The organism is Kribbella sp. NPDC003557 (assembly GCF_040610805.1).
Lineage (GTDB): Bacteria > Actinomycetota > Actinomycetes > Propionibacteriales > Kribbellaceae > Kribbella.
Genome location: NZ_JBEXMY010000003.1, coordinates 55,471 through 110,512, shown reverse-complemented (window position 1 = coordinate 110,512; position 55,042 = coordinate 55,471). Strand labels below are relative to the sequence as shown.

Here is a 55,042-nt window from a genome sequence, read left to right as displayed (position 1 = left end):
GCAAGGTCGTCGACGTGCAACGCCGTACGACGACCGGCTTCGCGCGCGGTGACGCGGCCGTCGACGGACTCGATGCCTCGCACGGCCGGCTGCTGGTGCTGCGTTTCCAGAACGAGCACCTGGTCGCGGAGCTCGACGGTACTGCGGTGGCGACGACGCCGGACCTGATCATCGTGCTGGACACCGAGTCCGGCGAGCCGATCACCACCGAGGCGCTGCGCTACGGACACCGGGTCAGCGTGCTGGCGGCCCCGGCCGACGAACGCTGGCACTCGCCGGAAGGCATCGAACTGGTCGGCCCGCGGTACTTCGGCTACGACCTCGACCCGATCCGCGCGCTGGAGATCGTATGAGCTGGCAGCTGGGCATCGAGCACCTGCGGGATCTCGCCCGCGGGGCGGCGATCCTCGGGACCGGCGGTGGCGGCGACCCGCTGATCGGGCGGCTGCTCGTCGAGCAGGCGATCCGTGAGCACGGCCCGATCACCGTCCTCGACCCGGACGAGCTGGCCGATGACGCGTTCGTGATCCCGACCGCGCAGATGGGCGCGCCGACCGTGATCGTGGAGAAGATCCCGCGCGGCAGCGAACCGGTCGGAGCCCTGCGCGCCCTCGAGAAGCACCTGGGGCGGCGCGCGGACGCGACGATGCCGATCGAGTGCGGCGGCATCAACTCGATGATCCCGCTGCTCGTCGCGGCCCGGACCGGACTGCCGGTGGTCGACGCGGACGGGATGGGCCGCGCGTTCCCCGAGCTGCAGATGGAGACGTTCTCGGTGTACGGAGTGCCCGGGTCGCCGATGGCGATCGCCGGGGAGCACGACGAGACCGTGGTGATCGACACCGGCACGGACAACCGGCAGATGGAGTGGCTGGCGCGCGGGATCACCATCCGGCTCGGCGGCGTCGCGCACATCGCGGAGTACTCGATGACGGGCGCCGAGGTGAAGCGGACCGCCGTACCGCGGACGCTGTCGCTCGGGTTGTCGATCGGCCGGGCGGTCCGCGAGGCGCGGGCGGCGCACGCGGATCCGGTGGCAGCTGTGCGGGCGGCTCTGGCGCCGACGCTGTACAGCCACCTGCGGGTGCTGTTCCGCGGGAAGGTCGTCGACGTCGAGCGCCGTACCGTCGAGGGCTTCGCCCGCGGACGGGCCCGCTTCACCTCGTACGACGGGACGTCCCAGCTCGAGCTGCGCTTCCAGAACGAGAACCTGGTCGCGGAGGTCGACGGCGAGGTGGTGTGCACGGTGCCGGACCTCATCTGCGTGCTGGAGGGGGACACCGCGGAGCCGATCACCACGGAGGGCCTGCGGTACGGCCAGCGCGTCACGGTGGTCGGCATCTCCACACCGGAGCTGATGCGCACCCCCGAGGCGCTGGCGGTTTTCGGGCCGTCGTGTTTCGGGCTGGACGTCACGTTCAGCCCTGTCGAGCGCCGTACCGAGGTGCTCGTCCCCTGACCCTCGGCCCGCTGTGCTGACCCCTCCGCGGCGGGCCGGGGTTCCAACCACAGCCGCTGCACTGGTGGCAGGATCAGCCCATGACGACGGTCGTCCGGGAGCAGGACCTGGGGGCGCTGGTCGTCGGGGTCACGTTGCTCGGCTCCGGCGGTGGGGGCGACACGGGCGCGTTCGGCCGGATGCTGCGCCGGCAGCTCGGCGCGGGGGAGCTGGTCCTGCGCGACGCCGCGGACGTGCCCGATGCCTCGGTGAGTCCGATCGGCGTGGTCGGCGCGACCAGCGTGCTGATGGAGAAGCTGCCGGGCGGCGGTGAGTTCGACGCCGCGGTGCGGGCGGTCAGCCGGTGGACAGGGACCCAGGTCACCGGGCTGATGCCGCTCGAAGCGGGCGGGCTGAACGGGCTGACGCCGTTGATCGCGGCTCTGGACCTGGGCCTCCCGGTGGTCGACGCGGACCTGATGGGGCGGGCGCTGCCGCGGCTCGACCAGTTCTCGTGGGCGGTCGCGGGCCGCTCGCTGACGCCGTGTGCGCTCAGCGAGCCGAGCGGTCAGGTGATCGTCGTGGACAACGTCGACGCGGCCGGTCTCGAACGGGCGGTGCGCAGCTTCGTTGCTCACACCGGGGGCTGGGCCGTCCTCGCGCTGGCACCGACGCCGGTGGAGGCTGCGGCGGCGGACGCCGTCCAGGGAAGTCTGACCAGGGCGCTGGCACTCGGCCGCGCTCATGCCGCGCTCGACTCCGACGCCACGCCCGCGGTCGTTGCCGCGGGCCTGGGTGGGCGGTTGCTCGGCACCGGCCGGGTCGAGGAGGTCGCCCGCCATCTCATCGCCGACGGCGGTGCGGCGTTCGGTCGCGGCAGCGTGTGCGTGGTCGACGCCGAAAGTCGCGCGGTCCTCCGGATCGAGACCGAGAACGAGTACCTGCTCGCGCTGGTCGACGGCACACCGGTCGTCACCACACCGGACCTGCTCTGCGTCCTCGATCGCCGAACGCTTCAGCCCATCGCGGTCGACGCGATCCGCACCGGTGACGAGGTCGTGGTGGTGGCGCTGCCGGGGCCTGCCTGGTGGCGGCGCGCCGACCGGATCGCTCACGTAGGCCCGGAAGCCTTTGGGCTGGAGTGCCCGCCGCAGCTCTTGGAAGCGTCATGAGAGACCTGGCGCCGGCGCTGACCGCGCTGCTCAGCACGCCCGGCTGGAAAGACGTGGCCGTTCTCGCCGCCGCACCGGAGCCCGGTCCTCGGTTGACGGGGTCTCAGGTCGTGCTCGAGGTGTCTGCACATCCGGAGCAGCTGGATGGGCAGCTGCTCGTCGTACTGCTGGCAGAGGACCACGGCGACTGGCGGATCGACGCGCTGATCAGCAGGGCCTCGGCGGCCGGTGCTGGTGCGTTGCTGCTCGCGGGGGTCGAGCCGTTGGGGCGCGGAGCACAGCTGCTGGCGGAGCGTTTGCAGCTGCCCGTGCTGGGCTGCTCGGACCCGCTGGCAGCTCACGAGTACCTGCGACGGGTGACGGCAGAGCCGGAGGTGCTCCGGTCGGACTTGGTGCTGCGCGCTGTCTCGGCGATGCGGCGCGCGGGCGGGGACCTCAACGCGGTGTTGCGGACCACGGCCGACGTACTGGATCGGCCTGTCACGCTGGCAGGAGCTGACGGCGGCACGCTGGCCGGGGAGCCGCTGGAGCCGGACGAACGTACGGCGCTGGGCGCGGCTCTGCCCCGAGTACCTGTGGCGTGGGCCGCGCCGTACCGGGTCGATCTTCCGAGCGGGGCCGTGCTGCTCGCAGTCGCTGTGCTCGGAGCCGGGCCGGTGTGCTGGCTGGTGGCGCGGCTGCCCGGCGCGGTGCCGGCTGAGGTTGCCGCCGTACCGGACGTGCTCAGCGTTGTCGCGCCGGCGGTCGGTGAGCGGATGGCGCTGAGAAGGCTGGAGTTGGAGCGGGACGCCCGGCAGCGGACGTCGTTGCTCGGCGAGTTGCTGCACGGCGAGCCGTCCGAGGCGACGCGGCGGCGTGCGGTGGACCTCGGCTGGCAGCTCGACGGCTGGCACACCGGGATCCGGATCGGCGCCGAGGGACAGGTCGACGTCGCCGGTCGGCGAGCCGATGTGGTGGAGGCGTTCGACGCCGAGGGGCTGCGGGCCGTTGTGGTGGAGCAGGGTGACGGCTGGTCCGCGTGGATCACCGCCGTCCGCGAACCGACGGCGACCGAGGTCCAGCAACAGGCGGCCGCGATCCGGCGGGTGCAGCGGCGGCTGGTGCAGACCGTGGATGCGTACGTAGGCGTCGGGCGGGTGCAGCCCGGGCCGAGCGGAATCGCGACGACACTGGCTGAGGCGGGTGACGCGGCAGGTCTGGCCCGTGGACGCGCCGAGACCGGCCGCTTCCTCCACGTGGACCGCCTGGGACTGGCCCAGCTCCTCCTGGCCTGGACCCGCACCGATACCTTCCAGCCCGCAGCCCGGGCCCTCCTGGCTCCCATCAAGGACCAGCCGGGAGACCTGGTCACCACCCTGGCGGTCTACCTCGACACGGAGTCGTCCGTAGCCGAAACAGCCGCAGTCCTAGGCATCCACCGCAATACCGCCGCCGCCCGCATAGCCAAGATCCAGCACCTCCTCGGCGTCGACCTGACCAACCCGGACGAACGCCTGGCCCTACACCTCGCCTCCCGCACAACCCCTACGGAGTAGGTGCGTCCTCGCGGAGGAGGCCTGCTGCCTTGAGGTCGGACCAGAGGGCCGTAGGGACCTCGGTCCGCGCCAGCGTGGCGTTCGTGTGGACCTCCTCGGCGTTGCGGCAGCCGACGGCTATGCCGGCTACTGCGGGGTGGGCCAACGGGAAGGCGAGCGCGGCTGCGGGAAGCGTGGTGCCGTGGGACTCGCAGATGTCTGCGAGCTTGTTCGCCTTGTCCAGCAGGGACTGTGCGGCCGGCTCGTAGTTGAACGTGGCTCCGGCCGCAGGCCGCGGCTGTGACATCAGCCCGGAGTTGAAGACGCCGACGGCAACCACCTGGACGCCGTTCTCCAGGCAGGCCGGCAGGACGTCGTCCAGCCCGTCCGGATCGATCAACGTGTACCGCCCGGCGAGCATGATCACGTCGATGTCGATCTCCCGCACGAACCGGGTCAGCATCGCCGACTGGTTCATCCCGGACCCGATCGCGCCGATCACGCCCTGCTCCCGCAGCTCGATCAGCGTCGGGAACGCGGTCGCGACCGCCTCGTCGTAGTGGTCGTCCGGGTCGTGCACGAACACCACGTCCAGCCGGTCGGTGCCGATCCGCCGCAGCGAGTCCTCGATGCTGCGCAGGACACCGTCCCGCGAGAAGTCCCAGCGCCGGCGCCGCGTCGTACTGACGTCGAAGCCCTCGTCGTCCGTCGCAGTGTCGGAAGCCTCGTAGATGATCCGGCCGACCTTGCTCGACAACACGTACTCGTCCCGCGGCCGGGATCGCAGCGCCTGGCCGAGACGCTCCTCGGCCAGCCCGAGCCCGTAGTGCGGGGCTGTGTCGAAGTACCGCCAGCCCTCGTCCCAGGACGCGTCCACGGCGGCGAGGGCGTCCGCCTCGTGCACCTCGCCGAGCAGGTTGCCCAGCGGCGCGCTGCCGAGCCCGACGCGCCGGCCGTCCGGAAAGAGCTTCATCAGCGCGCCGCCGGGAGGCGCAGGTTCTGCATGCCGCCGTCGACCGCGAGCGCCGTACCGGTCGTCGAGCCCGAGAGCGGGCTGGCGAGGTACACGATCGCCTGTGCGACCTCGGCGGCCGACACCAGCCGGCCCATCGGCTGCCGCGCCTCGAGCGCCGCACGCTCGGCTGCCGGGTCCGCCGCGACGTCGAGCAGCCGCCCGACCCACGGCGTGTCCGCCGTACCGGGGTTCACGCAGTTCACCCTGATCCCTTCACGGACGTGGTCCGCGGCCATCGCCATCGTCAGGGCCAGCACGGCGCCCTTGCTCGCCGAGTACAGCGCGCGGTTCGGCAGGCCGGCGGTCGCGGCGATCGAGCAGGTGTTGACGATCGCGGCCGCGTCCGACTTGCGCAGGTGCGGCAGCGCGGCCCGGGTCACGCGCGCGATCCCGACCACGTTCACGTCCAGCACCCGGTGCCATTCGTCGTCGTCGTTCGCGGTGACGTTGCCCTGCGCGCCGATCCCGGCGTTGTTCACCACGATGTCGATCCCGCCGAGCCGCAGCGCCGCGGCCGCGACCGCGTCCCGGACCGAGCCGTCGTCGGTGACGTCGGCGGCGATCCCGGTCAGCGGCTCGGCGACCTCCGGCTTCAGGTCGAACACGACCACCTGGGCGCCGCGGGCGGCGAGCAGTTCGGCGGCCGCGAGCCCGATCCCCGAGGCGCCCCCGGTGACAACCGCGCGGAGGCCGGCGAAATCAGTCACTTCTTCTCCTTGGTCAGGTCGGTCCAGATCTTGCCACCCGGGAACCGGAAGTCGGTCAGCGTCTCGGCGTCCATCTCGGCGCCGAACCCGGGCCGCACCGGTGCCACGTAGTGCCCGTCCCGGATCACCACCGGGTCCAGGAAGTGCTCGTGCAGGTGGTCCACGAACTCGATCACCCGGTCGTCCATCGATCCGCTCACCGCGACGTAGTCGAACATCGACAGGTGCTGGACCAGCTCACACAGTCCTACCCCGCCCGCGTGCGGGCACACCGGGACGCCGAACTTCGCCGCCAGCAGCAGGTTCGCGATGTTCTCGTTGACACCGGCCACCCGGGCCGAGTCCAGCTGCAGGACCGACAGCGAGCCGGCCTGCAGCATCTGCTTGAACACCACCCGGTTCTGCACGTGCTCACCGGTGGCCACCCGGATCGGCGCGATGGCGCGGGCGATCGCCGCGTGGCCGAGGATGTCGTCCGGGCTGGTCGGCTCCTCGACCCACCAGACGTCGTACGGCGCCAGCGCCGCGACCCAGCTGATCGCGTCCGGGACGTCCCAGCGCTGGTTCGCGTCGACCGCGATCCGGATGTCCGGGCCGACCGCCTCGCGGGCCAGCCGCATCCGGCGGATGTCGTCGTCCAGGTCCGCGCCGACCTTGAGCTTGATCTGGGTGAAGCCCTCGGCGACCGCCTCGTGGCACAGCCGGACCAGCTTCGCGTCGTCGTACCCGAGCCAGCCGGGCGTCGTCGTGTACGCCGGGTACCCGCGCTCGCGCAGCACCGCCTCCCGCTCGGCGCGACCGGACTCGGCCTTGCGCAGGATGTCCAGCGCCTCGTCCGGCGTCAGCGCGTCGGTCAGGTACCGGAAGTCGACCAGGTCGACGATCTGCTCCGGGGTGAGGTCGGACAACAGCTTCCACAGCGGCACGCCGGCGCGCTTGGCGGCCAGGTCCCACACCGCGTTGACGACCGCGCCGATCGCCATGTGCATGACGCCCTTCTCGGGGCCGAGCCAGCGCAGCTGCGAGTCGTGCACGAGCGACTTCCAGAAGCCGCCGAGGTCGGACAGCGTGGCGTCCAGGTCGAGCCCGAGCACGTGGTCGCGGAGCGCCTCGATCGCGGTCGTCTGGATGTCGTTGCCACGGCCGATCGTGAACGCGAACCCGTGCCCCTCGAGCCCGTCCCCGGCGTCGGTCCGCAGGATCACGTACGCCGCGGAGTAGTCCGGGTCGGTGTTCATCGCGTCGGAGCCGTCCAGGTCCAGCGACGTGGGGAATCGGACGTCGTACGTCTCGAACTCGGTGAATCGTGGCATCGAGAACCCGATCTGCTGCGGTGGGCGGACTGTCGGGACGGATCCTATAGGATATGTGGCTCGTGCGATAGGTGCCCCCACCTCCACGGACGGTCCGGCCCCGTAGAGTCGGTGGCGTGACGACGGGCGACGGAGTGCTGCGGCTGGGCGAACGGTCGTTCGGGCCCGGCGAGTTCGCGCTGATGGCGATCATCAACCGGACCCCGGACTCGTTCTTCGACCGCGGCGCGACGTTCGCGACCGACGCGGCGTACGCGGCGATCGACAAGGCGGTCGCCGAGGGTGCCGACCTGGTCGACATCGGCGGCGTGAAGGCCGGGTACGGCGAGCCGGTCAGCGAGGACGAGGAGCTTCGCCGGACCGTGGACTTCGTGGCCGGTATCCGGGCCCGCCACCCGTCGCTCGTGATCAGCGTGGACACCTACCGCAGCGGGGTCGCCCGGCAGGTCGCGGCGGCCGGCGCGGACCTGATCAACGACACCTGGGCCGGCGCCGACCCCGACCTGGTGAACGCCGCGGCCGACGCCGGGGCCGGACTGGTCTGCAGCCACGTCGGCGGCCTCTCGCCGCGAACCGATCCGCACCGGATGGCGTACGACGACGTCGTCGCGGACGTGATCCGTACGACGACCTCGCTCGCGGAGCGCGCGCTGACCGCCGGCGTACGGCGGGACGGCATCCTGATCGACCCGACGCACGACTTCGGCAAGAACACGCTGCAGTCGCTCGAGCTCACCCGCCGCCTCGACGAGCTCGCGGCGACCGGCTGGCCGGTCCTGGTCGCGGTGTCGAACAAGGACTTCATCGGCGAGACCCTCGAGCTGCCGCCCGGGCAGCGCGGCAACGGGACCCTGGCGGCGCTCAGCGTCTCGGCCTGGCTCGGTGCCCGGGTCTTCCGGGTGCACGACGTACCGGCCGCGCGGCAGGCCCTCGACTTCATCGCCGTACTGCGTGGCACCGCACAGCCCGCCGGAACCCGAAGGAGCCTGGCCTGATGCGTCTGCTGGACGAGCTCAGCGACGAGGAGCTGATCGCGGTCTACGAGGTCGCGGACCGCGGCGTACCGCACCTGCGCGCGAACTTCGTCAGCAGCCTGGACGGCGCGGTCGAGATCGACGGGCGGTCGAAGGCGCTGTCGAGCGACACCGACAGCCGGGTCTTCAGCATGATCCGGCGGCTGGCGGATGTGGTTCTCGTCGGTGCGGGGACGATCCGTGACGAGGGCTACAACCCGCTCAAGCTGTCCGCGAAGGCGCGCGAGTGGCGGACGGCGGCGGGGCTGGCCGAGAATCCGACGCTCGCGATCGTGTCGTCGCGGCTCGAGCTGAGCCCGGTGAACCCGGTGTTCAAGTCCGCCGTACGGCCGGTCGTGGTGACGCACGCCGCCGCGCCGGGGGACCGGCGGGAGGCGCTGGAGGAGGTGGCCGAGGTGCTCGTGCTGGGGGAGGCCGAGGTCGACCTGACGGCGGTCGTCGAGGAGTTCGCCGGTCGCGGGCAGAAGCAGATCCTGTCCGAGGGCGGGCCGCATCTCCTCGGTGCGCTGACCGCGGCCGACCTGGTCGACGAGCTGTGCCTCGCGCTGGCCCCGCTGCTGGCCGGGCCGGGCTCGGGCCGCATCACAGCCGGCCCGCCGTCGACACTGACCCGCCGCATGCGGCTGGAGTCGAGGCTCGTCGGGTCCGACGACTACCTGTTCTTCCGCTACGTCCGAGAGGCCTGACCCCGTGCCCGTCGTAGCCGCCGCCGTCTGCCCCCACCCACCCCTCCTGGTCCCCGAAGTAGCCACCGGCGCCGCCCCCGACCTGGACGATCTGCGCGCCGCCTGCCTCACCGCGATCGAGGCCCTGACGCCAGCCACCACAATCCTGGTCATCGGCTCCACAGCGCCCACGGCGCACACCGCACACGCCGCACCTCCCGCGCCCACCGCACCTCCCGCGCCCACCGCACCTCCCGCGCCCACCGCACCTCCCGCGCCCACCGCACCTGCCACATCTCCCGCGCCCACCGCGCGCACCGCGCCCACCGCGCGCACCGCGCCCACCGCGCGCACCGCGCGCGCCGGGTCGTCTGCGATCGGCCGCGCCTTTGGTTCCCCCTGGACCTACGACGCCGCCGCAGGCGGCTCGTTCGGGGCCTACGGCGCTCCGGGGGTTCGGATCGGCTCGGGGCCGGCGGTGCTTCCGCTGGCGTTGGCGGTCGGCGGCTGGTTGCTCGAGCAGTCGAAGGCGGCGGGGCTGCCCCGCACCTACCTGGCGGTGCCGGCCGACACCACGCCCGCCGAGTGCGTGCGCCTAGGCCGAGAGATTGCCAACGGCAACGACCGGGTCGGTCTGCTGGTGATGGGCGACGGGTCGGCGCGCCGCAGCGAGCACTCGCCGGTACACCTCCATCCGCGCGCCGAGCTCTTCGACACCACGGTCGCGAAAGCCCTGCAGCACAAGGAACTCGACGTGCTCGCGGCCCTCGACCCCGACCTCGCGGCCGAGCTGCAGGCGGCCGGTCGCGCCCCGTGGCAGGTGCTCGCCGGCGCCCTCGCCGGTACGCCGTTGTCAGGCGATCTCCTCTACGAGGCCGCGCCGTACGGCGTCGGGTACCTCGTCGCGAGCTTCACGTGACATGACCGAGGAACGTACCGGCTACCGCCGCTCGGCGAAGTCACCGCGAGGTGAGGCGCGCCGGCGCGAACTGCTCGGCAAGGTCGCCGACGAACTCGGGACGAACGGCCTCGTCGACTTCTCCCTCCGCCGGGCCGCCCGCGCGGCCGGCACGACGCACAAGGTCCTGCTGTACCACTTCGACGGACCCGAGGACCTGCTGACCCAGGCGGTCCTGCAGCTCCGCGAACGCCGCATCGACCGCGCGATGACGGCGGCGGGCGAGGGCGACGGCCGCTCGCTGGCGGACCGGGTCCGCTCGATGTGGCCGACGCTGATCGGCACCGAGTCGTGGGTGCTCGACCAGGCGATCGGCCTCGCGATGTACGACGCCGGGCGGTACGCCGACCTCGCGCGGTCGGCCTCGCGCCAGTACCTGCCGGCGTTGCTGTCGCTGTGCCCGCAGGACTGGGACGAGCAACGCAGGAGCGAGGTGGCGGAGCTGATCCTCGCGACGCTGCGCGGCTTCCTGATCGAGTGGCGGACGAGCGGCGACGCTCCCGGGATCGAGGCCGGGTTCGCGGCGCTGGTCCGGGCACTCGACCGCGAGGAGCAGGCGTAGACAGTTTTGCGAACCACGTGGTTCACTTCTGGTATGCGCGAGAAGGTGAGCTTCACGAGTGGCGGGGTCGCGTGCGCGGCCTGGCACTACCCGGGCAGCAACGGCGGGTGCGTGGTGATGACCGGCGGCTTCGGCGTCACGAAGGAGCCGGGGACGGACCGGTTCGCGGAGCGGTTCGCCGCGGCCGGGTTCGGCGTACTGGCGTTCGACCACCGCAACTTCGGTGAGAGTGCGGGCGAGCCGCGACAGGTCGCTCGCCTGTCCGATCAACTGGCTGACTGGCGCGAGGCGATCGGCTACGCCAAGACCCTTCCGGGTGTTGAGCGGGTAGCGATCTGGGCGTTCTCACTGCCCGGCGGCTACATCGTGCAGCTCGCCTCGGAAGACCTCGGGATCGCCGCCGCGATCGCCCAGTCCGCGAACGTCGACGGCCCGACCGTGACCCGCAACGCCTCGCGCTACCAGACGCCCGGCAGTGCGCTGCGCCTGATCGGCCGGAGCCTGCTGGACCTGGCCGGCGGTCTCTTCGGCCGTCCGCCTCGCCTGGTCGACCTCGCCGGCCCGCCTGGCACGGTGGCCCTGCTCAACACCCCCGACGCCCAGCTGAGCAACGCGACCCTCAACCCCGGCAACAGGTATCCCGACTGGCAGCAGGCGATCGCGGCTCGTTCGGTGTTCCCGGCCGCGTTCTACCGCCCACTGAAGTACGCGGCTGATGCCCGCTGCCCGATCCAATACGTGGTGTGCGCAGACGACCAGTCCGCCCTGGCGGCCCCGACACTGAAGGCCGCCGCGAGCACCGCGAAGGCCGAGGTCCTCCAGGTCCCCGGCAACCACTACGCGCCCTTCCTCGACGCCCACGAACAGGTGGTCAAGACGGAACTCGCCTTCCTCGAGAACCACGTGACATCCAGACCGGCCACAGCCGGCTCGACGCCGACCGGCCCGGCCTGACCGTCGGCGGGCCAGGCCTAGGCCGACTCGATCGGCACGGCAGGCCACCGGTCCGCTGTCGCCGCCAGGTCTTCGCGGCCCGCGGCGCGTAGCTGCTCCACCAACTTCTCGCGGGCAGCTAGTACTGCGGCGACAGCCTCCTCGGACGTGGCGTGCGGGCCGGACCAGTTGCACACCGCGTCTCCGGCGTACCAGTCGCCGGAGGAGGAACGGCGTACATGCGCTGTCGCCAATCGCGCGGCAGGCAACGGCGTCTCTGTCAGCTGGACGACCGCGTCGACGGCGACGACTTCCGCGGACAGGTCGAGCAGCGGCCGCAGCTCGATCGCGTCGGTGAGGACGAACTCGTATCCCGCCGGCGCCCGCTCACCCAACCAGGCGAGCGCCTCCTGCGCCGTGTCGTGCAGCAGCCGGGCGTTGTCCGGATCCGCGAGCGTGTGGACGCCGCACATCCGCGTGTGCGTCGGCCGCAACTCGTTCTGCCAGAGCCGCACCTGCAACTCGTCCCGCCCCGACAACCGCCGCCCCAGAATCCGCGCCAGCCCCACCACATCGAAGTTCAGCTCGTCACTCGTCCGCCGCCGCCCCGGCACCGCCACCTCACCGTCCCGAGTCCCCCGAGTAGTCCACGCACCAACGTGCCACCGCGCGAGAGCCGTCATACCCCGAACCCTAAACTCCGTCACTCTCCGCAGTGGACGCGCGCGGGGTTTTGGTCCATCGTTGAGCATCACATCGTGGCCGGGGGGCCACCGAAACATGTCACCGTGGGGGGAACCACCGTGCACCAGAGCAAGACAGACATGCCTGTGGACGAGCCGGAACCGGCGAAGGATTCCTGGCACAAGCATCCGGCGTTCATCGCGGCGATTCCCGCCGTCTTCGCGCTGGCGGGCGCCGTCCTCACCGTGGTCCTCGGCCGCGCCGACGTACTGCCCAGTGCCATCAACCCTGCGCCGCCGCCGACCACGGTTCTGGCGACCGCGACCACGACGGTCGACACCACCAGCACCGCCACTGTCACCGAGACCGTGACCGAGACGCCCTCTGTCGAGCCGACGGAGCCCCCGGGCTCGAGCACCACACCTGTTGTTGCCCCGGGCAACCTTGCGATCAACGTGCAGCTGAGCAGCGGCGGCAAGATCGGGCCGGGGGAGTACCGGGCCGGCGCGGTCGCGAACGCCTACGCCCAGGTCCTGGACGTGAGCGGGCACTACCCGGCCACCGGCTGCTACCCGACCTGGGTGCTCAAGCGCGGGTCCACCGTCATCAAGTCTGCCCGGAGCGGTTCGTGCCGGGAGACGTTCTACTTCAACGCCGACTCGCTGGAGGTCCGTGGTGTCTACCACCTGACGGTGTCCGTCGTGACGGAAGCGGGCGCCAAGGGCACGCAGACGACGGATTTCAAGGTGACGTGATCAGCCGGCCTTGACCGGGGCCGGGACGGCGAAGGTTTTTGCGAGGTCGGTGAGGATGGACCAGGCGCCCTGGAGGCCGACGCCGGTCATCCAGGTGGTGTCGGAGACCTCGTGGACCTTGGGGGCCAGGGGCTTCCACAGTGGGTTGGCCTTGAACTGGGCGGCGGTCTTCTGGCCGAGGCCCTTCTCGTCGTCGTAGACGGTGACGAAGATCGCGTCCGCGTCGGCGTCCTTGATCCGCTCCGGGCTGATCTCCAGTGCGAAGTCGTCGACGTCCTGGGACTTCGGCCGGGCCAGGCCTGCGTCCTGCATGACGATGCCGGAGAAGCTCTTCTTCTGGTACAGCCGGGTCGGGCCGTCGACGAACCGGGTGACCGAGATCGTCGGGTTGCCCGCCTTGGCGTTGATCGCGTCGCCGACGGTCTTCGCGGCCTTCTCGTACGCCGTGATCTCCTGCTCGGCGAGCGCCTCCTGGCCGAGCGCCTTCGCCTCCAGCCGGATGTTGTCCTTCCAGGTCGGCCCGGTGGTCTCGGACATGATCGTCGGCGCGATCTTGGACAGCTGCTCGTACTGCTTCTCGTGCCGGACCTTCGCGGTCACGATCAGGTCCGGGTTCAGCTCGGCGATCTTCTCCAGGTTCGGCTCGGCCAGGGTGCCGACCGCCTGCGCCTCGGCGCCGTACTTCGTCCGGTCGTCGCCGAGGTAGTCCGGCAGGCTGCCCTTGATGCTGCGGTACTCGGTGTAGCCGACGACCGGCGTGTCCAGGATCAGCGTGGCGTCGACGAAGCTGGCGTCGAGGGCGACGACCCGCTTGGGTTTCGCCGGGATCTCGGTGCTGCCCATCGCGTGCTCGACCGTCCGCGGGAACCCGTCGGAGCCACCCGCCGCGTCCGGTGAATCGTCGTCCGGGGACCCGCCGCACGCGGTCAGGGCGAGCGCGGCGGCAGCGAGCAGGGCGGTGATGCGGGGCAGGCGCACGGACGTCTCCAAGCAACTGGACAGGCAACGGGACAGGCAACGGGATAAGGTGACTGACGACCTCAGCGAAGTAAGGCAAACCTAACCATATGTCCTCCGCCGCTCCCACTGCGAGTCTCGCCGTCCGTCGTACCTCGGCACTGCTCGTCCTGGTCGTCGTTCTCGTGCTCGCGTTCGCCGCGAGCCTCGCGCTCGGCTCACGCTGGCTCGGACCGGGCGCGGTGTGGCACGCGCTGGCCGCGAACTCCGGCGCGGACGCGGACGTGATCGTGCGGAGCCTGCGGTTTCCCCGCACGGTGGTCGCGGTCCTGATCGGGCTCTGTCTCGGGATCGCCGGCGCGTTGATGCAAGGGCACACCCGGAACGCGCTGGCCGAGCCGGGCATCTTCGGGGTGAGCTCCGGCGCGGCGTTCGCGGTCGTACTCGGCCTGCAGCTCGGTCTGGTCGAGTCGGTCTCGTCGACGGTCTGGGTCGCGCTGATCGGCGCACTGATCGCCACCTTCGCCGTCCAGCAGCTGGCCTCGCGCGGCTCCGGCGCCACCCCTGTCGGCCTGGCGCTGACGGGCGCCGCGGTCGCCGCGATGCTCGGCGCGCTGACCTCCGCCATCGTGCTGCTCGACGCCGACACGCTCGACAGTTATCGCTTCTGGGCCGTCGGATCGGTCGCCGGCCGCGGGCTGGATGTCGCCGCTCAGGTGCTCCCGTTCGCCGTCGTCGGTCTGCTGCTCGCCGCCGTCAACGCCCGTGACCTCGACCTGCTTGCCCTGGGCGACGACGTGGCCGCGGGGCTCGGCCTGTCGATCCGCCGGGCCCGGCTCGTCGGGCTGGCGGCGATCGGTCTGCTGACCGCGGCCGGTGTCGCCGCGTGCGGTCCGATCGGGTTCCTCGGCCTGCTGTCCGGCCACGTCGCGCGCCGGATCTTCGGGGCCCGCAACAGCTGGCTGATCCCGGCCGCGGGCGTCATCGGCGCGACCACCCTGGTGCTCGCGGACCTCGTCGGCCGGCTCGTCGGCGGTGCGGGCGAGGTCCAGGCCGGCGTCGTCCTCGGCATCGTCGGCGCGCCGATGTTCGTGCTCGTCGTCCGCCGCCGGGCGGTGGCCCTGTGAGATCACGAACGGTCGTCCTCAGCATCCTGTTCGCGGCGCTCGCGGTCGTGATCGCGCTGGTCTCGTTGAGCGTCGGTACGACGAAACTCCCGATCGCGGATGTCGTCGAGGTGCTGCTCGGCGGCGGCCGACGCGGAACCCGGCTGGTGGTGCTGGAGTTGCGCCTGCCGCGCGTTGCGACCGGACTGCTGGTCGGCATCGCGTTCGCCGTGTCCGGTGCCTTGCTGCAGACCTTGTCCCGCAACCCGCTCGCCAGCCCTGACATCGTCGGCGTGAACTCCGGCGCGTCCGCCGGCGCCGTCGCGGTGATCGTGCTCGCCGGGACCGGCGGCGGCAACATCTCCGGCGTCGCGGCGAAGGTCGGGATCCCGGTGGCGGCCGTCGTCGGCGGACTGCTCGCCACGCTGGTCGTCGGTGCGCTGTCGGTCCAGCGCGGCGTGGTCGACGCGGGCAGGGTGGTGCTGATCGGTGTCGGCGTCGCGGCCGCGGCGAACTCGCTCGTCGCCTGGCTGCTCGTGGTCGGCGACGTGAACGATGCGGGCCGCGCCGCCGCCTGGCTGGCCGGATCGCTCAACGCGCGAACATGGAGCGACGCGGTGCCGGTCCTGATCGCCGTCGTGCTGTTGTTGCCGGTGACAATGACGTTCAACCGGGACCTGTCCGCGCTCGTGCTCGGTGACGACGTGGCGTCGTCGCTCGGCGTCCGGGTGGCGCGCATCCGGCTCGCCCTGCTGGTGATCGCGACGGTGCTGGCCGCGATGGCGACCGCCGGTGCCGGCCCGATCGCGTTCGTCGCGCTGGTGGCGCCACAGGTCGCGCTGAGGCTCACCCGGATGGAGCGGCCACCGCTGCTGACCACGGCGATGCTCGGCGCACTGTTCGTCGTCCTCGCCGACCTGCTGGCGCGGAACGGGCTGCAGTGGGCGCACGTCGGGCCGTACGAACTACCGGTCGGCGTGGTCACCGCCGCGTGCGGGGCGCCGTACCTGCTCCATCTCATCGGCCGTCAGCAGAAGGGACGCTGAACCGTGCACGTCGAGAACCTGACCCTCGCGTACGACGCTGACGCGCCGGTCGTCGACGGACTGACGCTGGAGGTGCCGACCGGTCAGCTGACCGCGGTCGTCGGGCCGAACGGGTCCGGGAAGTCCACCCTGCTGCGTGGGATGAGCAGACTGCTCACCCCGCAGAGCGGACGCGTGCTGCTGGACGGCAAGGACATCCACCAGCTGCCGGCGCGTGAGCTGGCCCGCAAGCTCGGTGTGCTGCCGCAGGGGCCGGTGACACCGGAGGGGATCACCGCTGCCGAGCTGGTGTCGCGGGGACGGCATCCGCATCGCGGTCTGTTCGGGCGGCTCACCGGCGAGGACGACGCGGCGATCAACGATGCACTGAAGGCTGTGGAGCTGACAGAGCTCCGTGACCGGCCGGTCGACCAGCTGTCCGGCGGCCAGCGTCAGCGGGTGTGGATCGCGATGGTGCTGGCCCAGGGCACGCAGCACCTGCTGCTGGACGAGCCGACGACGTACCTCGACCTCGCACACGCTGTCGACGTGATGAACGTGGTCCACGCTGCGGCCACGACAGGCCGGACCGTCGTGGCCGTGCTGCACGACCTCACGCTCGCAGCGCAGTACGCGGACCACCTGGTGGTGATGGGGGACGGGCGGATCGCGGCGCAGGGCCGGCCGGCCGACGTACTGACCGCGGAGCTGCTCGACGAGGTGTTCGGGCTCAAGGCCACTGTTGTGGAGGTCGGCGGCGCACCGGTCGTCGTACCGGATCGTAGGCTGGCTGGATGAGCTACACCGTGAGCCGCCTGGCGGACGTGCTGGCCGATACGGTCAGTTGGATGTCCGTGCGTACGGCGGACGCGGTGCCGGGCCCGGACTGGGTCTCCTGTGCGGAACTGATCGCGGAGCAGCGAGCCGGTGGTGACCCGACGGTGGCGTGGCGGGCCGCGGCGGCTGCTGACTACGCGCGGGACTACTCGATCGAGCCGCCTGTGCAGGTCGCGGCCATGTTCACGCTGATGTGGTACGTCCAGGTGCCGTCCCTGGTCGCTGGGGTGACTGCTGCTGTCACCGGGGTGTCGCCTGAGGTGTCTCCGGCCGCACTGGCGTTCAAGCGGCATCCGGTCGCGCACTATCCGGCCGAGGTGGCGCTGCTGTCGGACGAGGTCGTGCCGCTCGAGGTTGCCGCCGCACAGCACAAGGCACACGTGAGCGCTTTCCTCGACTCGTATCGGCCCGGGGTGAAGCTGGGTTCGTTGCAGCGGTTCGGGGCGGCGGACGACGAGGTGCGGGCGGCGATCCGGCTGCCGGAGGACGCGCCGTACGCCGACCGGGCCGCGAAGGCGTTCGGGGTGTCGTTGGAGGAGAAGCTGCGAATCTCTTGCTGCTACTTCTACGTGTTGCCGAACGTGACCGCCTGTACCACCTGTCCGCGGTTTCGCTGAGAGCGGAACCGGCGGAGGTTGTCCGGATCCGGCCGGAAAGTGTCGGTGGCCTCGGGAAGCATGCTCGGCATGAGTCCGTACGCACCCCAGACGTCACCGACGGGTAATTTCCGGTCGGTTGTCCAGCGTTGGTCCCGGAGCTAGGTTCGCTGACGTGACCTCGTCCGGTGGTTCTCCGGCGACGACCCCGATCGGCTCCCGGGCCGAGGCGGAGGGTTACGTCGCGATGGTCTGTTTCAAGCACGGTCCACCACGATTGTTCGGCGTCGAGCTCGAGTGGACAGTGCATCACGCGGATGACCCGCACCGGCCGCTCGACGCCGGACGACTGAGCAAGGCCCTGGGCGTGCACGCCCCCGCGACCCTGGTGAGAGGCAGTCCGCAGCTGCCGCTGAGCCGGGGCGCGCTGGTCACCGTGGAGCCGGGTGGCCAGGTAGAGATCTCCGGCCCCGCGTCGGACTCGGTCCCGCGGCTGATCGAGGACACCGCCGCCGACGCCGCCGAGCTGACGGCCCTCCTGCAGGACGCGGACCTGGTCCCGGGCGCCTACGGCCTGGACCCCTTCCGCACTCCCCGCCGCATCCTCACCGTCCCGCGGTACGCCGCGATGGAACACGCCTTCCAGCGCCTCGGGCCGCACGGGCCGCGGATGATGTGCAGCACCGCCGGCCTGCAGATCTGCCTCGACGCCGGCGAGGCGGACCGGACCGCACTGCGCTGGCGCGCGTTGCACGATCTCGGCCCCGCGCTGGTCGGCCTGTTCGCGAACTCCCGCCGCCGGGCCGGTGCGGACACCGGCTGGGCCTCGGCCCGCACGCAGGCGACCTTCGGCACCTGCGCCCCGTTCACCGAGCCGCCGCCGCTCGACGCCGACCCGGCCGCGGCCTGGGCGCGTACGGCGATGGAGGCACCGGTGCTCTGCCTGCGGCGCGGCGACACCTGGGACGCGCCGACCGGGCTGACGTTCGGCGCCTGGGCGGACGGGCTGGCGGACGGACAGGTGCCCGACAGACCGACGTACGACGACCTCGACTACCACCTGTCCACGCTCTTCCCGCCGGTCCGCCCGCGCGGGTATCTCGAGGTGCGCTACCTCGACGCGCAGCCGGGGGACGGGTGGATCGCCCCGACCCTGCTGCTCACCGCGCTGATGTCCGCTCCGATCGACCAGGTGCTGGCCGCGGCCGAGCCCGCCGCCGGCCGTTGGTTCCCGGCGGCGCGCGAAGGCCTGAAGGACTCCTTGGTCCTGCGGGCCGCGCGGGACGTGGTCGCGCTGGGCGCCGAGGTGATGGACCGGACCGGCGCGGACCCCGATCTCATCGCTGCCGTCGCGACCCGGCTGCAGCGCATCGTCGACAACACCCACGGAAGGCGAGCTTCATGAATCACCAACTGTCCGATCTGTCGCCCGAAGGCCTGCGGGCGTTCGTCGGTGAGCAGCTCGAGCGGTCGCGGGCGCGGACGGTCCAGCTGACCGATGCGGTCGACACCGACGACCTGGTCAAGCAGCACTCCAGGCTGATGTCGCCGCTGGTCTGGGACTACGCGCACGTCGGCAACCAGGAGGAGCTCTGGCTGGTCCGCGACGTCGGCGGCCGCGAGCCGCTGCGCCAGGACATCGACGAGCTGTACGACGCGTTCCAGCACGCGCGCGCGGACCGTCCCGCGCTGCCGCTGCTGGGTCCGGCCGAGACCCGCGTCTATGTGAACGAGGTCCGCGACAAGGTCCTGGACGTGCTGGACCACGTGAAGTTCGACGCCGGCCGGGAGCTGGTGGACAACGCGTTCGCGTTCGGCATGATCGCGCAGCACGAGCAGCAGCACGACGAGACGATGCTGGCCACCCACCAGTTGCGCGAGGGAGCCCCGGTGCTGGACGCGCCGCCGCCTCCCGCGGGACGGCGGCTGCCGTCGGCCGAGGTGTTCGTGCCGGGCGGCGTGTTCGAGATGGGGACGTCGATCGAGCCGTGGGCGCTGGACAACGAGCGGCCCGCACACGCCGTCCACGTGCGGCCGTATGTGATCGACACCGTGCCGGTCACGAACGGGGACTACCTGCGCTTCGTGCTCGGCGGTGGGTATGCCGATCCGCAGTGGTGGTCCGAGGCCGGCTGGGCGCACGTCCGGAAGGCGTCGCTGGTCGCGCCGCGGTTCTGGTCGCAGACCGACGGCGAGTGGTGGCGGCTGCGGTTCGGTCACCGGGAGCAGTTGCCGCTGGACGAGCCGGTCATGCACGTCTGCTTCTACGAGGCGGAGGCGTACGCGAAATGGGCCGGGAAGCGGCTGCCGACCGAGGAGGAGTGGGAGTTCGCGGCGCGGTTCGACCCGGCGAGCGGCCGGACGCGACGGTTCCCCTGGGGTGACGAGTCGCCGGGCCCGCAGCATGCGAACCTGGGGCAGCGGCACCTGCGGCCGGCTCCGGTCGGCGCATATCCGGCGGGAGCTTCGCCGCTGGGCGTGGAGCAGCTGATCGGCGACCTGTGGGAGTGGACGTCGAGCGACTTCCGGGGGTATCCGGGGTTCCGCGCCTGGCCGTACGACGAGTACTCGCTGGTCTTCTTCGGGCCGGACCACAAGGTGCTCCGGGGCGGCTCGTTCGGCACCGACGAGGTCGTTGCCCGCGGCACCTTCCGGAACTGGGACTACCCGATCCGCCGGCAGATCTTCGCCGGCTTCCGCTGTGCGCGCGACCCGCGGCCCGAGGAGCTGCACGCCTGATGTGCCGCCACCTGGCCTATCTCGGTCCGCCCGTGACACTGGCGTCGCTGGTGCTGGAGCCCGAGCACTCGCTGTACGAGCAGAGCTGGGCGCCGGCGGACATGCGCGGCGGCGGATCGGTCAACGCCGACGGGTTCGGACTCGGCTGGTATCCCGAGGGGGATGCCGCCGTGTCCGGCGGGCCGGTGCGCTACCGGCGCGACGTACCGATCTGGACCGACGAGAACCTGCCCGGCCTGGCCGGCACGATCCGGTCCGGCGCCGTCCTGGCCGCCGTCCGGAACGGGACCGTCGGCATGCCGTACGGCCAGTCCGCGGTCGCACCGTTCGCGTCGGACCACTGGCTGTTCAGCCACAACGGGCGCATCCCGGGGTGGCCGGAGACGACGCCCAAGCTGGCCGAGCAGCTGCCGGTCGCCGACCTGCTGAGCCTCGGCGCACCCATCGACTCGGTGTTCCTGTGGGCCCTGATCACCCACCGCCTCACCGAGGGCATGCCCCCGGCCGACGCGGTCGCCGCGGTGGTGCAAGAGGTCGAGGCGCTCGCCCCGGGATCGCGCCTGAACATCCTCCTGACCGACGGCGAACAACTCGTCGCCACCGCCTGGACCCACTCCCTCCACGTCCGCCGGACCCCCGACTCCGTCACCGTCGCCTCCGAACCCTTCGGCCCCGACAACTGGACCGCCGTCCCCGACCGCTCCCTGCTGGTGGCCACCGCCACAACAGTGCAGATCACCCCGATGGAAGGACGAGAGTGACCCTCATCGACGTACATCTGACCCCGGACTACGCGGCCCGGGCCTTGCGGGACGATGTTCGGGCGGGGCTGGGGGCGACGCCCAAATGGTTGCCGCCGAAGTGGTTCTACGATGCGCGGGGGAGTGAGCTGTTCGAGGAGATCACGCGGCTGCCGGAGTACTACCCGACCCGGGCCGAGCGGGAGATCCTGCAGGCGCGCGCGAGGGAGATCGCGGCGATCACCGGCGCGCACACGCTGGTCGAGCTCGGGTCGGGGTCGTCGGAGAAGACCCGCCTGCTGCTCGACGGGCTGCGCGATCACGGCACGCTGACGTCGTTCGTCCCGCTGGACGTGTCGGAATCCGCGCTGCGGGAGGCGGCCGACGCGATCAACGCCGACTACCCGAGCCTCGACGTACACGGTGTGGTCGGTGACTTCACCGCCCACCTCGACAAGCTGCCAGGGGATCCGCCGCGGGTCGTCGCGTTCCTCGGCGGCACGATCGGCAACCTGATCCCGGCCGAGCGCGAGGCGTTCTACCGTTCGGTGCGCGAGGTGCTCGAGCCGGGGGAGTCGCTGCTGCTCGGCACCGATCTCGTCAAGGACCCGGCCACGCTGGTCGCGGCGTACGACGACTCCGCCGGCGTCACCGCCGAGTTCAACAAGAACGTGCTGCGGGTGATCAACCGGCAGCTCGGCGCGGACTTCGACGTCGACGCGTTCGAGCACGTGGCGATCTGGGACGCGGACAACGAGTGGATCGAGATGCACCTGCGCGCCACCCGGGCGATGCGGGTGCTGATCCCGGAGATCCACCTCGAGGTCACGTTCGACGAGGGCGAGGAGATCAGCACCGAGATCTCCGCCAAGTTCCACCGCGCCGGCGTCGAGGCCGAGCTCGACAAAGCGGGCTTCACCCCGGCCGCATGGTGGACCGACGGCGAAGCCCGCTTCGCACTCTCCCTCTGGCAAGCCATCTGATCCAACCGGCCCTAGACATCGGCAGACCCAGAAACTTGGCGGGTTCACCTTCGCCGTTGCCCCTTCACCCGTGGTGTACCGAGAGGCGAAGGGACAACCTGCGGGGTGAACCCATGGAGCGCAGACGCCGCGCGGCGGTGGCGTTCATCGCAGGGTGGCGGGGACGTGAAACAGCGGGCTGAGACCTGTAATACCAGGTCCCCAACCACCACATCCGGTCCCAGGTCACCACGACCAGCTCCAGAGCGCCGCAGGGGTTCCCCACCCGAACCTGGGTGGGGAACCCCTCATGTCGTAGGTCAGCGGCTACTGCGGTCGGGTCAGCTGCCTTGTTTGATCAATCCGTTGATCTTGTCGATGTAGGCGGGGAGGTCGGTGATCGGCTTCTTGCCGCTCAGGATGGGCTGGTAGTTGGCGGTGGTCAGGTCGCCGACCTGCTGGGCCCACTGGGTGGTGAAGCGGACGCCGACCGTCTTCTCCGCCGCCAGGTCGGCCTTGACCGTGTCGACGACCGTGGTCTGCTGCGCCTTCGTCAGCGCGTCGAAGTAGCTGGTCTGCGCCGGGGTGTACGCCGGTGGCGCGACCGGCGAGGCCGGCAGGACGGCGTCCCACACCTTGGTGTTCAGGTACTCGAGCACCTTGAACGTCGCGTCCTGGTCCTTGGTGTACTGCGGCGTGCAGATCCCGACCGAGTCGTACAGCGTGGTCGGCGTCTGCACCTGCGGGAACGGCGCGAAGCCGTACTTGATCTTCGGCTTGTCGGTCTGGAACCCGGCCGCCAGCCACTGCCCGCCGAACGTCATCGGGATCTTGCCGGCCGCGAACAGCGACTGCACGTTCGCCGCGTCGTACCCGGGCGGCGCGACCGACCCGTTCTTGATCGCGGCGGTCAGCTTCTCGACGCCTTCCTTGTACTTGTCGTCGGCCTCGGCCTTGGTCGGGTGGTTCACGTTGTCGGTGAACGGCGCGCCGCTGGCCGACACGGAGTACATGCTCATCGTGAACGGGCCGTCCGGACCGGTCAGCTGGTCGGCGATCAGGCCGTACTTCGCGCCGTTCTTGTTGGCCAGCTTCGCGGCCGCGGCGTACATCTCGTCCCACGTCCAGCCGGCCTTCGGCACCGGCAGCCCGGCGGCGGTGAACGCGTCGGCGTTGTACCAGACGCCGTAGGTGTTCATCAGCGACGGCAGCCCGCCCATCTGGCCGTCGGCGGTCTTCCAGTTCTCGATCGCGGACGGCACGAACTTGTCCGCCTTGAAGTCGCCGTCGCCGTTCTGGACCTTGTCGGCCCAGTCCACCAGCAGGCCCTGCGACGTGTACTGCTGCTCGGTGTCGTTACCGCACCAGAACAGGTCCGGCAGCTTCTTCGCCTGGGTCAGCGACGCCAGCTTGTCGCCGTACTGACCGCTCGGGGTGTCGAGCAGCTGGACCGTGATGTTGTCGTCCTTGAAGTCCGCCAGCGCCTTCTTGATCGCGGCGTTCGTCTCGGCCGACTCCCATGTCATCACGGTCACGGTCACCGGGCCGTCGCTCGACCCGCCGGAGTCCGACCCGCTGCAGGCCGTTGCCGCGAGCAACCCCGCGCACGCCAGCGCGGCTACGCCGATTGTCCTCTTCACGCCAATCCTCATTTCTGGTTCGTGCTGCCGAGAGCGCCGAGGCCCTGGATGAAATAACGCTGCGCGGCGAAGAAAATGATCAGCGGCGGCAGCATGTACAGCAGGTTGGTGGCCATGTAGTAGCTCCAGTCCGGCGTCTTCCCGGCGAACGGGGAGATGAACGACGCCATCCCGACCGACAACGGCCATTTGCCGGACGAGTACAGGTAGACCAGCGGGTTCAGGTAGTCGTTCCAGGACGCCTGGAACGCGAGGATCGCCATCGTCAGCCAGGCCGGCCGGGTCAACGGCAGCATCACGCTGACGAAGATCCGCAGGTGGCCGGCGCCGTCGATCTTGGCCGCCTCGTCGATCGAGTACGGGATGGCCAGGAAGTACTGCCGGGCCAGGAAGATGAACAACGGGTTCCCGCCGAGGAACGCGGGCACGATCAGCGGCAGCCAGGTGTCGTACCAGCCGATGCTCTTGTACAGCTGGAACAACGGGATCAGGCCGACCACGCCCGGTAGCAGCATGCTGCCGACGAACAGGTAGAACCACGTCTTGCGGCCCGGGAACCGCAACCTGGCCAGCGCGTAGCCCGCCATCATCGCGGTCATCACGCCGCCCAGCACGCTGAGCGCGGTGATGACCAGCGAGTTGAGGAACAGCCGCGGGAAGTGGATCGCCTGCGGCCCCTTGACGAAGTTGCTCCACTGGAACTCGTGCGGGAGCAGCCGCGGCGGGATGTCGAACACCGCGGTCCGGCTCTTCAGTCCGATCGTGATCATCCACAGCAGCGGCACGATCATCACCGCGCAGATGAACAACGCGACCACGTACCAGGCCGTCGTACCGACGAGACGCGGCTTCTTCTTCGCGGGACCGGGAGCGACGGCGTGGTCGGTCACCGGCACCGGGGGAGCTTCAGTCGGGAGTGTTGTCACTGTACGTCCAGAGCGAGGAGAACTTCGCGGTCAGGGCGATCACGGCGATGATGATCACGAACAGCACCCACACCTGCGCCGAGGCGTAGCCGAGCTGCGGGATCTTGCCCAGGGTCGGGAAGCCGTTGTTGTAGATCCCGAGCATCAGCACGTTGGTGCTGAACCCCGGTCCGCCGCCGGTGAGGATCTTCGGCTGGTTGAACGTCTGCAGTGCCGCGGTGGTCTGCAGGATCACCTGTAGCAGCATGATCGGGCTGATCACCGGGAGCGTGATCCGGAGGAACACCGACCACGGCCCGGCGCCGTCGACCTTGGCGGCCTCGTACAGCTCGGTCGGCACCGCCTGCAGCGCGGCCAGGAAGATGATCATCGTCCCGCCGACGCCCCACAGCATCACCAGCACCACGGACGGCATCGCCATCTTCGGGCTCTGCAGCCACAGGCTCGTGGGCAGGCCGAGCCGGTCGAGGATCGTGTTCAGCAGCCCGACCTGCGGGTCGAGCATGAACTTCCACAGCGTGATCGTCGCGACGGCCGGCAGTACCACCGGCAGGTACGCCAGCGTGCGGACCACCCGCACCCCGGCGAACCGCTGGTTCAGGAACATCGCCAGCGCCAGGCCGAGGACCAGCGACAACGGGACATAGAGCAACACCAGATAGCCGGTCGCCCGCAGCGCCGGCCAGAACGCCGGGTCGGTCGTGAACAACCGGCGGAAGTTGCCCAGGCCAACGAAGACCGGGTCGGTCAACCCGTTGTACTTCGTCAGCGCGAGATAGAACGATCGGATCAGCGGATACCCCACGAAGACCAAGAACCCGATCACCGCGGGTGCGATGAACAGGTACGCGGCCTTCACGTCGGAGCCGGCGTTCCGGCTCATGCCACCCCTGCTGCTGCGCCTTCGGGTGGTTGATCCGCCTGGAGCGACAGAATTCATCCGGCCTCCTGGACGGTAACGTTTCCAACGTTTTACTGTTGGGTGACGATGCCGTGTCGCGAAAAGGAAGTCAACCCCGTGTCCGAAACGTTTCCAAGCCAGCCGGAGGCACCCCGGCCGACGATGATCGACGTCGCCCGGCGGGCCGGCGTCGGCCTCGGCACGGTGTCGCGTGTGGTCAACGGCGGGCACGGCGTCCGCGACGAGACCGCGCAGCGGGTCCGGGCGGCGATCGACGAGCTCGGGTTCCAGCGCAACGAGGTGGCCCGGGCGCTCCGGCCGGGCAAGAAGTCGACCTCGCTCGCCCTGGTGCTGGGCGACCTGACCAACCCGTTCTACGCCAGCATCGCGAAGGCCTCGCTCGAGGTCGCCGGGCAGTCCGGTTTCGCGGTCGTGCTCGGCAGTGTGGACGAGGATCCGGAAGGGGAGAAGCGGGCCATCCAGGAGCTGGTCAGCCGGCAGGTCGCCGGGCTGATGATCGTGCCCGACCAGGGCGACCACGCGTTCCTGCAGGGCGCCGGCGTCCCGGTGGTGTTCGTCGACCGCCCGGCGACCGGGATCGACGCGGACATCGTGATGGTCGACAACGAGGGCGGCGGCCGGCTGGCCACCGAGCACCTGCTGCAGCAGGGCCACGAGCGGATCGCGATCCTGCTCGCGCCGTCGTACTACACGATCGGGCGCCGGCTGCGCGGTTTCCGCCGGGCGCACCGGGCGGCGGGGATCGACGTCGACGAGTCGCTCGTCATCCAGTTGCCCGAGGGCAACGCGGAGGCCGCGGAGAAGGCGACCCGCGAGGTGATGCTGCGGCCCGATCCGCCGACCGCGATCTTCGCGTCGACGAACTTCCTCGCCGAAGGTGTGCTGCGCGCCCTCGGCGAGCTCGGGGAGGAGCCCGCGGTGGTCGGGTTCGACGACTTCCGGCTGGCCGACATGCTGCCGACGCCGGTCACGGTGGTTGCCTCCGACATCGCCGAGCTCGGTCGCAGCGCCGCGCGGTTGCTGCTCGACCGCGCGTCGGGCGCGGACACCCGGCCGCCGCAGCGGATCGTGCTGCCGTGCGCATTGATCGAGCGCGGGTCGGGGGAGCGGCCGCCTTCTGCTGCCAACAGAAAAGCTCGATGAGGCGCCGCCGTCCTGGCTAGGGTCGCGGCGTGTACTACGAGAGCTTCGGTGCCGGCCGGCCGATCTTCTTCCTGCCCAGCTGGGGCGGCGACGCCGGTGAGGGCCGCGCCATCCACGAGCCGATCTTCGAGGCCCGTCCGGGCTGGCGCCGGATCTACGTCGACCCGCCCGGCACCGGCCGATCCCCGGCCGACCCGGCCGTCACCGACCAGGACGGCATGCTGTCGGCCCTCGCGGACCTGATCGAGGAGTTGGCCGCCGGCCAACAGTTCGCCCTCGCCGGTACGTCGGCCGGCGGCCTGCACGCCCGCGGCGTCGTGAAGCGCGACCCGTCCCGCGTCCTGGGATTGTTGCTCCGGGCACCCGGCATCGTCATCGACCGGTCCCGCCGCACCTTGCCGACGGACGAGCATCTGGACCCGTCTACGGCTCGCGAGCGTCAGCACGGCTACTACGACGCGGCCGAGGCGTCGGCGGACCTCGCCTTTCTAGGCCGGATCCAGCGCGACGTCTCGACGTACGGTCTGCGGCACGACCCGGCGGTCCGCTTCGAGCGGCCGACGCTGATCGTGACGGGCCGGCAGGACACCACGGCCGGGTACGCCGACGCGTGGTCGATCCTCGACGACTATCCGCGCGCGACGTTCGCCGTCCTGGACCAGGAGGACCATTTCCTGCCAGGCCCCGGTGCGGCGCTGTACCGCGCACTGGTCGGGAACTGGCTGGACAGGGTCGAGCACCCGGACGCGTGAGGGGCGGAACGCGCGTCCGGGTGCTCGTGTGCGGGGTGGATCAGAAGTTCGGCCAGGCCCAGCCGAGGTAGTTGGAGAAGTACGGCAGCGCGCGCGTGCCGATCGCGCCGCTGACACTGGTGGCCCAGAACGTGCCGTCACCCTTGGCGACGCCGACGTGGCCGTAGGCGCTGATGTTCCAGAAGACCAGCGCGCCCTTCGGCGGGTTCAGGTCGCCGCGGTGCGCGGCGCCGCGGGCGACGGCGTCGTTCCAGTCGGCGATCGCCGAGGCCCAGATGCCGGTCTTCCCGTACGAGTTCTCGGCGGCCATCTCGCAGTACCCCTGGAAGGCGGTCGAGCCGTTGCGGGCGGCGTACCAGGCGACGGCCTTGTCGGCACGCGGGTTGTTCGTGCACAACGGCGCGACCAGGCCGCTGCTGCCGGTGTTGACGTAGGCGTCGGTGATGAAACCCTTGCCGGGGACGTGGTCCCAGATCAGGCTGCGGCCGAACTTGCCGGTCACCGGCTCGCCGTAGATCTGGCAGTCGATCTCGACCGGGCCGTCCGGCTGAGTGCCGACCGAGCCGAAGCTGGTCGCGTTGCCGGACCGGATCGCGACGCCGGTGTTGCTGTCGGTGTCGACGGTTCCGGTCGCGGCGCTGGCCGGGAGGGCGCCGGCGCCGACGAGGGCGGCGCCGCTGAGAAGGGTGACTGCGGTGAGGCGGGCGGTGATGCGCATGAGGGCGGTACGCATGGTGGTTTCCCTTCTGGAGTTGTTCTCGCAGGGAACCAAAAAGTGAGGGTGTTGTCGCAGTGGGCAACGAGGCGGGGCGGCGCCTCGGGCCGTCAGAAGTTCGGCTGCGCCCAGCCGAGGTAGTTGGAGAAGTACGGCAGCGCGCGCTTGCCGATCGCGCCGCTGACGCTGGTGGCCCAGAAGTTGCCGTCGCCGGTGGCCAGCCCGACGTGGCCGTAGGAGCTGATGTTCCAGAACACCAGGGCGCCCTTCGGCGGGTTCAGGTCACCGCGGTGCGCGGCGCCCCGGCGTACGGCGTCGTTCCAGTTCGCGATCGCCGACGCGTAGACACCGGTCCTGCCGTACGAGTTCTCGACGGCCTTCTCGCAGTAGCCCTGGTACGCGGTGGAGCCGTTCCGGGCGGCGAACCAGGCGATCGCGTCATCGGCCCGCGACTGCGGCGAGACGACGGTGCTGGTGGCGGGCGCGGCCGCCGAGGGGAGAACGGCGCCCGTGAGGGACACGATGGCGAGTGTGGCGGTGGCGATCAGACGCTTGAGCATGGTGATTCCCTTTCGCTCTGAACTGCCTGTTGGCTTGGATAAGTGCTTGTTTGTGAAGACAATCAGAGCGTGATCGGATTGTCGCAGTGGGCAACGGAACTGAATCACTGCGATTTGGTACTTTATGTAGATAAGTGACGGCGAGAGCGGAGAGTGCGCCGTGCGCCCAGCCCAGGCTCGGTACGTGATCGGAGCGCGCATGCGCGAGCTGCGCGAGGCCGCCGGGATGCCGTTGACCCGGGCCGCCGCCGAGTCCGGCTGGGACAAGGGCCACCTGTCCCGGGTCGAGCGCGGGCACACCAAGCCGAGCCGCGAGCTGATCGAGTGGTACGACGACTCGTTCGGGGCGAACCAGGCGCTGGTCAACCAGCTGATGGAGCTCGACGCCGCCGTCCGGGCCGGGCGGGACATGTCGCAGCGGGACATGCGCCGCCACGTGCAGCCGGTGCTGCTCGGCGGATCCGTGCCGATCGACCACCACCCCGACGACCGGGCGGAGCTGGTGGGGGAGACCGTGCCGGACGGCACCCAGGTGTGCCGGGAGCAGGTCTTCGAGAAGACGTGGATGATCCGCAACAGCGGTGAACGCCCGTGGCGCGACCGCTGGCTCACCCGCCAGGGCGCCGCCGGCACCCCCGGCTGGCTCCGCTCCCCGAACCGCGCCCCGGTCCCCGACGCCGAGCCGGGCGACATCGTCACGGTCGCGATGACGCTCCAGGCACCCTGCCAGGTCGGCGCCTCCACGGCGTACTTCAAACTCACCGACGAGGCCGGCCGCCTCTACTACCCCGGCCTGGAGTCCCCACCGCTCTACTGCACGATCTTCACGGTCTACGAGTTGTGACCTGAGACGGGACGCGGGAACCGGGGCCCTGTCATAGCAGGGCTCTGGTAGCCACGAGGGGGCTCATGTTGCACCTGGCGCCAGGCTGCGGAGGTGATCGGCGGTGGCGCGCGGGTGATCGAGATCGGTCCAGCCGACCCGCGCCACCCGGTACCCGAGTGCGCGGAGCCGGTCCTCCCGCCACTTCTCGGCGACGACAGTCGCGCCGCCGGCGCCGTACTTGACCGCGCCGTCGAACTCGACGATCAGGTTGCCGAACAGCAGGAAGTCCACGCGGGCGATCAGCCGGCCGCTCCGGTCGCGGATCTCCACCTGAAGCCTCGGTGCGGGCAGCCCCTCGTTCGACATCAGGACGCGCAGGCGTGACTCGCCGACCGACTCGCTGAGTCCGTCGGCGAACAGGGCTGCGGCCCGGGCCCTGGGTGAGCCGGGCCAGTGCTTGTGCCGTTCCGCCGCCGCGATCAGTTCGGCCGGCGCGACCAGTCGGCGATGGAGCGCGGAGTCGGCCAGTACGACACCGACCTCGTACGACGAGGTGGATGCCGTCTCCGCGACCGTTCGCTCCGGGGTAGTGACCCGGACGCGGGAGATCTCCATGATTTCGTCCGCCTCGATCGGTGAACGGTGCACCACCGTGATGCCATCAGAGCGCGTCCGCGACGCCGGTCGGGTGATGTGAACCTTGCTGAGGTCCAGTCCCCAGGTGGGTAGACCGTGCAGAACTGCGGCGGACTGGTGGCTGATGACGGCGCCTGGTCCCATTCGGCTGATGACGGCGTGAACGGACAAGAGATGCAGACGGCGCGCCCGCTCCCACGGCTGCTCGTGAGCGGGCCAGTCAGCTGGGTCGACGTACATGTCCCGGGACAGCCGCAGCCACTGCCCTTGCCGGACGCGCAACCGCAGTTCGCCCGCCGTGTAGCTGGCTCGCTGCGCGTCCGCCCGCGAGAACCACCCGCCGCGCTCGGCGGCCAATACCTTCAACTTGGGATTCATACCCCGGAACATGCAGCTGTTCGCACCCACCCGGGCCGGCCAATCCCCAGCCTGTGGATACTCGCCAGTTGCAACCTGAGACCGGAAATGGCCGCCTGGGCCCTGTAATAACAGGTCCCAGGTTGCCGCTTCAGGTCCCCGCAGCTCACTTGCGGGTGTCGTACTCCGCGTCGAGTTCGGCCTTGCGCTTGATCCAGCGTTCGCTGAGGCCCTTGACCTCGTCGCCGATGAAGTCGATGAAGCCCAGCGAGATCCGGATCCGGTGGTGGGCGTCGGTGCCGTCGCCGGAGGCGTCGAGGACCTTGCGCAGCGAGTCGGACCAGCGGATCAGCGAGGCGTTCTCGGTCATCATCGTCTGGTACCAGGCGTCGTCCTGGACGACGTAGACGTCGCGGCGGCTGCCGGGCTCGCGCTCGCGGGTCGCCAGGCGCAGCTGCAGCAGGTAGTTGACCGCACCGGAGACGGCGGCGGGGCTCGCCTGCAGCTGGTCGGACAGCTCGGCGGCCGTCATCCGTCCGGTCTCGCTGGACAGGATCGCGGCGAACACCCGGGCGGCCATCCGCGGCCAGCCCGTCTCGGCGAGCAGGTTGCCGAACTGCTCGGTGTACCGCCTGACGGCGTCGTCGTCTCGATGTGCGCTCACGGGCCCATCATCTCCTCCCCGGACAGCCTGACGTGTCAGAAACGCGTTAGGAAGATTCACAAACTTCTGAATGAAGTGTACGTTATGAATCATGACATCAGCCATCGTGGTCTCTGGACTGCACAAGTCGTACGGGAGTACGCACGCCCTCGACGGTCTCGACCTGGAGGTCGCGACCGGTGAGGTGCACGGCTTCCTCGGGCCGAACGGCGCCGGGAAGTCCACCACCATCCGCGTCCTGCTCGGGCTGCTCCGCGGTGATGCCGGCGATGTCTCGCTGCTCGGCGGGGACCCGTGGCACGACGCCGCGAAGCTGCACCGGCGGCTGGCGTACGTGCCCGGCGACGTGAACCTGTGGCCGAACCTGACCGGCGGCGAGGTGATCGACCTGCTCGGCCGGCTCCGTGGCGGGCTGGACGAGAAGAAGCGCGACGAGCTGCTGCGCCGGTTCGACCTCGACCCGACCAAGAAGGGCCGGACGTACTCCAAGGGCAACCGGCAGAAGGTGGCCCTGGTGGCCGCGCTCGCCTCGGATGTGGAGCTGCTGATCCTGGACGAGCCGACCTCCGGCCTGGACCCGCTGATGGAGGAGGTGTTCCGGCAGTGCATCGAGGAGGAGCGCCAGCGCGACCGCACCGTGCTGCTGTCGAGCCACATCCTGTCCGAGGTGGAGGCGCTCTGCGACCGGGTCAGCATCATCCGCCGCGGCAAGGTGGTCGAGACCGGCACGCTGTCGGACCTGCGCCACCTGACACGTACGTCGATCCAGGCCGAGCTGACCGGATCGCCGAACGGATTGGCCCAGCTGCCCGGCGTCCATGATCTCGACATCGAGGGCAACCGGGTGCGATGCGAGGTGGACACCGCCAAGCTCGACGCGGTGATGCGGCAGCTGTCCGCGAGCGGCATCAAGAGCCTGGTGGCGCAGCCGCCGACGCTGGAGGAGCTGTTCCTGCGGCACTACGAGGACGACGTCGACGAACCCCTGTCGGATCACGGGGCGGCTGTGCGATGAACGACTTTGTCGGTACTGGGACACTGGTACGGCTCGCGCTGCGCCGGGACCGGATCCTGATCCCGATCTGGATCGTCGTCTTCGTGATGTCGGCGGCCGGGTCGGCCAAGGCGTCCATCGACCTGTACTCCGACCAGAACGCGCTGGTCGAGGCGGCCCGTACGTCGAACGCGTCGCCGGCGCTGGTGTCGCTGTACGGGCGGATCTTCGACGAGTCGTCGCTCGGCGAGGTCTCGCTGTTCAAGCTCACCGCGTTCGGGGCGCTCCTGGTCGGGTTGCTCGGCGGCATGCTCGTCGTACGGCACAGCCGGAGCGAGGAGGAGTCCGGGCGGCTGGAGCTGCTGAGCGCCGGCGTCCTCGGTCGGTACGCCGCCCTGGCGGCCGCGCTGATCGTGTCCGGGGCGACCGTCGTCGTCCTCGGCCTGTTGACCGCGCTCTCGCTGATGGGGAGCGGACTGGACGCGAAGGGCTCGTTCGCCTTCGGACTGATGTGGGCGGCGGCCGGGCTGGCGTTCGCTGGTGTCGGTGCGGTGACGGCACAGGTCACGGAGAGCGCGCGGGCGGCGAACGGGCTGACAGCGATCGTGCTCGGGGTGTCCTACGTGCTGCGCGCGATCGGCGACTCGTCGGCCGACGGCAGTACGCAGTGGGTCTCGTGGTTGTCGCCGATCGGGTGGTCCCAGCAGGTCCGTGCGTACGCCGGCGACCGGTGGGCCGTGCTGCTGCTCCCACTTGTGTTCCTCGCGCTGCTGACCGCAGCGGCGACCGCCCTGATCAGACGACGCGACCTTGGCGCCGGTCTGGTCCGGCCGCGTCCCGGTCCGCCGCGGGCTGCCGCGTCGTTGCGCTCGCCGCTCGCTCTGGCCTGGCGTCTGCACCGGAGCTCGTTGTTCGCCTGGGGTTTCGCGTTCCTGCTGCTCGGCCTGCTGGTCGGCAACATCGCCAGCAACGTCGACGGGTTCGTCACCAGTGACAGCGCGAAGGAGATGGTGCAGAAGCTCGGTGGTGTGGAGGGCATCACCGATGCGTTCCTGGCGACCGAGCTGGGGATCATGGGACTGCTGGCATCGGCGTTCGGGATCCAGGCGGCGCTCCGGCTCAGGTCGGAGGAGACTGCTCTGCGGGCCGAGCCGCTGCTGGCGACCGGTGTGACCCGGGCGCGGTGGCTGGGGAGTCATGTGCTGATGGCGCTGTTCGGGACCGCTGTGCTGATCCTCGTGGCCGGTCTGGGGTCCGGCATCTCCAGTGGCGCCTCGCTCGGCAACATGGGGCGTCAGGTGCCACGCATGCTCGCCGGGGCCGCCGTACAGCTGCCGGCGATCTGGCTGGTGACCGGGCTCGTCGTCGTCCTCTTCGGGGTCGCGCCCAAACTGGTGACCGGCGGCTGGGCGCTGTACGGCCTGTTCCTGCTGATCGGGCAGTTCGGCGAGGTGTTCAACCTGCCGCAGTGGATGATCGACCTCAGCCCGTACGGCCACACGCCGCGGCTGCCCGGCGGTGAGTTCTCCGTCACGCCGGTCCTGTGGCTGACCGCGATCGCCGCCGCGCTCATGGCCGCCGGCTTCGTCACGTTCCGTCGCCGCGACATCGGCTGAATCCGGATCGCGCTGGTCTGAGGGGTCCAGCGCCCGCGGGCCCGCCCGGCACATCGCCGGGCGGGCCTGTTTACGATCGCTGCGTGTTCAGTGAGCGGCTGGTGGAGTTCTGGAGTGAGCGGCACCTGTGTGTGCTGGCTACGGCGCGCGCGGACGGGACCGTGCACGCGACGCCGGTCGGCGCGACGCTGGACGTCGAGGCCGGGCTGGTGCGGGTGATCTGCTCCGGTACGTCGTACAAGGCGCGCGCGATCCGGCGGCTCGGGGAGGCGGCGGTCGCGGTGACGCAGGTCGACGGCCGGCACTGGAGCACGATCGAGGGCCGCGCCGTGGTCAGCGACGACCCGGCCCGCGTGCGCGAGGCCGAACAGCGCTACGCCAAGCGCTACAAGGAGCCGCGCGTGAACCCGCAACGCGTCGTCATCGAAATCACCATCGCCAAGGTCCTCGGCAATGCCGGCTGACCCGATCACCGTCGTAGGCATCAGCCCCGCCGGCTGGCGAAACTTGTCGTCCCGGGCCCAGGAAGCGCTCCAGTCCGCCGAGGTCATCCTCGGCAGCCCCCGCCAACTCGCCCTCCTCCCAACACCCCACCCCACCCCGCCCCCCACCCACCCCCCGGCGGCGCCTTCCACGCCGCCCGCGGCGGCGCCTTCCACGCCGCCCGCGGCGGCGCCTTCCACGCCGCCTCCGGTGGTGCCTTCCACGCCTGCGGGGCCGGTCTCCGCCTCCGGCCCGCCAGCGGCCCCCTCACGCTCGTCCGCCCTCGACCCGTCCGGATCCCTCGGCGCGGAGCGTGTCGCCTGGGGTTCTCCGTTGTCCGAGGCTTTGCCTCGGTTGCTGGAGGAGTATCGGGGGCGGCGGATCTGTGTGCTTGCCAGCGGGGATCCGACGTTTCACGGGATCGGCACGACGCTGGTGCGGTTGCTGGGGGCCGATGCCGTGCGGGTGATTCCGCAGCCGTCGAGTGTCTCGCTGGCGTGTGCGCGGCTCGGCTGGGCGCAGGATCAGGTGCAGGTGGTCAGCCTGGTGAGCAACCCGGTCGAGCGCCTGCACCCGCATCTCCAGCCCGGTCGGCAGGTCGTGATCCTCAGCCGTGGCGCGCAGACGCCGGCCGAGGTGGCCGCCCTGCTGGTCTCCCGCGGCTACGGCGCCAGCGAGTTCACTGTCCTCGAACAGCTCAGCGGCCCGGCCGAACGCGTCCGTACGACGACCGCGGCCGACTGGTCCGACGACGTCGACCCGCTCAACGTGATCGCCGTCCGATGCGCGCCCGACGCGCCCGTCCTGTCGACGTCGCCAGGCCTGCCCGACGACGCGTACGAGAACGACGGCCAGCTCACCAAGCGCGAAGTCCGCGCCGTCACCCTGTCCCGCCTCGCGCCGGTCCCAGGACAACTGCTGTGGGACATCGGCGGCGGAGCCGGCAGCATCGCGATCGAGTGGTCGCGGCACCACCCGTCCTGCCGCGCGATCGCCGTCGAACGCGACCCCGACCGGGCGAAGCGCCTCGAGCGGAACGCGGCCGCGCTCGGCGCCGCGGTCGACGTGGTGGAAGGCGCTGCTCCGGCGGTGCTCGACGGTCTCGAGCCGCCGGACGCGATCTTCATCGGCGGCGGAGCGACGGCCGCGGGCATGTTCGACGCCTGCTGGAACGCGCTCAGACCCGGCGGCCGCCTGGTCGCCAACGGCGTCACGCTGGAGACCGAGTCCCTGATCGCCCAGTGGTACAAGGCCGTCGGCGGCGACCTCGTCCGCCTCGACGTGCAGCGCGCCTCCGCCGTCGGCACCATGACCGGCTGGCGCCCCGCCATGCCGGTGACCATCTGGAGCGTGACCAAGTGACGGTTCACTTCATCGGCGCCGGCCCCGGCGCCGCCGATCTCATCACGGTCCGCGGGCGCGACCTGATCGCCTCGTCGCCGGTCTGCCTGTACGCCGGTGCGCTCGTCCCGGTCGAGCTGCTCGAGCACTGCCCGCCCGGCGCCCGCAAGGTCGACACCGCGAACCTGACCCTCGACGAGATCGTCGCCGAACTCGCCACCGCGCACGCGGCCGGCCGCGACGTCGCCCGGCTGCACTCCGGCGACCCGTCCGTCTTCAGCGCGATGGCCGAACAGATGCGCCGCCTCGACACCCTCGAGATCCCGTACGACGTGACACCCGGCGTTCCGGCGTACGCCGCGGCCGCCGCCACCCTCGGGCGTGAGCTGACCGTCCCCGAGGTCGGGCAGACCGTCGTACTCACGCGGATCGGCGGCAGCGCCAGCGCGATGCCGTCCGGTGAGGATCTGGCGACGCTGGGCGCGAGCAGGGCGACGATCGTCCTCCATCTCGCGGTCCAGCAGATCGATCGGGTGGTCGGGGAACTCGTACCGAACTACGGCGCGGACTGCCCGGTCGCGGTCGTCGCGCGGGCCTCCCGGGACGACGAGGTGGTTCTCCGCGGGACGCTCGCGGACATCGCGGACCAGGTGAAGTCGGCCGGCGTCCGTCGTACCGCGGTCATCATCGCCGGAAAGGTGCTGTCGGCAACGGCCTTCCGGGACAGTCACTTGTACTCGGCCGATCGGACCCGATGAAGGTCCTGCTGCTCGGCGGCACTGGAGAGGCCCGCGAACTCGCAGCCGCCCTCAACGGCGCCGAGCTCGACGGTCTCGGCCGCGCCGGTGCGGGGCGTGCCGGTGTCGCGGGTGCCGGTGTCCAGGTTGTGTCGTCGCTGGCCGGGCGGACCTCCGATGCGCGGCTGCCGGCCGGCGAGGTCCGCGTCGGCGGGTTCGGCGGGGTGGACGGGCTTGTGGACTGGCTGCGGGAGCATCCGGTCGACGCGGTGGTCGACGCGACGCATCCGTTCGCGGCGAGCATCACCGCGAACGCGCTCGCGGCGACACACCTGGTCGGCGTACCACTGCTGGTACTGCGCCGCCCCGGATGGACGCCGGCGCCCGACGACACCTGGCACTGGGCCGACTCGACGTCCGCGGCCGCCGACCTGCTGCCCCGGCTCGGCACGCGCGCCTTCCTCACGATCGGGCGCCAGGGCCTCGACGCCTTCGCGAAGACCGGCCTGTGGACGCTCGCGCGCTGCGTCGACCCGCCCGCACCGCGCCCGGCCTGGTGCGAACTGATCCTCGCCCGCGGACCCTTCACGCTCGCCGACGAGCAGACGATCCTCCGCGACCACCGCATCGACGTACTGGTCACCAAGGACAGCGGCGGCCCGGCCACCGCCGCGAAACTCACCGCGGCCCGTCAGCACGGCATCCCCGTGCTCGTCATCCGCCGGCCACCACTGCCCGTCGGCCCCGAGGTCGTCGAGACGGTCGGCGAGGCGGTTCAGTGGGTGATCCGCGCCAGCCATTCGCCGAGTACGTGACGCTCCCCGTCGGTTAGCATCCCGAGCTCCGGCAGGTGAGCTCGCAGGGCGTTCGCGGCGGTCGTCGGGCCGGCGTTCCGGGTGCCGCCCGGCGCCGTGGTGTCCGGCGTCGTGATCGCGGCGACGACCGCGTCGAACATCGCGTCCGGGAGGCGAGGATCCCGCCGGTCCTCCGGGACCGCGAGCAGCGCGAGTACGGCGCCTGAGCCGGCTGCCTGGACCAGTTCGGCGGCCAGGTTCTCGTCGACGCGCAGGCGTCCGGCGGTCGCGATGTTGCGGATCCGGGTGCGTAGGATCGCCAGCCCTGCCTCGGCGGCCGCAGGGCGTTTCCCCGGTTGCGTGTCGGCGTACATCAGCAGGAAGAGCGCCGGGTTCGCCAGTCCGAAGCCGATGTGCAGCTCCCACCCCGCGCGCAGGTCCGCGATCGGGTCCGCCGCCGGATCGAGCGGCGGCTTGTCCGCGAGGTACGTGCTGAAGCCGTACTCGAGCACGGCCGCGAGCAGCCCGTCCTTGTCGCCGAACAGCCGGTAGATCGTCGGCGCCTGCGTCCCGGCCGCGGCCGCGACCGCCCGGGTGGACACCGCGTCGCGCCCGCCGGCCGCGAGCAGCCCCGCGGCGACCTCGACGATCTGCCCCCGCATCCGGTCGCGCCCACTCACACCGTCGGCGGTCGGCGTCTCGTCCGCCTGCAGCTCCTCCACGCGCCAACCGTAACGGCTCAGCTGGATGTTTCCAATGATAACGTTGCTCCGTATTCACTGATAACAAGGAGTTGCGCATGATCATCGTCACCGGAGCCACCGGCCGGCTCGGCCGTGCGGTCGTCGACCGCCTCGCCGACCGCGTCCCCACCGACCAGCTCGCCGTCAGCGTGCGGGATCCACAGAAGGCAGCGGACCTCGGCGGTCGTGGAATTCGGGTACGGCGCGGGGACTTCGACGACCCGGACTCGCTCGCGACCGCGTTCGAAGGTGCCGCGCAGGTACTGATCGTCTCCGGCGCGGTCGATCCCGAGCCGCACCACAAGGCCGCCGAGACGGCCAGGGCGGCCGGCGCCGAGCGCGTCCTCTACACCAGCCACCAGGCCGCGAATCCGGACTCGCTGTTCAGCGCGACCCGCGGCCACGCCGCGACCGAGCAGTACCTGGCCGCCTCCGGCGAACCGTTCACGGCCCTGCGCAACGGGTTCTACGCGAGCACGCCGGCGTACATGCTCCGGTCCGCGCTGGAAACGGGCGAGCTCGTCCTTCCAGAAGACGGCCCGTTCTCCTGGACCGCGCACCGAGATCTGGCGGACGCGGCCGCGATCGCGCTCACCGAGCCCGGCCGTCTGGACGGCATCACCGCGCCGCTGACCGGGCAGGAGCTGTTCGACTACACCGACATCGCCGCGATGGCGTCAGGCCTCGTCGGCCGGAAGATCACCCGCGTCACGGTGCCGGACGAGGAGTGGAAGCAGGCCGCGCTCGGCCGCGGGCTGCCGGAGTTCGTGGTCGACCTGACGCTGGGCATCTTCGCGGCCGCCCGCCGCGGAGAGTTCGCCGTCGTCGACCCCACGCTGCCGGAGCTCCTGGGCCGCCCGGCGACGACGCTCCGCGAGGTCCTCGCCGCCGAGCTCGGCGGGTGAGGTCCGCCACCTCACGGGCTCACCGCCTGGCGGTGAGCCCACGGGCGGTCGCTACATTGACGCCATGGGGATTCAGATCGCGCCGAGCATCCTGTCCGCCGACTTCGCGCGGCTGTCCTACGAGGCGGCCGCGGTGTCGAACGCCGACTGGCTGCATGTCGACGTGATGGACAACCACTTCGTGCCGAACCTGACCCTCGGGATGCCGGTGGTCGAGTCACTGGCCAAGGCGACCGACATGCCGCTCGACTGCCACCTGATGATCGAGGACCCGGACCGCTGGGCACCGGGGTACGTCGAGGCGGGCGCGTCGAGCGTCACCTTCCACGTCGAGGCCTGCCGGGCGCCGATCCGGACCGCCCGGGAGATCCGGGCCAAGGGCGCGCGGGCCGCGATGGCGCTGCGGCCGGCCACCCCGATCGAGCCGTACGAGGACCTGCTGTCCGAGCTCGACATGATCCTGATCATGACCGTCGAGCCCGGCTTCGGCGGGCAGAAGTTCCTCGACGTCTGCGTGCCGAAGATCCGCCGCACCCGGCAGTTGCTCGACAAGCACGGCCTCGACCTGTGGATCGAGATCGACGGCGGCGTCTCGGTCGAGACCATCGAGCGCTGCGCCGAGGCCGGCGCCGACGTGTTCGTGGCCGGCTCGGCCGTCTACGCCGCCGACGACCCGAACGCGATGGTCGAGCAGCTACGCGGTCTCGCCGAGCAGTCCTCCGGTCGATAGATCGGCTTCGGCGGGCGCTGCCTCGGGCGGCACCCGCAGCAGCAACACGGTGGAGATCGCCGAGAGTACGGCGGCCAGCAGCCACACGTACCGCACGCCGAAGCCCTCGATCACCGCACCCGCCACGGCGGACCCGATCGCCGCACCGCCCATCGCCGCGCTGCCCATCCAGCCGAACACCTCGGTCCGGGCCACGTCGGGCGTCAACGCACCCAGCCGCTCGTACAGCGCGCCGATCGCCGGCGCCAGCGTCAGCCCCGACACCGTCAACGCGATCCCGAGCGACACCGGCGACCAGGTCGCGAACACGCACAGCAGCATGCCCGCCCCGACGAGCGCGGCCCGCCGCCACAGGTACGACGTCCGCCGGCCCGGCAACGCGCCCGCGACGGCACCGCCGACCAGGCTGCCGAACGCCCAGACGGCCTCGAAGATACCGGCGATCAACCGCTGCCCGTGATCGTCGGCGAACGCGACGATCGCCAGCGAGATCCCGTTGAACGACATGATCCACAGCCCGAACGCGAGGATCAGCGGCAACCGGTGCCGATGCCACAGCAGCTGCCGCGCGGTCAACGGCACCGCGGCATGATCGTCGTGGGGGAGCGGGCCCGGTTGTCGCAGCGCATACCACCAGATGAAGAGCGCCGACATCGCTGCCGCGAGCAGGACGCCGAGTCGCGGGCTCGCCACGCTCACCGCGGTCGCGCCGAGCATCGGCCCCACCATGAACAAGAGCTCCTGCGCGGTCGCGTCCACGGCGTACGCCGTCCGGAGCGCCGGGCCGTGCACCACGCGGGGCCAGGCCGCGCGCAACGTCTGCATCACCGGTGGGACGAGGGCTCCCGCGATGATGGTGAGCACAGGCAGCAACCGATACAGCCCGGCGGGTAGCAGCGCGATCGCGAACAGCGCGACGCTCCACGACAGCCCGGTGATCAGCAGCACGCCTCGGGCGCCGCGACGGTCGGCCGCGCGGGACCACAGCGGACCGGCGATCGCCATACCGATCGAGTACGCGCCCGCGACGACACCTGCCCAGCGGAACGAGCCGCTCGCGTCCTTGGCCAGGAACGCCACCGGAACCATCGTCGCGAGCACGGGCAGGCGCGCGAGCAGCGACGACAACAGCAACGCCGTCACGCCGTGCGTTCGCCACAACTCCCGGTAGCCGCCCAAGTCCATGCCTTCATCCTGAACGCCGCCACCGACAATTACGATGACGCCATGACCGACCCCAAACCGGTGCAGACCTGGCTGACCGACATGGACGGCGTTCTCGTGCACGAGGAGCGCGCCATCCCCGGGGCCAGTGAGTTCATCGGAGCGCTGCAGGCGTCCGGCAAGAAGTTCCTGGTGCTCACCAACAACTCGATCTTCACCCCGCGCGACCTGCGGGCCCGCCTGCTTGCCGCCGGCATCGACATCCCGGAGACGTCGATCTGGACCAGCGCGCTCGCCACCGCGCAGTTCCTGGACGACCAGCGGCCGCACGGGACGGCGTACGTGATCGGTGAGGCCGGGCTGACCACGGCGCTGCACGAGATCGGGTACGTGCTGACCGACCGCGACCCGGACTACGTGGTCCTCGGCGAGACCCGGACGTACTCGTTCGAGGCGATCACCAGGGCGATCCGCCTGATCGCGGAGGGCGCCCGGTTCCTCGCCACCAACCCGGACCCGACCGGCCCGTCACAGGAGGGCCCGCTGCCCGCGACCGGCTCGGTGGCCGCGCTGATCACCCGCGCGACCGGCGTCGCGCCGTACTTCGTCGGCAAGCCGAACCCGCTGATGATGCGCAGCGCGCTGAACCGGATCGAGGGACACTCCGAGACGACCGTGATGATCGGCGACCGGATGGACACCGACATCATCAGCGGTCTGGAGGCGGGCCTGCGCAGCGTACTCGTGCTGTCCGGTTCGACCGGGGAGCACGAGGTCGAGCGCTTCCCGTACCGTCCGACCCGCGTGGTCCAGTCGATCGCCGACGTCGTACCGCTGGTGACCGCGCTGTCCTAGCAGGTCAGGGTGCGGAAGCCGTAGCCCTGCGCCTTCAGGTTCTGAAGGATCACCGGCAGGGCGGCGATGGTCTGCGTGCGGTTGCCGCCGCCGTCGTGCATCAGGATGACCGAGCCGTTGTGCACGTTCTTCAGCACCCGCTGCTCGATCGCCGCGACGCCGGGCCTCGTCCAGTCCCGCGAGTCCACGGTCCACACGACGAGGTCCTTGCCGAGCGCCTTCGCCCGTTGCCGGACGGCCGCGCTGACCCCGCCGTACGGCGGCCGCAGACAGCCCGGCGTACTCCCGGTCTGCGCCTGGATCACCTGGTCCGTCGACGTGATCTGCTGCCGGAACGCGGCCGCGCCGAGGTGCCGGAGGTCGGCGTGCGTCCAGGTGTGGTTCTGCACGCTGTGGCCGGCCGCGTGGATCCGCTTGGTGAGCTCGGGATGCTTCCGGACGTTCTGCCCGACCTCGAAGAACGTCGCCTTGGCGTCGTACTTCGCGAGGATGTCGAGCACCTTCGGGGTGAACTCGGCATCCGGCCCGTCGTCGAACGTCAGGACGACGTATTTCGCCGGCAGCGGCGTCGCCGACGGGGTGGCCGCGGCGGCCGCCGCGGACGGACCGGGCGTGGCCGCGGGCGTGGGTGGTTTGGCCGGTGACTTCGCCGCCGCGACGACAACCGTGCCGATCACCGCGCTCACCAGCATCATCATCGCCAGACCGATGACCCTGTTCCCCGTGCGCGTCAAGCGAACGTCCATTGGCCCCCCAGGGCGGTGGGTGGTTCACATCCTCACTGATGTCACCGAGATCTCAATGACATCTCACTGCACGACCTCACTGCATCTTTGGCGAACCACCGCCGAAAGCCAGCGACCACGCCGCTTCCGCGTCAACGATCTACGGATACCGGACGCGCGACGTGGTTTCTCAGAGCACCTGGGACAGGAACTGGCGCAGTCGGGGCGACTCGGCCGCGGTGAAGATCTGCTCGGGCGCGCCGGACTCGACCACGACGCCCTGGTCCATGAACGCGACCTGGTCGGCGACCTCGCGGGCGAAGCCCATCTCGTGGGTGACCACGACCATCGTCATCCCGGTCGCGGCGAGGTCCGCCATCAGCGCCAGCACACCCTTGACCAGCTCGGGGTCGAGCGCCGACGTGGCCTCGTCGAACAGCATCACCTCGGGCTCCATCGCCAGCGCCCGCGCGATCGCGACCCGCTGCTGCTGCCCGCCGGACAGGTTCCCGGGCCGCGCGTCGGCCTTGTGCGCCAGGCCGACCAGCTCGAGCTGTGCGCGGGCCGCGGTCCGAGCCGCCTCCACGTCGAGCTTCTTCAGCTTGCGCAACGGCAGCGTGATGTTGTCGATCACGCTCTGGTGCGGGAACAGGTTGAAGTGCTGGAACACCATCCCGATCCGGCGCCGCAGGACGTCGGGATCGCCCCGCAGGACGGACTCGCCGCCGAGCTTCACGTCGCCGGCGTCCGGCTCGAGCAGCCGGTTGATCGCCCGCAGCAAGGTCGACTTGCCGGACCCGGACGGGCCGATCACGCACGCGGTCCGCCCGGCCGGTACGACGAGATCGACGCCGCGGAGCACCTTGGTGCTGCCGAAGGCCAGCTCGACGCCGGACACCTCCAGGCTCGTGGCCTCAATGGTTCGCATGCGCGAGCTCCTCCAGCTTGACGTCCTCCGGCCCTGACGGTCCCGTGGGCCGGCCTTCGCGCAGCCGCTTGTCGAAGTGGTTCACCAGGTGCGTCAGCGGCACGGTGATGATCAGGTAGAAGATGCCGGCCAGCAGCAACGGTGAGAGGTTGCCGTTGGTGGCGGCCGCGTCCTGCCCGATCCGGAACAGCTCGCGCTGACTCGCCAGCAGCCCGAGGAAGTAGACCAGGCTGGACTCCTTCACGAGCGCGATGAACTGGTTCACGAGCGCCGGCAGCACCCGCCGGACCCCTTGCGGGATGACGACCAGCCGCATGCCGCTGGTGTAGCTGAAGCCGAGCGCCCGGGCGGCCTCGAGCTGACCCTTCTCCACGCTCTGGATGCCGGAGCGGAAGATCTCGCCGATGTACGCGGCGGCGATCAGTGAGAGCGCCAGGATGCCGAGGGGATACGGGTTCGGGCCCCACCAGTGGCGGGTGATCGGCGACAGGCCCTGGCCGATCAGCAGGATGGTCAGGATCGCCGGCAGGCCGCGGAAGATGTCGGTGTAGATCTTCGCCGGCCAGCGCAGCCACGGCTTCGTGGACAGGGCGAGGACCGCCACGATCATGCCGAGCACGGTGCCCAGCACGACCGAGGCGGCCGCCAGGATGAGGGTGTTGACCAGTCCTACCTTCAGCATCTCGGGTAGCACCGCCTTCATCGACTCCCAGTCGAGGAAGGTGTCACTCAGGGTGGACCAGATGTCCATCAGGCTTTGGGAGCCGTGAACTTGACCGATCCGCTGCCCGGCTTGAAGTTCACCGGGACGGCGCGACCGGGGTAGTACTGCTCGACCAGCTTGGTCCAGGTGCCGTCGGCGATGACCTCGTCGAGCGCCTTGTTCACCGCTTCGCGGAGCTTGTCGTTGTTCTTGGCCACGGCGAAGGCCATCGGCGCGTCGCTGAGCTCCTTCGCGGCCAGGATCACCGTGCCGCCGCCCTGCTCCTTGGCCATCTTCTCGCCGATCTCGGCAGGCGAGACCCAGGCGTCCGCCGTACCGGCCTTGAGCTGGCCGAGCGCGGCGTTGTAGTTCGGCACGCGGACCGGGTTCAGGTTCTTGCTCGTGGCGTAGTCGTCCTGGACGGTGCCCTGCACGACCACGACCCGCTTGCCGCTGAGCTGGTCGAACGTGGTGATCCCGGAGTCCTTGGTGGTGTTCAGGCCGAGGTAGCCAAAGTCATAGCCGTTGCTGAACGCAACGGTCTTCTTACGGGCCTCGGTGATCGTGATCGACGAGCTGCCGAGGTCGAACTGACCGCCGTTCACCTGCGACAGCAGGGCGGAGAAGTCGGTCCCGACGAACTCCGGCTTCAGGTTCAGCTTCGCCGCCACCGCGGTGATCAGGTCGTTGTCGAAGCCGGTGAACTTCCCGTCCTTGACGTACACGTTCGGCGGCGCGTCGGTGAGCGTGCCGATCCGCAGCGTCCCCGCCGTCATCAGGCCCAGATCCTGGCCGCCCGCCGCGGCGTCGTCCCCGTTGCTGCCACAGGCAACCATCGCGCTCGCCAAGGTGATGGCCCCGACCACTGCGACAACCCGCCGAAAAGCGCCGAACGCGCGCACAACTGTCTCCTCACAACGTCAACGAAAGCAGGACGGTTCGCCCCTGCCGCAGCAAGCCAACACCAGGCCCGCGGCCCGCATTCCGTCCTGACGAAGCGTGAGACGGCGCCGAATGTCTACTCCGGTTGTGCTATATCAGAGCGATCAGCCGTGATGCCGGTCATAGTGCGCGAGCGCGTCGGCGGTCCGACCGGTGCCGTAGGCAAGTAACAGCTCGGCCACCCCGGGTGACACCGCGGCCGCCGCGGTGGCCGCCCGCTGGATCTCGTCGGCGGACGCGACCGCCCGGAACAGGTCCTGCAGCTCCCGGACGACGGCGCGGGCCGACGGCGCCAGGGCCGGCGACACGTCGGGCGGCCCGCCGGGGATCGTCAGCGGGCGCACGAACCGGGCCGGCGGATCGACGGGCTGCCCGGCCGGGGCCGATCGCTGCAGGTGCGCGGTCGTCGGCCGTGTGTAGGCGCTGGTGGCGGCGCGGATGCCGTCCAGCTCATGGGCGATGTGCTCGGGCTCGATACCGCCGGCCACGGCCAGGTCGGCGAGCTCGGACACGGCCCGCAGCCGGGACACGACGGCGGGATTGCCGATCTTCACCCGCTGCGCGCTGACCAGCTGCGAGAGCATCGGCGCGGACAGCCCGATCACCTGCGCGAGCCCGCCCTGGGTCAGGCCGAGCGCCGCGGTGATCCGCCGGACCACCTCGCCCAGCGGCTCGCCGTACAACTCGACCTGCTGCTGCAGGTTCTGCGCCGTCTGCTCCATGCAAAGATCTTCGCATTCGCGAACCCGAATATCCAGCCTGGAACCGACTTGACATTTGCGATAGCAAACTGCGAAGGTTTGCGGCAGCGAATCTCAGCGGAGGACAACGATGACGACTCACCAGGCTCACCGCCGCCCCGCGGTGTGGGCGCTCCTCGCCGTCACGCTCGCCGCCGTCCTGGGCGGTCTGACCGCGCCGGCGGCGCTGGCGGACCCGGCCCCGATGGGCGGCAGGCTCGTGCTGGTGCTCGACTCGTCCGGCTCGATGGCGGAGCCGGCCGGCGACGGGCAGACCAAGATCGCGGCCGCGCGCACCGCGCTGACCAGCGTGGTGAGCAAGCTTCCGGACGGCGCCGAGGTCGGCCTCCGGGTGTATGGCGCGACCGTGTTCAAGCGCACCCAGGCCGGCGCCTGCACCGACACCCAGCTGACCGTCCCGATCGGCACCGGCAACCGGCCGCAGTTGCAGGCGGCGATCGCCAGGTACAAGCCTTTTGGTGAGACGCCGATCGCCTACGCCCTCCAGCAGGCGGCGAAGGATGTCGGGCCGGTCGGCCAGCGCACGATCGTCCTGGTCTCCGACGGTGAGGCCACTTGTGCGCCCGAGCCGTGCGCGGTCGCGCGGTCGATCGCGAAGCAGGGCATCGATCTGAAGATCGACGTCGTCGGGTTCCGCGTCGGCGGGAAGGCGCGCAGCCAGCTCCAGTGCGTGGCTCGCGAAGGCCGCGGCGACTACTACGACGCGGACTCGACCGTCGACCTCGAGGCGGGCCTGGACCGGTTGTCCACCCGCGCGTTCCGCCCGTTCCGGCTGTCGGGCACGCCGGTGCGGGGCGCGGCGCAGCAGGAGGGCGCGCCGGTGCTTGCCCCCGGCCACTACCTGGACACGTTCGGCACCGACCGGACCGCGAGGTACTACACGATCAAGCGGACGATGGCGAAGTCGACGCTGCGGGCCGGGATCAGCTTCCGGCGACCGGTCCCCGGCGGCTCGGTGATCGAGGCCGCGGTGAAGCTGAACACCCTGAGCGGTGAGACGTGCGGCTGGAGCTATCCGCTGTCGTTCGAGGGTGAGCAGGGCGTCGCCACCGGTTCGGCGTCCAGCTGGGCCGGGGACTACCCGAAAGAGTGCGCGACCGACGAGCAGTTGGTGCTCACGGTCTCGGGCGGCAGGGACTTCGCCCAACTCAAGTCCGCGCCGTACGAGTTGCGTGTCGACGAGGAGCCGGCCGTCGAGTCCACCGCGAACCTGCCGGCCGAGGCGGGGGATCCGGCGTGGACGCCGATGCCGGGGGCGACGCCGCGCGAGATCGTCCCGGGCTCGAGCTTCGCCGACGCGCCGCTGGTCGCCGCCGGCAGCTACAAGACCACGCTGATGCCCGGCGAGGTCCAGCTCTACAAGGTGAAGGCCGACTGGGGCCAGCGGATCCAGGCGCAGGTGTCCGTCCCGGAGCTCGGCGCGGCGACCAGGAAGGCCGTGGACGTCGGTCGGTATCTCGATCTGGACGTGATCTCGCCGACCGGGGAGGACGTGTACGCCGTGTTCGCGAAGAAGGTGCCCAGTGGGGCCGGCAAGCGCGCGGTGCTCGACCCGAACGGCACGGTGAAGGGGATCACCACGAAGGAGATCCGGTACCTGAACCGCGACGGTGCGAACAACCAGGACACCGGGACGTCGCTGCCGGGGGAGTACTACGTCGCGGTGTCGATGACGCGGAAGACGGACGACAAGGCGTTCACCGTTCCGATGACGCTGACGGTCGGCTTGGTCGGCACGGCGGGAGCGGGCAAGCCGACGTACGTGGACGGCGCGACGCCGGTGGCCGGCGAGTCCGTGACACCGAGCAGCACCCCGTCGCCGGAGTCGGGTCAGCCCAACCAGGCGAGCGGTCCGGTCCAGGGGCGGGTCGACGGCGGCGACAGCGATGACAGTGCGCCGGTCGCTCTGGTGGCGGGTCTGGCCGGCGGTGGTGTCGTGCTCCTGATGGTTGGCGCGCTGCTGGTGGTCCGGCTGCGGCGGTAAGTTCTGGGCGGTGGAGGCGTTTGCGGGCCGGTATCGGCTGATCGACCTGATCGGGACCGGCGGCATGGGGTCGGTCTGGCGGGCGTGGGATCTGCGGCGGTCGACCTTCGTCGCCGCGAAGGTTCTCGGCCAGCACGATGCGGCGACGCTGCTGCGGTTCGTCCGGGAGCAGTCGCTGCGGATCGAGCATCCACACGTGGTCGCTCCGCACGGGTGGGCCGCGGACGACGACAAGGTCGTGTTCGCGATGGACCTGGTCCGGGGTGGTTCGGTGGCGACCCTGCTCGGCGATCACGGTCCGCTGCCGCCGGCGTACGTCGCCGTACTGCTGGATCAGTTGCTGTACGGGCTGTCCGCGGTGCATGCCGCCAGGGTGGTGCACCGGGACGTCAAGCCGGCCAACCTTCTGCTCGACGTGACCGGGACCGGGCGGCCGCACCTGCGGCTGTCGGACTTCGGTGTCGCCGGTCTGCTCGACGAGCCGCGGATGACCCGCCACAGCACGGTCCTCGGGACGCCCGGCTATCTCGCACCCGAGCAGCTCGCGGGCGCGGACCCCGATCCCCGGCAGGACCTGTACGCCGTCGGCGCCGTCGCCATCGAACTCCTCACCGGCGAACGCCCCGACGCAACCGGCCCACTCCCGCAGCTGGACGGCCCACTGGGCGACTTCATCAACAACCTCACGGCCAAAGACCCGTCCGACCGTCCCGACTCCGCCACCACCGCCGGCCGCCTGCTGTCCGCGACGGGAGCCGTCCCACCCCAGCCCGCCACTCCCTGGGCCCAAACCCCCGACACCCCCGAAGTCTTCGACCAACTCCCACCCCTCCCCGCCGACTGGACCTCCACGACCCCGCCGAAGGCACCCAACGCACCGACCCCGCCGCACGCCCCGGGCACCGCCGTCGGCGCGACCGCCGTGGCCGGCTACCCCGCCACCGTCAGGTGGGCTCCCGCGCCCCCGCCGAACGCACCCAACCCACCGCACGCCCAGACCGCCTCGGGCGGCCGGGCCGCCGCCGGGCGAAGCTCGTCCGGCGGGCGGGGTGGGTCGGGCAGGTTGTTGTGGGTGGTGGCTGTGGCTTGTTTCGTGGGAGCGGCCGGGCTGCTGGGGAGCGCTGCCTGGTTGCTGTTGCGCTGACGGAATTCCACCGGACGGCGGGCGCGGTGCGTGGAAGACTTCTGGTGATGGATGCGCCAGTGGTCACCGCGCCGAGGACCGGTCGGCTGACGTTCCTGATCGCCGCGCTGGCGATCACGACGACCGTCGGGTACGGCGTGCTCACCTACGCGTTCAGCGCCCTCGTCGGGCCGATGAGCAACGAGCTCTCCGTCTCCACGACCACCGCGGTCGGCGCGTCGACGATCGCCGTCCTGGTCAGCGGCCTCATCTCGATCCCGGTCGGCCGTCGGCTCGACGTCCGCGGCGGACGCGGCCTGATGACGTCCGGCTCACTTCTCGCCGCGGCCGCCGTCCTCGGCTGGTCGCAGGTCCAGAACACCGTCCAGCTCTACGCCGTTTTCGCAGTGATCGGCGTCGCGAGCGCCATGGTCCTGTACCCGCCCGCCTTCGCCGTCGTGGTCGCCGTTGCCGCCCCGACGGCCCGGACGAGCTCGATCCTCACCATCACGATGGTCGGCGGCCTGGCCAGCTCGATCTTCATCCCGCTCACCGGCTACCTCGCCCACTCCCTCGGCTGGCGCGCCGCGCTGCTGGTCCTGGCCGGCGTCCTCGCCGTCATCACCATCCCGCTGCACTTCCTCGCCGTACCCGGGCAAGCGCCACGACCCGCGACCACGAAACACCCCAGATCACCGGCCAGAGTGCTGCACGATCCCGGGTTCTGGCTGCTCGCCGGCGCGTTCGTCGTACACAGCGCGGGGCTGGCCGTGATCGCGGTCCACCTGGTCCTCTACCTCGTCAGCCTGGGGCATCCGCCGGCGCGGGCGGCGAGCCTGGCCGGACTGCTCGGCCTGATGTCGGTGACCGGGCGGTTGGTGGCCAGCGTGTCCGCCCGGTGGTTGCCGATGGCGACGGTCACCGCGCTGATCCTGGTCGTCCAGGGCGTCGCGGTCGCGCTGCTGCCGGCCGTCGGACGCCACGTCGGCGGGGCGATCGCCTGCCTGGTCCTGTTCGGCCTCGGTTTCGGGGTGTCGTCGATCGCGACCCCGGCGATCCTGCTCGACCGGTACGGCGCGAGCGGCTTCGGCACGATCGCCGGGATGCTCGGCACCCCGACCACGATCGCGAAGGCCGTCGGGCCGCTCGCCGGCGCCGCGCTGGCCGGCGCGTTCGGGTACCGGCCGCTGATCCTCGCTGTGGCCGTCGGCTGCGCGCTGGCAGGTGCGGCGCTGGCACTCACCCGGCGACTGGTTCCGCCGGCGTCGACCAGGATGTGACCTGGGTCGTGGTGCGGGTTGCGGAGGAGGGCATACTTGAAACACGAGTGAACCCACTCGCGTGCTCCGGGGTCGGTGTAATTCCGAGCCGGCGGTAACAGTCCGCGACCCGGTCGCTGCGGTATGGCGACCGGTTGACCTGGTGGAATTCCAGGACCGACGGTGAAAGTCCGGATGGGAGGCGCACGCGGTCGGCGGGTGCGCTCTGGCGCCCTACGGCGCGGAGCGTGGGCTGTGACGGCCCGCGGGACGCGACGGCGAAGGTCCGGCGACGGGCCGGGTGCCGGGACCGGTGAGGTCCCGGCGGGCGGTGGAGCGGACGTGCCGGCCGGAGGCCCCGGAGTGCGTCCGTGACGACGAGGGGCCCCAGCAGTGAACGACGCGTCGCCGATCGACATCGCCTGGATGAGGCGTGCTGTCGAGTTGGCTGCGAGAGGTGTCGGCAGCACCCATCCCAATCCGGTGGTCGGGTGTGTGATCACCGGCCGCGACGGCCATCCGGTGGGCGAGGGCTTCCATGCCGTTGCCGGCGGCCCGCACGCCGAGGTCGAGGCGCTCCGGATGGCCGGCGACCGCGCCCGCGGCGGGACGGCGTACGTCACGCTCGAGCCGTGCAACCACACCGGCCGGACCGGTCCGTGCGCGGATGCGCTGATCGAGGCCGGGATCGCGCGCGTCGTGTACGCCGTCCCCGATCCGAACCGGACCGCCGCGGGCGGCGCCGAGAAGCTGCGGGCCAAGAACATCGAGGTCGTCGAGGGCGTCCTGCGCTCCGAGGCCGAGGCGGTCAACTACGTCTGGCTGCACAGCGTGCGGGTCGGCCGCCCGTTCGTCACCTGGAAGTTCGCGACCACGCTCGACGGGCGGTCCGCGGCGCCGGACGGGACCAGCAAGTGGATCACCGGCCCGATCGCCCGGGCCGACGTGCACCGGCTGCGGGCCGAGTGCGACGCGATCGTCGTCGGCACCCAGACGGTGCTGAACGACGACCCCGAGCTGACGGTCCGCGACGAGAACGACGTCCCGGCGGCGCGGCAGCCGCTCCGGGTGGTCGTCGGTGACCGCGAGATCCCGCCGACCGCGCGAGTCCGCAACGACCGCGCGGAGACCCTGCTGCTGCCGACCCACGATCCCGCCGAGGTGCTCCGGCAGCTGGACGACCGGCAGATCCGGCACCTCTGGCTCGAAGGCGGCCCGACGCTGGCCGCCGCGTTCCTGCGCGCCGGTCTGGTCGACCAGATCGTTGCGTACGTCGCCCCGGCCGTGCTCGGCTCCGGCTACGCCGCGGTCGGCGACCTCGGCGCGGAATCGATCGACCACCTGCGGCGGTTCAAGCTAGCGGACGTCACCCGCCTCGGCGACGACGTCCGGCTGACCCTGGTTCCTCTGGGAGGAAAGTAGATGTTCACCGGCATCATCGAAGAACTCGGCACGGTCGAGTCCCTGGATCTGCTGGACGGTGACGCCGCGCGGCTCACCATCCGCGGTCCGAAGGTGACCGAGGACGCCGCGCACGGCGCCTCGATCGCGGTCAACGGCTGCTGCCTGACGGTGGTGGAGTACGGCGGTGGCGTGTTCACCGCGGACGTGATGCGCGAGACGCTGCAGCGGACCAGCCTCGGCGGCCTGGAGAAGGGCTCGCCGGTCAACCTCGAGCGGGCCGTCGCCGCGCACGAGCGGCTCGGTGGCCATATCGTCCAGGGCCACGTCGACGGCACCGGCACGATCGCCTCCCGCACCCCGGCCGAGCGCTGGGAGGACGTCCGGGTCGCGACGTCCCCGGAGATCCTGCGGTACGTCGCCGAGAAGGGATCGATCGCGATCGACGGCGTCTCGCTGACCGTGACCGACGTCGACGACGCGACCGGCACGTTCGGGGTCAGCCTGATCCCGACCACGCTCGAGCTGACCGTGCTGGGCGCGAACAAGGTGGGCGACACCGTCAACCTCGAGGTCGACGTGATCGCGAAGTACGTCGAGCGGCTGCTGACCGCCGGCACCGGGCAGGACAACGGAGGCGAGAAGTGAACGCGATCGACTGGCTGTTGCACTCCCAGGTGACGATCGCCGGGTCGCCGGTGCTGGTCCGGGAGATCGTCGGCAACGTGTTCGGTCTGGCCAGCGCGCTGTTCGGCATGCGCCGGCTGGTCGCCGCGTGGCCGGTCGGCATCGTCGGCAACGTGCTGCTGTTCACCGTCTTCGTCGGCGGGATCTTCGACACGCCGCAGGACAAGGACCTCTGGGGCCAGGCCGGCCGCCAGGTGTTCTTCGCGCTCGTCAGCCTGTACGGGTGGTACCGCTGGTACCAGACCCGTCACCACGGCGCGGACAAGGGTGTGCAGCCGCGCTGGGCGACGACGCGTGAGCGGCTCGAGCTCGGCGGTATCGCCGTGGTGCTGTACGCGATCGCGTACTTCGTGCTGCGCGAGCTCGGCTCGTGGGGCCCGCAGTGGGACGCGTGGATCCTCACCGGGTCGATCCTGGCGACGTACGGGATGGCGCGCGGCTTCGTCGAGTTCTGGCTGATCTGGATCGCCGTCGACGTGGTCGGCGTACCGCTGCTGATCCAGGCGAAGTTCTACCCGTCCGCGTCGATGTACATCGTGTACGGGCTCTTCTGCGTGGTCGGCTTCGCGTCGTGGTGGAAGATCCAGAACCGTGAGCGGATCGAGACTCCTGAACCGGTGGTGGTGGGTTAGATGGGTGACGTGCTGAAGCTCGACACGATCGAGCACGCGATCGAGGAGATCCGCGCCGGGCGGCCGGTGATCGTCGTCGACGACGAGGACCGCGAGAACGAGGGCGACCTGATCTTCGCCGCCTCCAAAGCGACGCCGGAGCTGCTGGCGTTCCTGATCCGGTACAGCTCCGGTGTGGTGTGTGTGCCGATGGAGGGCTCGGAGCTCGACCGGCTCGGGATCCCGCTGATGACGCCGCACAACCGGGAGCGGATGCGGACGGCGTACACGATCTCGGTCGACGCGCGCGACGGCATCTCCACCGGGATCTCCGCGGCCGACCGGGCGCGGACGATCCGGGTGCTGACGGACTCCGCCTCCGAGCCGTACGACCTGGTGCAGCCCGGGCACGTGTTCCCGCTGCGCGGTCGCGAGGGCGGCGTCCTGGTCCGCCCCGGACACACCGAGGCGTCGATCGACCTCGCGCGTATCGCCGGACTGACGCCGGCGGCGGTGATCTCCGAGATGGTCAACGACGACGGGACGATGAAGCGCGGCCCCGAGCTGCGCGCGTTCGCCGACGAGCACGGGCTGGTGCTGGTGTCGATCGACGACCTGATCCGGTACCGGCGCCGCACCGAGTCCCAGATCCAGCGGGTCGCGACGACGACCCTGCCGACCCGGTACGGCGACTTCGTTGCCCACGGCTACCGGAACGTGGTGGACGGGTCGGAGCAGCTCGCGCTGGTCCGCGGCGAGATCGGCGACGGGCCGACGCTCGTGCGGCTGCACTCGGAGTGCCTGACCGGCGACGTGTTCGGTTCGCTGCGCTGCGACTGCGGGCCGCAGCTGGACGAGGCGCTCCGGCAGGTCGCCGCCGAGGGCGGTGTCGTCGTCTATCTGCGCGGCCATGAAGGGCGCGGGATCGGGCTGCTGCACAAGCTGCAGGCGTACGAGTTGCAGGACGCGGGCCGGGACACCGTCGACGCGAACCTGGACCTCGGGTTGCCCGCCGACGCCCGCGACTACGGCACCGGTGCGCAGATCCTCGCCGACCTCGGGGTGACGTCGGCGCGGCTGCTGACGAACAACCCCGACAAGCTCGCCGGTGTGCAGGGCTACGGCATCGACGTGGTCGAGCGCCGCGGGATCTTCATCGACCCGACCGAGCACAACCTGCGGTACCTGCGCACCAAGCGCGACCGGATGGGCCACCACCTGCCAGGTGGCGTGTTGACCGAAGAGAACGGAGCCGGCTGATGTCGGGCAGTGGAGCACCCACCATCGAGGCACCCCGCGTGGACGGCGCCCGGGTCGCGATCGTCGCCGCCCAGTGGCACCCGAAGGTCACCGACGGCCTACTCGCCGGCGCCCTCCGCGCACTGGAAGACTCCGGCGTCACCGACCACGCCGTGATCCGCGTACCCGGGTCTTTCGAACTTCCCGTCGCGGCTTTGCACGCCGCGAAGTCCGGCTACGACGCCGTCGTCGCGCTCGGCGTGGTGATCCGGGGCGACACCCCGCACTTCGAGTACGTCTGCCAGGCCGCGACCGAGGGCCTCATGCAGGTAGGCGTCAGCACCGGGGTGCCGGTCGGCTTCGGCGTACTCACCTGCGACAACGACCCCCAGGCGCTGGACCGAGCCGGCCTCCCCGACAGCCGCGAAGACAAAGGCTACGAAGCCACCCAAGCCGCCCTCTCCACCCTGGCCGCCGTCCGCGCACTGGGGTAGCCGACCCGCGCGTGCTAAGCAGCCGCTACTTCGTCGCTGCGTTCCTCAACGCGGCTGCTCCGCGCGCTCCCACCCGCCCTCCGGCTTGGTGCCGGTGCATCTTTTGCCCGCTGCCGCGGGCGGGTGGTCGGCTGCCGCCGACGCCTGCGGGCTGCCGCCCGCGGTTGGCTGCCAGCGGGTGTCCGCGGACGAGTGGACTGTTGTGGCGGGGCTGTGGCTCTGGACCGGTGGTGTGCGCGCGGAACGCCATTCTCAGGGCTTCGTCGTGGACGGCGAACGGCTCGACTGGGTGCTGAGGCCGTTGCTCCTCGGCCGGCGCATCGCTGTGCCGCTGCCGAACGCCCAGAACGTCTTCCCGCCGGTGAGCGCGTCGGTGACCAGGCATCCGTCCACACCGCTACCTCAGTCGTCGGGCATCGGCAGCTCGACAGTACGTATAGGCCCACTGGCGCCGCCCGCACGCCTGGCGCTGCGCCCACCGCCGGGGCAGTGGGCGTATAAGTACAGTCGAGCTGCACAGCTAGACGGTCGTCCCGCCACTGAAGGCCCAGCCAGAACGCTCCGCTCATCCGCGGACACCCGCCGGCAGTCACCCGCGGGAGGCAGCCCGCAATCGTCCGCGGCAGCCGACCATCCGCCCGTGGCAGCGGGCAACAAACAAGCCGGCGCTCAGCCGGACGGTGGGTGGGCGCGGCGGAGGAGCGCAGCGACGACAGAGCGACTGCGAAGCATGCGTGGGGACGACCGCGCTCGCCCGCCGGCCGGACCAGCTCACCCGATGCGCGTGTGTTCCATGTACCAGTTGGTCGTCCAGGTCTTGCCCTCATCGGTGGAGAAAGCCTGTTCCCAGGCCGCCTTTTCCTCGCCGGGCGTCCACAGGAAACGGACGTCGATGGGTTGGCCGTCCCAGTCGTCCGGGCCTTCGAAGGTGCCGGTGCCGTCGGCGGCGAAGGTGCCGATGACGGGGGAT

General features: G+C 70.8%; 59 protein-coding genes and 1 riboswitch (2 of these 60 running past the window's edge). Of the genes, 38 read left to right on the top strand and 21 right to left on the bottom strand.

What is annotated here, in order from left to right; all coding sequences use genetic code 11:
* The 4 genes from ABZW60_RS12405 to ABZW60_RS12390 form a co-directional block, all read left to right on the top strand.
* Nucleotides 1-353: the 3' end of a DUF917 domain-containing protein gene (locus ABZW60_RS12405; RefSeq protein ID WP_355476104.1), read on the top strand. It extends 721 nt beyond the left edge of the window; the window shows 353 of its 1,074 coding nt (coding positions 722-1,074); its start codon lies beyond the left edge, outside the window; the stop codon is at nt 351-353.
* A complete protein-coding gene (locus ABZW60_RS12400) occupies nt 350-1,459 on the top strand; it encodes a DUF917 domain-containing protein (protein WP_355476102.1) in 1,110 nt (369 codons plus the stop codon). The genes ABZW60_RS12405 and ABZW60_RS12400 overlap by 4 nt, the downstream gene beginning before the upstream one ends.
* Before the next feature lie 80 nt (nt 1,460-1,539).
* Nucleotides 1,540-2,610, top strand: coding sequence for a DUF917 domain-containing protein (locus tag ABZW60_RS12395; RefSeq protein ID WP_355476100.1), 1,071 nt, complete (start codon nt 1,540-1,542; stop codon nt 2,608-2,610).
* On the top strand, nt 2,607-4,145 hold the full coding sequence (locus tag ABZW60_RS12390; protein WP_355476098.1) for a helix-turn-helix domain-containing protein: 1,539 nt from the start codon (nt 2,607-2,609) through the stop codon (nt 4,143-4,145). Before ABZW60_RS12395 ends, ABZW60_RS12390 begins: the two co-directional genes overlap by 4 nt.
* Here the strand turns inward: ABZW60_RS12390 and ABZW60_RS12385 are convergent.
* From ABZW60_RS12385 to ABZW60_RS12375, 3 genes are read right to left on the bottom strand one after another with little or no spacing between them, the layout of a single operon-like run.
* The gene (locus ABZW60_RS12385; protein WP_355476096.1) at nt 4,135-5,097 is read right to left on the bottom strand and encodes an aldo/keto reductase; all 963 of its coding nucleotides are present in this window, start codon (nt 5,095-5,097) and stop codon (nt 4,135-4,137) included. The two genes, ABZW60_RS12390 and ABZW60_RS12385, sit on opposite strands and share 11 nt — an antisense overlap.
* Nucleotides 5,097-5,846, bottom strand: coding sequence for an SDR family oxidoreductase (locus ABZW60_RS12380; protein ID WP_355476095.1), 750 nt, complete (start codon nt 5,844-5,846; stop codon nt 5,097-5,099). The genes ABZW60_RS12385 and ABZW60_RS12380 overlap by 1 nt, the downstream gene beginning before the upstream one ends.
* Complete coding sequence (locus tag ABZW60_RS12375; RefSeq protein WP_355476093.1) at nt 5,843-7,159, bottom strand: L-fuconate dehydratase; 1,317 nt, start codon at nt 7,157-7,159, stop codon at nt 5,843-5,845. The genes ABZW60_RS12380 and ABZW60_RS12375 overlap by 4 nt, the downstream gene beginning before the upstream one ends.
* Nucleotides 7,160-7,341: 182 nt before the next feature.
* Here ABZW60_RS12375 and folP point away from each other — a divergent pair, with 182 nt between their 5' ends.
* Genes folP through ABZW60_RS12350 form a run of 5 tightly spaced genes read left to right on the top strand, consistent with a single transcriptional unit; the run spans nt 7,342 to nt 11,332 of the window.
* On the top strand, nt 7,342-8,154 hold the full coding sequence (folP, locus tag ABZW60_RS12370; RefSeq protein WP_355477599.1) for a dihydropteroate synthase: 813 nt from the start codon (nt 7,342-7,344) through the stop codon (nt 8,152-8,154).
* Complete coding sequence (locus tag ABZW60_RS12365) at nt 8,154-8,879, top strand: pyrimidine reductase family protein (protein WP_355476091.1); 726 nt, start codon at nt 8,154-8,156, stop codon at nt 8,877-8,879. The genes folP and ABZW60_RS12365 overlap by 1 nt, the downstream gene beginning before the upstream one ends.
* Nucleotides 8,880-8,883: 4 nt before the next feature.
* Complete coding sequence (locus ABZW60_RS12360; protein WP_355476089.1) at nt 8,884-9,777, top strand: class III extradiol dioxygenase subunit B-like domain-containing protein; 894 nt, start codon at nt 8,884-8,886, stop codon at nt 9,775-9,777.
* A 1-nt stretch (nt 9,778) separates the two neighbouring features.
* Entirely contained in the window at nt 9,779-10,378 is a 600-nt protein-coding gene (locus ABZW60_RS12355) for a TetR/AcrR family transcriptional regulator (RefSeq protein WP_355476087.1), read from the top strand.
* Nucleotides 10,379-10,411: 33 nt separating this feature from the next.
* Nucleotides 10,412-11,332 carry an alpha/beta fold hydrolase gene (locus ABZW60_RS12350; RefSeq protein WP_355476085.1) on the top strand — a complete coding sequence of 307 codons (921 nt, stop codon included), beginning with the start codon at nt 10,412-10,414 and terminating at the stop codon, nt 11,330-11,332.
* Between the two features lie 17 nt (nt 11,333-11,349).
* Here ABZW60_RS12350 and ABZW60_RS12345 read toward each other — a convergent pair whose 3' ends face one another.
* Nucleotides 11,350-11,994, bottom strand: a complete 645-nt coding sequence (locus ABZW60_RS12345) for a hypothetical protein (RefSeq protein ID WP_355476083.1) — start codon at nt 11,992-11,994, stop codon at nt 11,350-11,352.
* A 141-nt stretch (nt 11,995-12,135) separates the two neighbouring features.
* Between ABZW60_RS12345 and ABZW60_RS12340 the strand changes: the two genes are divergently transcribed.
* Nucleotides 12,136-12,750, top strand: a complete 615-nt coding sequence (locus ABZW60_RS12340; RefSeq protein ID WP_355476081.1) for a hypothetical protein — start codon at nt 12,136-12,138, stop codon at nt 12,748-12,750.
* Here ABZW60_RS12340 and ABZW60_RS12335 read toward each other — a convergent pair whose 3' ends face one another.
* Entirely contained in the window at nt 12,751-13,728 is a 978-nt protein-coding gene (locus ABZW60_RS12335) for an iron-siderophore ABC transporter substrate-binding protein (RefSeq protein ID WP_355476079.1), read from the bottom strand.
* An 89-nt stretch (nt 13,729-13,817) separates the two neighbouring features.
* On the opposite strand from ABZW60_RS12335, the gene ABZW60_RS12330 reads away from it, so the two are divergent.
* From ABZW60_RS12330 to egtD, 8 genes are all read left to right on the top strand, one after another.
* The gene (locus ABZW60_RS12330; protein ID WP_355476078.1) at nt 13,818-14,834 is read left to right on the top strand and encodes an iron ABC transporter permease; all 1,017 of its coding nucleotides are present in this window, start codon (nt 13,818-13,820) and stop codon (nt 14,832-14,834) included.
* Complete coding sequence (locus ABZW60_RS12325) at nt 14,831-15,859, top strand: iron chelate uptake ABC transporter family permease subunit (RefSeq protein WP_355476076.1); 1,029 nt, start codon at nt 14,831-14,833, stop codon at nt 15,857-15,859. Before ABZW60_RS12330 ends, ABZW60_RS12325 begins: the two co-directional genes overlap by 4 nt.
* A 3-nt stretch (nt 15,860-15,862) precedes the next feature.
* Nucleotides 15,863-16,636, top strand: coding sequence for an ABC transporter ATP-binding protein (locus tag ABZW60_RS12320; protein WP_355476075.1), 774 nt, complete (start codon nt 15,863-15,865; stop codon nt 16,634-16,636).
* Nucleotides 16,633-17,292 (top strand): (2Fe-2S)-binding protein, encoded by a 660-nt coding sequence (locus ABZW60_RS12315; RefSeq protein WP_355476073.1) that lies wholly within the window; start codon nt 16,633-16,635, stop codon nt 17,290-17,292. Before ABZW60_RS12320 ends, ABZW60_RS12315 begins: the two co-directional genes overlap by 4 nt.
* A 154-nt stretch (nt 17,293-17,446) precedes the next feature.
* On the top strand, nt 17,447-18,676 hold the full coding sequence (locus ABZW60_RS12310; protein ID WP_355476071.1) for a glutamate-cysteine ligase family protein: 1,230 nt from the start codon (nt 17,447-17,449) through the stop codon (nt 18,674-18,676).
* Nucleotides 18,673-20,010 (top strand): ergothioneine biosynthesis protein EgtB, encoded by a 1,338-nt coding sequence (gene egtB / locus ABZW60_RS12305; protein ID WP_355476069.1) that lies wholly within the window; start codon nt 18,673-18,675, stop codon nt 20,008-20,010. The genes ABZW60_RS12310 and egtB overlap by 4 nt, the downstream gene beginning before the upstream one ends.
* Nucleotides 20,010-20,771: an ergothioneine biosynthesis protein EgtC gene (gene egtC / locus ABZW60_RS12300; protein WP_355476068.1), complete on the top strand. Its 762-nt coding sequence runs from the start codon at nt 20,010-20,012 to the stop codon at nt 20,769-20,771. Before egtB ends, egtC begins: the two co-directional genes overlap by 1 nt.
* The gene (gene egtD, locus ABZW60_RS12295; protein WP_355476067.1) at nt 20,768-21,733 is read left to right on the top strand and encodes an L-histidine N(alpha)-methyltransferase; all 966 of its coding nucleotides are present in this window, start codon (nt 20,768-20,770) and stop codon (nt 21,731-21,733) included. Before egtC ends, egtD begins: the two co-directional genes overlap by 4 nt.
* 320 nt (nt 21,734-22,053) lie before the next feature.
* Here the strand turns inward: egtD and ABZW60_RS12290 are convergent, their stop codons facing one another.
* From ABZW60_RS12290 to ABZW60_RS12280, 3 genes are read right to left on the bottom strand one after another with little or no spacing between them, the layout of a single operon-like run.
* Entirely contained in the window at nt 22,054-23,352 is a 1,299-nt protein-coding gene (locus ABZW60_RS12290) for an extracellular solute-binding protein (protein ID WP_355476066.1), read from the bottom strand.
* 8 nt (nt 23,353-23,360) lie between these two features.
* Entirely contained in the window at nt 23,361-24,248 is an 888-nt protein-coding gene (locus ABZW60_RS12285; protein WP_355476064.1) for a carbohydrate ABC transporter permease, read from the bottom strand.
* 10 nt (nt 24,249-24,258) lie between these two features.
* Nucleotides 24,259-25,161 (bottom strand): sugar ABC transporter permease, encoded by a 903-nt coding sequence (locus ABZW60_RS12280; protein WP_355476062.1) that lies wholly within the window; start codon nt 25,159-25,161, stop codon nt 24,259-24,261.
* A gap of 135 nt (nt 25,162-25,296) precedes the next feature.
* Here ABZW60_RS12280 and ABZW60_RS12275 point away from each other — a divergent pair, with 135 nt between their 5' ends.
* Together ABZW60_RS12275 and ABZW60_RS12270 are read left to right on the top strand one after the other, a co-directional pair.
* Nucleotides 25,297-26,343, top strand: coding sequence for a LacI family DNA-binding transcriptional regulator (locus ABZW60_RS12275; protein WP_355476060.1), 1,047 nt, complete (start codon nt 25,297-25,299; stop codon nt 26,341-26,343).
* A 29-nt stretch (nt 26,344-26,372) separates the two neighbouring features.
* Nucleotides 26,373-27,095 carry a hypothetical protein gene (locus ABZW60_RS12270; RefSeq protein WP_355476058.1) on the top strand — a complete coding sequence of 241 codons (723 nt, stop codon included), beginning with the start codon at nt 26,373-26,375 and terminating at the stop codon, nt 27,093-27,095.
* Between the two features lie 40 nt (nt 27,096-27,135).
* On the opposite strand, the gene ABZW60_RS12265 is transcribed toward ABZW60_RS12270, so the two are convergent.
* Nucleotides 27,136-27,828 carry a CHAP domain-containing protein gene (locus tag ABZW60_RS12265; protein WP_355476056.1) on the bottom strand — a complete coding sequence of 231 codons (693 nt, stop codon included), beginning with the start codon at nt 27,826-27,828 and terminating at the stop codon, nt 27,136-27,138.
* Between the two features lie 92 nt (nt 27,829-27,920).
* A complete protein-coding gene (locus ABZW60_RS12260; RefSeq protein WP_355476055.1) occupies nt 27,921-28,370 on the bottom strand; it encodes a CHAP domain-containing protein in 450 nt (149 codons plus the stop codon).
* Nucleotides 28,371-28,554: 184 nt separating this feature from the next.
* Between ABZW60_RS12260 and ABZW60_RS12255 the strand changes: the two genes are divergently transcribed.
* On the top strand, nt 28,555-29,214 hold the full coding sequence (locus tag ABZW60_RS12255) for an NBR1-Ig-like domain-containing protein (protein ID WP_355476053.1): 660 nt from the start codon (nt 28,555-28,557) through the stop codon (nt 29,212-29,214).
* Nucleotides 29,215-29,277: 63 nt separating this feature from the next.
* On the opposite strand, the gene ABZW60_RS12250 is transcribed toward ABZW60_RS12255, so the two are convergent.
* Both ABZW60_RS12250 and ABZW60_RS12245 read right to left on the bottom strand, forming a co-directional pair.
* Complete coding sequence (locus ABZW60_RS12250; RefSeq protein WP_355476051.1) at nt 29,278-30,210, bottom strand: type IV toxin-antitoxin system AbiEi family antitoxin domain-containing protein; 933 nt, start codon at nt 30,208-30,210, stop codon at nt 29,278-29,280.
* Between the two features lie 145 nt (nt 30,211-30,355).
* On the bottom strand, nt 30,356-30,853 hold the full coding sequence (locus tag ABZW60_RS12245) for a MarR family transcriptional regulator (RefSeq protein WP_355476049.1): 498 nt from the start codon (nt 30,851-30,853) through the stop codon (nt 30,356-30,358).
* Nucleotides 30,854-30,944: 91 nt separating this feature from the next.
* Here ABZW60_RS12245 and ABZW60_RS12240 point away from each other — a divergent pair, with 91 nt between their 5' ends.
* From ABZW60_RS12240 to ABZW60_RS12215, 6 genes are all read left to right on the top strand, one after another.
* Nucleotides 30,945-31,868: an ABC transporter ATP-binding protein gene (locus tag ABZW60_RS12240; protein ID WP_355476047.1), complete on the top strand. Its 924-nt coding sequence runs from the start codon at nt 30,945-30,947 to the stop codon at nt 31,866-31,868.
* Entirely contained in the window at nt 31,865-33,463 is a 1,599-nt protein-coding gene (locus ABZW60_RS12235; protein ID WP_355476045.1) for an ABC transporter permease, read from the top strand. The genes ABZW60_RS12240 and ABZW60_RS12235 overlap by 4 nt, the downstream gene beginning before the upstream one ends.
* Before the next feature lie 83 nt (nt 33,464-33,546).
* Complete coding sequence (locus ABZW60_RS12230; protein ID WP_355476043.1) at nt 33,547-33,927, top strand: PPOX class F420-dependent oxidoreductase; 381 nt, start codon at nt 33,547-33,549, stop codon at nt 33,925-33,927.
* Nucleotides 33,917-35,308 carry a precorrin-6y C5,15-methyltransferase (decarboxylating) subunit CbiE gene (gene cbiE, locus ABZW60_RS12225; RefSeq protein WP_355476041.1) on the top strand — a complete coding sequence of 464 codons (1,392 nt, stop codon included), beginning with the start codon at nt 33,917-33,919 and terminating at the stop codon, nt 35,306-35,308. Before ABZW60_RS12230 ends, cbiE begins: the two co-directional genes overlap by 11 nt.
* Nucleotides 35,305-36,045, top strand: coding sequence for a precorrin-4 C(11)-methyltransferase (gene cobM, locus ABZW60_RS12220; RefSeq protein ID WP_355476040.1), 741 nt, complete (start codon nt 35,305-35,307; stop codon nt 36,043-36,045). Before cbiE ends, cobM begins: the two co-directional genes overlap by 4 nt.
* Nucleotides 36,042-36,839 (top strand): cobalt-precorrin-6A reductase, encoded by a 798-nt coding sequence (locus ABZW60_RS12215; RefSeq protein WP_355476038.1) that lies wholly within the window; start codon nt 36,042-36,044, stop codon nt 36,837-36,839. The genes cobM and ABZW60_RS12215 overlap by 4 nt, the downstream gene beginning before the upstream one ends.
* On the opposite strand, the gene ABZW60_RS12210 is transcribed toward ABZW60_RS12215, so the two are convergent.
* Complete coding sequence (locus ABZW60_RS12210; RefSeq protein ID WP_355476036.1) at nt 36,800-37,540, bottom strand: TetR/AcrR family transcriptional regulator; 741 nt, start codon at nt 37,538-37,540, stop codon at nt 36,800-36,802. The two genes, ABZW60_RS12215 and ABZW60_RS12210, sit on opposite strands and share 40 nt — an antisense overlap.
* 77 nt (nt 37,541-37,617) lie before the next feature.
* Here ABZW60_RS12210 and ABZW60_RS12205 point away from each other — a divergent pair, with 77 nt between their 5' ends.
* Both ABZW60_RS12205 and rpe read left to right on the top strand, forming a co-directional pair.
* The gene (locus tag ABZW60_RS12205) at nt 37,618-38,466 is read left to right on the top strand and encodes an NAD(P)H-binding protein (protein WP_355476034.1); all 849 of its coding nucleotides are present in this window, start codon (nt 37,618-37,620) and stop codon (nt 38,464-38,466) included.
* 64 nt (nt 38,467-38,530) lie between these two features.
* Nucleotides 38,531-39,196 (top strand): ribulose-phosphate 3-epimerase, encoded by a 666-nt coding sequence (gene rpe / locus ABZW60_RS12200; protein WP_355476032.1) that lies wholly within the window; start codon nt 38,531-38,533, stop codon nt 39,194-39,196.
* Here rpe and ABZW60_RS12195 read toward each other — a convergent pair.
* Nucleotides 39,161-40,381, bottom strand: a complete 1,221-nt coding sequence (locus tag ABZW60_RS12195; protein ID WP_355476030.1) for an MFS transporter — start codon at nt 40,379-40,381, stop codon at nt 39,161-39,163. The two genes, rpe and ABZW60_RS12195, sit on opposite strands and share 36 nt — an antisense overlap.
* 42 nt (nt 40,382-40,423) lie before the next feature.
* On the opposite strand from ABZW60_RS12195, the gene ABZW60_RS12190 reads away from it, so the two are divergent.
* A complete protein-coding gene (locus tag ABZW60_RS12190) occupies nt 40,424-41,215 on the top strand; it encodes an HAD-IIA family hydrolase (protein WP_355476028.1) in 792 nt (263 codons plus the stop codon).
* On the opposite strand, the gene ABZW60_RS12185 is transcribed toward ABZW60_RS12190, so the two are convergent.
* The 5 genes from ABZW60_RS12185 to ABZW60_RS12165 all read right to left on the bottom strand — a co-directional run bounded on the left by ABZW60_RS12185 (nt 41,212) and on the right by ABZW60_RS12165 (nt 45,235).
* Entirely contained in the window at nt 41,212-41,949 is a 738-nt protein-coding gene (locus tag ABZW60_RS12185) for a polysaccharide deacetylase family protein (RefSeq protein ID WP_355476026.1), read from the bottom strand. The genes ABZW60_RS12190 and ABZW60_RS12185 overlap by 4 nt on opposite strands.
* A 181-nt stretch (nt 41,950-42,130) precedes the next feature.
* Entirely contained in the window at nt 42,131-42,868 is a 738-nt protein-coding gene (locus ABZW60_RS12180; protein WP_355476024.1) for an amino acid ABC transporter ATP-binding protein, read from the bottom strand.
* Nucleotides 42,855-43,619 carry an amino acid ABC transporter permease gene (locus ABZW60_RS12175; protein WP_355476022.1) on the bottom strand — a complete coding sequence of 255 codons (765 nt, stop codon included), beginning with the start codon at nt 43,617-43,619 and terminating at the stop codon, nt 42,855-42,857. Before ABZW60_RS12175 ends, ABZW60_RS12180 begins: the two co-directional genes overlap by 14 nt.
* On the bottom strand, nt 43,619-44,437 hold the full coding sequence (locus ABZW60_RS12170) for an ABC transporter substrate-binding protein (protein WP_355476020.1): 819 nt from the start codon (nt 44,435-44,437) through the stop codon (nt 43,619-43,621). The genes ABZW60_RS12175 and ABZW60_RS12170 overlap by 1 nt, the downstream gene beginning before the upstream one ends.
* Nucleotides 44,438-44,617: 180 nt before the next feature.
* On the bottom strand, nt 44,618-45,235 hold the full coding sequence (locus ABZW60_RS12165) for a DNA-binding protein (RefSeq protein WP_355476018.1): 618 nt from the start codon (nt 45,233-45,235) through the stop codon (nt 44,618-44,620).
* A 109-nt stretch (nt 45,236-45,344) separates the two neighbouring features.
* Here ABZW60_RS12165 and ABZW60_RS12160 point away from each other — a divergent pair, with 109 nt between their 5' ends.
* The 8 genes from ABZW60_RS12160 (at nt 45,345) to ribH (ending at nt 54,072) form a co-directional block, all read left to right on the top strand.
* Nucleotides 45,345-47,258, top strand: a complete 1,914-nt coding sequence (locus tag ABZW60_RS12160) for a VWA domain-containing protein (protein WP_355476016.1) — start codon at nt 45,345-45,347, stop codon at nt 47,256-47,258.
* A gap of 10 nt (nt 47,259-47,268) precedes the next feature.
* A complete protein-coding gene (locus tag ABZW60_RS12155; protein ID WP_355476014.1) occupies nt 47,269-48,402 on the top strand; it encodes a protein kinase in 1,134 nt (377 codons plus the stop codon).
* A 47-nt stretch (nt 48,403-48,449) separates the two neighbouring features.
* The gene (locus tag ABZW60_RS12150; RefSeq protein WP_355476012.1) at nt 48,450-49,661 is read left to right on the top strand and encodes an MFS transporter; all 1,212 of its coding nucleotides are present in this window, start codon (nt 48,450-48,452) and stop codon (nt 49,659-49,661) included.
* Between the two features lie 57 nt (nt 49,662-49,718).
* A riboswitch (FMN riboswitch) is annotated at nt 49,719-49,852 on the top strand.
* Nucleotides 49,853-50,033: 181 nt separating this feature from the next.
* Nucleotides 50,034-51,062: a bifunctional diaminohydroxyphosphoribosylaminopyrimidine deaminase/5-amino-6-(5-phosphoribosylamino)uracil reductase RibD gene (gene ribD / locus ABZW60_RS12145; RefSeq protein WP_355476010.1), complete on the top strand. Its 1,029-nt coding sequence runs from the start codon at nt 50,034-50,036 to the stop codon at nt 51,060-51,062.
* Nucleotides 51,063-51,689 (top strand): riboflavin synthase, encoded by a 627-nt coding sequence (locus ABZW60_RS12140; RefSeq protein ID WP_355476008.1) that lies wholly within the window; start codon nt 51,063-51,065, stop codon nt 51,687-51,689. It abuts the gene before it with no gap.
* Nucleotides 51,686-52,360: a nicotinamide riboside transporter PnuC gene (gene pnuC / locus ABZW60_RS12135; RefSeq protein ID WP_355476006.1), complete on the top strand. Its 675-nt coding sequence runs from the start codon at nt 51,686-51,688 to the stop codon at nt 52,358-52,360. The genes ABZW60_RS12140 and pnuC overlap by 4 nt, the downstream gene beginning before the upstream one ends.
* Nucleotides 52,361-53,599 carry a bifunctional 3,4-dihydroxy-2-butanone-4-phosphate synthase/GTP cyclohydrolase II gene (locus tag ABZW60_RS12130; RefSeq protein WP_355476004.1) on the top strand — a complete coding sequence of 413 codons (1,239 nt, stop codon included), beginning with the start codon at nt 52,361-52,363 and terminating at the stop codon, nt 53,597-53,599.
* On the top strand, nt 53,599-54,072 hold the full coding sequence (gene ribH / locus ABZW60_RS12125) for a 6,7-dimethyl-8-ribityllumazine synthase (RefSeq protein ID WP_355476002.1): 474 nt from the start codon (nt 53,599-53,601) through the stop codon (nt 54,070-54,072). The genes ABZW60_RS12130 and ribH overlap by 1 nt, the downstream gene beginning before the upstream one ends.
* A gap of 252 nt (nt 54,073-54,324) precedes the next feature.
* On the opposite strand, the gene ABZW60_RS12120 is transcribed toward ribH, so the two are convergent.
* Nucleotides 54,325-54,465: a hypothetical protein gene (locus tag ABZW60_RS12120; protein WP_355476000.1), complete on the bottom strand. Its 141-nt coding sequence runs from the start codon at nt 54,463-54,465 to the stop codon at nt 54,325-54,327.
* A gap of 378 nt (nt 54,466-54,843) precedes the next feature.
* On the bottom strand, nt 54,844-55,042 hold the final stretch of the coding sequence (locus tag ABZW60_RS12115; protein WP_355475998.1) for a hypothetical protein. 764 nt of this gene lie beyond the right edge of the window; 199 of the gene's 963 nt are visible here — the last part of the coding sequence; the start codon falls outside the window, past its right edge; the stop codon is at nt 54,844-54,846.

Coding starts and splice junctions, on each gene's coding strand:
- ABZW60_RS12265 (WP_355476056.1), bottom strand. CDS start 27,828: ATGCGTACCGCCCTCATGCGCATCACCGCCCGCCTCACCGCAGTCACC.
- ABZW60_RS12240 (WP_355476047.1), top strand. CDS start 30,945: ATGACATCAGCCATCGTGGTCTCTGGACTGCACAAGTCGTACGGGAGT.
- ABZW60_RS12390 (WP_355476098.1), top strand. CDS start 2,607: ATGAGAGACCTGGCGCCGGCGCTGACCGCGCTGCTCAGCACGCCCGGC.
- ABZW60_RS12150 (WP_355476012.1), top strand. CDS start 48,450: ATGGATGCGCCAGTGGTCACCGCGCCGAGGACCGGTCGGCTGACGTTC.
- ABZW60_RS12140 (WP_355476008.1), top strand. CDS start 51,063: ATGTTCACCGGCATCATCGAAGAACTCGGCACGGTCGAGTCCCTGGAT.
- ABZW60_RS12165 (WP_355476018.1), bottom strand. CDS start 45,235: ATGGAGCAGACGGCGCAGAACCTGCAGCAGCAGGTCGAGTTGTACGGC.
- ABZW60_RS12280 (WP_355476062.1), bottom strand. CDS start 25,161: ATGAGCCGGAACGCCGGCTCCGACGTGAAGGCCGCGTACCTGTTCATC.
- ABZW60_RS12315 (WP_355476073.1), top strand. CDS start 16,633: ATGAGCTACACCGTGAGCCGCCTGGCGGACGTGCTGGCCGATACGGTC.
- rpe (WP_355476032.1), top strand. CDS start 38,531: ATGGGGATTCAGATCGCGCCGAGCATCCTGTCCGCCGACTTCGCGCGG.
- ABZW60_RS12385 (WP_355476096.1), bottom strand. CDS start 5,097: ATGAAGCTCTTTCCGGACGGCCGGCGCGTCGGGCTCGGCAGCGCGCCG.
- ABZW60_RS12340 (WP_355476081.1), top strand. CDS start 12,136: ATGCCTGTGGACGAGCCGGAACCGGCGAAGGATTCCTGGCACAAGCAT.
- ABZW60_RS12395 (WP_355476100.1), top strand. CDS start 1,540: ATGACGACGGTCGTCCGGGAGCAGGACCTGGGGGCGCTGGTCGTCGGG.
- ABZW60_RS12190 (WP_355476028.1), top strand. CDS start 40,424: ATGACCGACCCCAAACCGGTGCAGACCTGGCTGACCGACATGGACGGC.
- ABZW60_RS12195 (WP_355476030.1), bottom strand. CDS start 40,381: ATGGACTTGGGCGGCTACCGGGAGTTGTGGCGAACGCACGGCGTGACG.
- ABZW60_RS12345 (WP_355476083.1), bottom strand. CDS start 11,994: ATGACGGCTCTCGCGCGGTGGCACGTTGGTGCGTGGACTACTCGGGGG.
- cbiE (WP_355476041.1), top strand. CDS start 33,917: ATGCCGGCTGACCCGATCACCGTCGTAGGCATCAGCCCCGCCGGCTGG.
- ABZW60_RS12180 (WP_355476024.1), bottom strand. CDS start 42,868: ATGCGAACCATTGAGGCCACGAGCCTGGAGGTGTCCGGCGTCGAGCTG.
- ABZW60_RS12365 (WP_355476091.1), top strand. CDS start 8,154: ATGCGTCTGCTGGACGAGCTCAGCGACGAGGAGCTGATCGCGGTCTAC.
- ribH (WP_355476002.1), top strand. CDS start 53,599: ATGTCGGGCAGTGGAGCACCCACCATCGAGGCACCCCGCGTGGACGGC.
- ABZW60_RS12400 (WP_355476102.1), top strand. CDS start 350: ATGAGCTGGCAGCTGGGCATCGAGCACCTGCGGGATCTCGCCCGCGGG.
- ABZW60_RS12205 (WP_355476034.1), top strand. CDS start 37,618: ATGATCATCGTCACCGGAGCCACCGGCCGGCTCGGCCGTGCGGTCGTC.
- ABZW60_RS12330 (WP_355476078.1), top strand. CDS start 13,818: ATGTCCTCCGCCGCTCCCACTGCGAGTCTCGCCGTCCGTCGTACCTCG.
- ABZW60_RS12350 (WP_355476085.1), top strand. CDS start 10,412: ATGCGCGAGAAGGTGAGCTTCACGAGTGGCGGGGTCGCGTGCGCGGCC.
- ABZW60_RS12160 (WP_355476016.1), top strand. CDS start 45,345: ATGACGACTCACCAGGCTCACCGCCGCCCCGCGGTGTGGGCGCTCCTC.
- ABZW60_RS12250 (WP_355476051.1), bottom strand. CDS start 30,210: ATGAATCCCAAGTTGAAGGTATTGGCCGCCGAGCGCGGCGGGTGGTTC.
- ABZW60_RS12355 (WP_355476087.1), top strand. CDS start 9,779: ATGACCGAGGAACGTACCGGCTACCGCCGCTCGGCGAAGTCACCGCGA.
- ABZW60_RS12260 (WP_355476055.1), bottom strand. CDS start 28,370: ATGCTCAAGCGTCTGATCGCCACCGCCACACTCGCCATCGTGTCCCTC.
- ABZW60_RS12175 (WP_355476022.1), bottom strand. CDS start 43,619: ATGGACATCTGGTCCACCCTGAGTGACACCTTCCTCGACTGGGAGTCG.
- ABZW60_RS12130 (WP_355476004.1), top strand. CDS start 52,361: ATGGGTGACGTGCTGAAGCTCGACACGATCGAGCACGCGATCGAGGAG.
- ABZW60_RS12235 (WP_355476045.1), top strand. CDS start 31,865: ATGAACGACTTTGTCGGTACTGGGACACTGGTACGGCTCGCGCTGCGC.
- ABZW60_RS12375 (WP_355476093.1), bottom strand. CDS start 7,159: ATGCCACGATTCACCGAGTTCGAGACGTACGACGTCCGATTCCCCACG.
- ABZW60_RS12215 (WP_355476038.1), top strand. CDS start 36,042: ATGAAGGTCCTGCTGCTCGGCGGCACTGGAGAGGCCCGCGAACTCGCA.
- egtC (WP_355476068.1), top strand. CDS start 20,010: ATGTGCCGCCACCTGGCCTATCTCGGTCCGCCCGTGACACTGGCGTCG.
- egtB (WP_355476069.1), top strand. CDS start 18,673: ATGAATCACCAACTGTCCGATCTGTCGCCCGAAGGCCTGCGGGCGTTC.
- folP (WP_355477599.1), top strand. CDS start 7,342: ATGGCGATCATCAACCGGACCCCGGACTCGTTCTTCGACCGCGGCGCG.